The sequence below is a fragment of the Hungatella sp. genome (assembly GCF_046966825.1).
In genome coordinates, this window is sequence record NZ_JBKVCZ010000016.1 from 1 (window position 1) to 57,671 (window position 57,671).

At 44.8% G+C, this 57,671-nt stretch carries 57 protein-coding genes, 1 pseudogene and 1 other annotated feature (1 of these 59 running past the window's edge); of the genes and pseudogenes, 3 read left to right on the forward strand and 55 right to left on the reverse strand.

What is annotated here, in order from left to right; genetic code table 11:
- The 15 genes from ACLTD4_RS07335 to ACLTD4_RS07405 all read right to left on the reverse strand — a co-directional run.
- Window positions 1–565: potassium transporter TrkG (locus ACLTD4_RS07335; protein WP_412331213.1), on the reverse strand; the 565-nt coding region annotated here is incomplete at its 3' end.
- Entirely contained in the window at window positions 555–1,232 is a 678-nt protein-coding gene (locus ACLTD4_RS07340; RefSeq protein ID WP_412331214.1) for a potassium channel family protein, read from the reverse strand. The genes ACLTD4_RS07335 and ACLTD4_RS07340, both read right to left, overlap by 11 nt.
- A complete protein-coding gene (locus ACLTD4_RS07345) occupies window positions 1,229–1,669 on the reverse strand; it encodes a potassium channel family protein (protein ID WP_002601722.1) in 441 nt (146 codons plus the stop codon). Before ACLTD4_RS07345 ends, ACLTD4_RS07340 begins: the two co-directional genes overlap by 4 nt.
- 212 nt (window positions 1,670–1,881) lie before the next feature.
- Window positions 1,882–2,085, reverse strand: coding sequence for a cold-shock protein (locus ACLTD4_RS07350; RefSeq protein ID WP_002601723.1), 204 nt, complete (start codon window positions 2,083–2,085; stop codon window positions 1,882–1,884).
- 242 nt (window positions 2,086–2,327) lie between these two features.
- Window positions 2,328–2,702, reverse strand: coding sequence for a 50S ribosomal protein L7/L12 (gene rplL, locus ACLTD4_RS07355; RefSeq protein ID WP_002601724.1), 375 nt, complete (start codon window positions 2,700–2,702; stop codon window positions 2,328–2,330).
- 120 nt (window positions 2,703–2,822) lie between these two features.
- Window positions 2,823–3,326, reverse strand: a complete 504-nt coding sequence (gene rplJ, locus ACLTD4_RS07360) for a 50S ribosomal protein L10 (RefSeq protein ID WP_002601725.1) — start codon at window positions 3,324–3,326, stop codon at window positions 2,823–2,825.
- A gap of 119 nt (window positions 3,327–3,445) precedes the next feature.
- Window positions 3,446–3,588: a sequence feature (ribosomal protein L10 leader region), on the reverse strand.
- A gap of 41 nt (window positions 3,589–3,629) precedes the next feature.
- A complete protein-coding gene (gene rplA / locus ACLTD4_RS07365) occupies window positions 3,630–4,325 on the reverse strand; it encodes a 50S ribosomal protein L1 (protein ID WP_055654712.1) in 696 nt (231 codons plus the stop codon).
- 163 nt (window positions 4,326–4,488) lie between these two features.
- Window positions 4,489–4,914, reverse strand: a complete 426-nt coding sequence (gene rplK, locus ACLTD4_RS07370; RefSeq protein WP_002601727.1) for a 50S ribosomal protein L11 — start codon at window positions 4,912–4,914, stop codon at window positions 4,489–4,491.
- An 84-nt stretch (window positions 4,915–4,998) separates the two neighbouring features.
- On the reverse strand, window positions 4,999–5,514 hold the full coding sequence (gene nusG / locus ACLTD4_RS07375; RefSeq protein ID WP_055654710.1) for a transcription termination/antitermination protein NusG: 516 nt from the start codon (window positions 5,512–5,514) through the stop codon (window positions 4,999–5,001).
- A 23-nt stretch (window positions 5,515–5,537) separates the two neighbouring features.
- Complete coding sequence (gene secE / locus ACLTD4_RS07380) at window positions 5,538–5,741, reverse strand: preprotein translocase subunit SecE (protein ID WP_002601729.1); 204 nt, start codon at window positions 5,739–5,741, stop codon at window positions 5,538–5,540.
- A gap of 27 nt (window positions 5,742–5,768) precedes the next feature.
- Complete coding sequence (gene rpmG, locus ACLTD4_RS07385; RefSeq protein ID WP_080552267.1) at window positions 5,769–5,918, reverse strand: 50S ribosomal protein L33; 150 nt, start codon at window positions 5,916–5,918, stop codon at window positions 5,769–5,771.
- A 371-nt stretch (window positions 5,919–6,289) separates the two neighbouring features.
- Window positions 6,290–8,254, reverse strand: coding sequence for a DUF5107 domain-containing protein (locus ACLTD4_RS07390; protein WP_117621060.1), 1,965 nt, complete (start codon window positions 8,252–8,254; stop codon window positions 6,290–6,292).
- Between the two features lie 3 nt (window positions 8,255–8,257).
- Window positions 8,258–9,127, reverse strand: a complete 870-nt coding sequence (locus ACLTD4_RS07395; RefSeq protein WP_002601731.1) for a carbohydrate ABC transporter permease — start codon at window positions 9,125–9,127, stop codon at window positions 8,258–8,260.
- Between the two features lie 13 nt (window positions 9,128–9,140).
- Window positions 9,141–10,085, reverse strand: coding sequence for a carbohydrate ABC transporter permease (locus ACLTD4_RS07400; RefSeq protein ID WP_002601732.1), 945 nt, complete (start codon window positions 10,083–10,085; stop codon window positions 9,141–9,143).
- Between the two features lie 105 nt (window positions 10,086–10,190).
- On the reverse strand, window positions 10,191–11,534 hold the full coding sequence (locus ACLTD4_RS07405) for an ABC transporter substrate-binding protein (protein WP_055654704.1): 1,344 nt from the start codon (window positions 11,532–11,534) through the stop codon (window positions 10,191–10,193).
- A 271-nt stretch (window positions 11,535–11,805) separates the two neighbouring features.
- On the opposite strand from ACLTD4_RS07405, the gene ACLTD4_RS07410 reads away from it, so the two are divergent.
- Window positions 11,806–11,982 (forward strand): hypothetical protein, encoded by a 177-nt coding sequence (locus tag ACLTD4_RS07410; RefSeq protein WP_181988571.1) that lies wholly within the window; start codon window positions 11,806–11,808, stop codon window positions 11,980–11,982.
- 9 nt (window positions 11,983–11,991) lie between these two features.
- On the opposite strand, the gene ACLTD4_RS07415 is transcribed toward ACLTD4_RS07410, so the two are convergent.
- The 30 genes from ACLTD4_RS07415 to ACLTD4_RS07560 form a co-directional block, all read right to left on the reverse strand.
- Entirely contained in the window at window positions 11,992–12,333 is a 342-nt protein-coding gene (locus ACLTD4_RS07415) for a helix-turn-helix domain-containing protein (RefSeq protein ID WP_117621061.1), read from the reverse strand.
- A gap of 98 nt (window positions 12,334–12,431) precedes the next feature.
- Window positions 12,432–13,787, reverse strand: coding sequence for a phosphoglucosamine mutase (glmM, locus tag ACLTD4_RS07420; RefSeq protein WP_117621062.1), 1,356 nt, complete (start codon window positions 13,785–13,787; stop codon window positions 12,432–12,434).
- A gap of 771 nt (window positions 13,788–14,558) precedes the next feature.
- Window positions 14,559–16,811 carry an N-acetylmuramoyl-L-alanine amidase family protein gene (locus ACLTD4_RS07425; RefSeq protein WP_117621063.1) on the reverse strand — a complete coding sequence of 751 codons (2,253 nt, stop codon included), beginning with the start codon at window positions 16,809–16,811 and terminating at the stop codon, window positions 14,559–14,561.
- A 69-nt stretch (window positions 16,812–16,880) separates the two neighbouring features.
- Window positions 16,881–17,876 (reverse strand): acyltransferase family protein, encoded by a 996-nt coding sequence (locus tag ACLTD4_RS07430; RefSeq protein ID WP_117621064.1) that lies wholly within the window; start codon window positions 17,874–17,876, stop codon window positions 16,881–16,883.
- A 53-nt stretch (window positions 17,877–17,929) separates the two neighbouring features.
- Window positions 17,930–18,361 carry an adenylyltransferase/cytidyltransferase family protein gene (locus tag ACLTD4_RS07435; RefSeq protein WP_117621065.1) on the reverse strand — a complete coding sequence of 144 codons (432 nt, stop codon included), beginning with the start codon at window positions 18,359–18,361 and terminating at the stop codon, window positions 17,930–17,932.
- A 16-nt stretch (window positions 18,362–18,377) separates the two neighbouring features.
- On the reverse strand, window positions 18,378–19,391 hold the full coding sequence (locus tag ACLTD4_RS07440; protein ID WP_117621066.1) for a glycosyltransferase family 2 protein: 1,014 nt from the start codon (window positions 19,389–19,391) through the stop codon (window positions 18,378–18,380).
- Window positions 19,388–20,551, reverse strand: a complete 1,164-nt coding sequence (locus ACLTD4_RS07445; protein WP_117621067.1) for a CDP-glycerol glycerophosphotransferase family protein — start codon at window positions 20,549–20,551, stop codon at window positions 19,388–19,390. Before ACLTD4_RS07445 ends, ACLTD4_RS07440 begins: the two co-directional genes overlap by 4 nt.
- The gene (locus ACLTD4_RS07450; RefSeq protein WP_117621068.1) at window positions 20,548–22,074 is read right to left on the reverse strand and encodes a lipopolysaccharide biosynthesis protein; all 1,527 of its coding nucleotides are present in this window, start codon (window positions 22,072–22,074) and stop codon (window positions 20,548–20,550) included. The genes ACLTD4_RS07445 and ACLTD4_RS07450 overlap by 4 nt, the downstream gene beginning before the upstream one ends.
- 11 nt (window positions 22,075–22,085) lie before the next feature.
- Entirely contained in the window at window positions 22,086–22,712 is a 627-nt protein-coding gene (locus ACLTD4_RS07455) for a DUF1919 domain-containing protein (protein WP_117621069.1), read from the reverse strand.
- Window positions 22,713–22,734: 22 nt separating this feature from the next.
- Entirely contained in the window at window positions 22,735–23,706 is a 972-nt protein-coding gene (locus ACLTD4_RS07460) for a glycosyltransferase family 2 protein (protein WP_117621070.1), read from the reverse strand.
- 4 nt (window positions 23,707–23,710) lie between these two features.
- Window positions 23,711–24,709, reverse strand: coding sequence for a glycosyltransferase family 2 protein (locus ACLTD4_RS07465; RefSeq protein WP_117621071.1), 999 nt, complete (start codon window positions 24,707–24,709; stop codon window positions 23,711–23,713).
- Window positions 24,710–24,713: 4 nt separating this feature from the next.
- The gene (locus tag ACLTD4_RS07470; protein WP_117621072.1) at window positions 24,714–25,712 is read right to left on the reverse strand and encodes a glycosyltransferase; all 999 of its coding nucleotides are present in this window, start codon (window positions 25,710–25,712) and stop codon (window positions 24,714–24,716) included.
- On the reverse strand, window positions 25,709–26,824 hold the full coding sequence (locus ACLTD4_RS07475) for an O-antigen ligase family protein (protein WP_117621073.1): 1,116 nt from the start codon (window positions 26,822–26,824) through the stop codon (window positions 25,709–25,711). The genes ACLTD4_RS07470 and ACLTD4_RS07475 overlap by 4 nt, the downstream gene beginning before the upstream one ends.
- A gap of 29 nt (window positions 26,825–26,853) precedes the next feature.
- Window positions 26,854–27,723 carry a glycosyltransferase family A protein gene (locus tag ACLTD4_RS07480; RefSeq protein ID WP_117621074.1) on the reverse strand — a complete coding sequence of 290 codons (870 nt, stop codon included), beginning with the start codon at window positions 27,721–27,723 and terminating at the stop codon, window positions 26,854–26,856.
- A 30-nt stretch (window positions 27,724–27,753) separates the two neighbouring features.
- On the reverse strand, window positions 27,754–28,845 hold the full coding sequence (gene wecB / locus ACLTD4_RS07485; RefSeq protein ID WP_117621075.1) for a non-hydrolyzing UDP-N-acetylglucosamine 2-epimerase: 1,092 nt from the start codon (window positions 28,843–28,845) through the stop codon (window positions 27,754–27,756).
- A 2-nt stretch (window positions 28,846–28,847) separates the two neighbouring features.
- Window positions 28,848–29,567, reverse strand: coding sequence for a glycosyltransferase family 32 protein (locus ACLTD4_RS07490; protein WP_117621076.1), 720 nt, complete (start codon window positions 29,565–29,567; stop codon window positions 28,848–28,850).
- Window positions 29,564–30,394 carry a glycosyltransferase gene (locus ACLTD4_RS07495; RefSeq protein ID WP_117621077.1) on the reverse strand — a complete coding sequence of 277 codons (831 nt, stop codon included), beginning with the start codon at window positions 30,392–30,394 and terminating at the stop codon, window positions 29,564–29,566. The genes ACLTD4_RS07490 and ACLTD4_RS07495 overlap by 4 nt, the downstream gene beginning before the upstream one ends.
- Window positions 30,395–30,495: 101 nt before the next feature.
- A complete protein-coding gene (locus ACLTD4_RS07500) occupies window positions 30,496–31,572 on the reverse strand; it encodes a glycosyltransferase family 4 protein (RefSeq protein WP_117621078.1) in 1,077 nt (358 codons plus the stop codon).
- Between the two features lie 10 nt (window positions 31,573–31,582).
- Window positions 31,583–32,206: a sugar transferase gene (locus ACLTD4_RS07505; protein ID WP_117621079.1), complete on the reverse strand. Its 624-nt coding sequence runs from the start codon at window positions 32,204–32,206 to the stop codon at window positions 31,583–31,585.
- Window positions 32,199–32,894, reverse strand: a complete 696-nt coding sequence (locus ACLTD4_RS07510) for an acetyltransferase (protein WP_117621080.1) — start codon at window positions 32,892–32,894, stop codon at window positions 32,199–32,201. The genes ACLTD4_RS07505 and ACLTD4_RS07510 overlap by 8 nt, the downstream gene beginning before the upstream one ends.
- Window positions 32,895–32,928: 34 nt before the next feature.
- A complete protein-coding gene (locus ACLTD4_RS07515; protein ID WP_181988573.1) occupies window positions 32,929–34,026 on the reverse strand; it encodes an aminotransferase class I/II-fold pyridoxal phosphate-dependent enzyme in 1,098 nt (365 codons plus the stop codon).
- 39 nt (window positions 34,027–34,065) lie between these two features.
- Complete coding sequence (loaP, locus tag ACLTD4_RS07520) at window positions 34,066–34,587, reverse strand: antiterminator LoaP (protein WP_117621082.1); 522 nt, start codon at window positions 34,585–34,587, stop codon at window positions 34,066–34,068.
- 221 nt (window positions 34,588–34,808) lie between these two features.
- On the reverse strand, window positions 34,809–36,680 hold the full coding sequence (locus tag ACLTD4_RS07525) for a nucleoside-diphosphate sugar epimerase/dehydratase (protein WP_117621083.1): 1,872 nt from the start codon (window positions 36,678–36,680) through the stop codon (window positions 34,809–34,811).
- 18 nt (window positions 36,681–36,698) lie between these two features.
- Window positions 36,699–37,511 carry a CpsD/CapB family tyrosine-protein kinase gene (locus tag ACLTD4_RS07530; RefSeq protein ID WP_117621084.1) on the reverse strand — a complete coding sequence of 271 codons (813 nt, stop codon included), beginning with the start codon at window positions 37,509–37,511 and terminating at the stop codon, window positions 36,699–36,701.
- On the reverse strand, window positions 37,512–38,246 hold the full coding sequence (locus ACLTD4_RS07535) for a YveK family protein (RefSeq protein ID WP_055654666.1): 735 nt from the start codon (window positions 38,244–38,246) through the stop codon (window positions 37,512–37,514).
- A 19-nt stretch (window positions 38,247–38,265) separates the two neighbouring features.
- Entirely contained in the window at window positions 38,266–38,997 is a 732-nt protein-coding gene (locus tag ACLTD4_RS07540; RefSeq protein ID WP_055655039.1) for a CpsB/CapC family capsule biosynthesis tyrosine phosphatase, read from the reverse strand.
- An 89-nt stretch (window positions 38,998–39,086) separates the two neighbouring features.
- Complete coding sequence (locus ACLTD4_RS07545) at window positions 39,087–39,743, reverse strand: hypothetical protein (RefSeq protein WP_412331215.1); 657 nt, start codon at window positions 39,741–39,743, stop codon at window positions 39,087–39,089.
- A gap of 4 nt (window positions 39,744–39,747) precedes the next feature.
- Window positions 39,748–40,632 carry a hypothetical protein gene (locus tag ACLTD4_RS07550; RefSeq protein ID WP_412331216.1) on the reverse strand — a complete coding sequence of 295 codons (885 nt, stop codon included), beginning with the start codon at window positions 40,630–40,632 and terminating at the stop codon, window positions 39,748–39,750.
- A gap of 16 nt (window positions 40,633–40,648) precedes the next feature.
- Entirely contained in the window at window positions 40,649–41,590 is a 942-nt protein-coding gene (locus ACLTD4_RS07555) for an N-acetylmuramoyl-L-alanine amidase family protein (RefSeq protein WP_055654664.1), read from the reverse strand.
- A 231-nt stretch (window positions 41,591–41,821) separates the two neighbouring features.
- Entirely contained in the window at window positions 41,822–42,679 is an 858-nt protein-coding gene (locus ACLTD4_RS07560; protein WP_117621086.1) for a tyrosine-type recombinase/integrase, read from the reverse strand.
- 325 nt (window positions 42,680–43,004) lie between these two features.
- Here ACLTD4_RS07560 and ACLTD4_RS07565 point away from each other — a divergent pair, with 325 nt between their 5' ends.
- A complete protein-coding gene (locus tag ACLTD4_RS07565; protein WP_025530066.1) occupies window positions 43,005–44,273 on the forward strand; it encodes a serine dehydratase subunit alpha family protein in 1,269 nt (422 codons plus the stop codon).
- A 196-nt stretch (window positions 44,274–44,469) separates the two neighbouring features.
- Here the strand turns inward: ACLTD4_RS07565 and ACLTD4_RS07570 are convergent.
- From ACLTD4_RS07570 to ACLTD4_RS07600, 7 genes and pseudogenes are all read right to left on the reverse strand, one after another.
- A pseudogene (locus tag ACLTD4_RS07570) lies at window positions 44,470–45,836 on the reverse strand (DUF4091 domain-containing protein).
- Window positions 45,814–46,140 carry a hypothetical protein gene (locus ACLTD4_RS07575; protein WP_412331217.1) on the reverse strand — a complete coding sequence of 109 codons (327 nt, stop codon included), beginning with the start codon at window positions 46,138–46,140 and terminating at the stop codon, window positions 45,814–45,816. The pseudogene ACLTD4_RS07570 and the gene ACLTD4_RS07575 overlap by 23 nt, the downstream one beginning before the upstream one ends.
- Entirely contained in the window at window positions 46,137–47,549 is a 1,413-nt protein-coding gene (locus ACLTD4_RS07580; RefSeq protein ID WP_117621088.1) for a sulfatase, read from the reverse strand. Before ACLTD4_RS07580 ends, ACLTD4_RS07575 begins: the two co-directional genes overlap by 4 nt.
- A gap of 39 nt (window positions 47,550–47,588) precedes the next feature.
- On the reverse strand, window positions 47,589–49,052 hold the full coding sequence (locus tag ACLTD4_RS07585; RefSeq protein ID WP_055654658.1) for a sulfatase-like hydrolase/transferase: 1,464 nt from the start codon (window positions 49,050–49,052) through the stop codon (window positions 47,589–47,591).
- 12 nt (window positions 49,053–49,064) lie between these two features.
- A complete protein-coding gene (locus ACLTD4_RS07590) occupies window positions 49,065–50,636 on the reverse strand; it encodes an extracellular solute-binding protein (RefSeq protein WP_412331218.1) in 1,572 nt (523 codons plus the stop codon).
- Between the two features lie 74 nt (window positions 50,637–50,710).
- Window positions 50,711–51,610, reverse strand: a complete 900-nt coding sequence (locus ACLTD4_RS07595; RefSeq protein WP_055654654.1) for a carbohydrate ABC transporter permease — start codon at window positions 51,608–51,610, stop codon at window positions 50,711–50,713.
- A complete protein-coding gene (locus ACLTD4_RS07600) occupies window positions 51,610–52,557 on the reverse strand; it encodes an ABC transporter permease (RefSeq protein WP_002601767.1) in 948 nt (315 codons plus the stop codon). The genes ACLTD4_RS07595 and ACLTD4_RS07600 overlap by 1 nt, the downstream gene beginning before the upstream one ends.
- A 371-nt stretch (window positions 52,558–52,928) precedes the next feature.
- Here ACLTD4_RS07600 and ACLTD4_RS07605 point away from each other — a divergent pair, with 371 nt between their 5' ends.
- Window positions 52,929–55,163, forward strand: a complete 2,235-nt coding sequence (locus ACLTD4_RS07605) for a helix-turn-helix domain-containing protein (protein WP_181988570.1) — start codon at window positions 52,929–52,931, stop codon at window positions 55,161–55,163.
- 81 nt (window positions 55,164–55,244) lie between these two features.
- Here the strand turns inward: ACLTD4_RS07605 and rfbD are convergent, their stop codons facing one another.
- The 3 genes in view from rfbD to rfbA are tightly spaced (at most 27 nt apart) and all read right to left on the reverse strand, a layout consistent with a single transcriptional unit that may run on beyond the window.
- On the reverse strand, window positions 55,245–56,087 hold the full coding sequence (gene rfbD / locus ACLTD4_RS07610; RefSeq protein ID WP_002601769.1) for a dTDP-4-dehydrorhamnose reductase: 843 nt from the start codon (window positions 56,085–56,087) through the stop codon (window positions 55,245–55,247).
- Window positions 56,088–56,114: 27 nt separating this feature from the next.
- The gene (rfbB, locus tag ACLTD4_RS07615) at window positions 56,115–57,137 is read right to left on the reverse strand and encodes a dTDP-glucose 4,6-dehydratase (protein WP_117621091.1); all 1,023 of its coding nucleotides are present in this window, start codon (window positions 57,135–57,137) and stop codon (window positions 56,115–56,117) included.
- A gap of 19 nt (window positions 57,138–57,156) precedes the next feature.
- Window positions 57,157–57,671: the 3' portion of a glucose-1-phosphate thymidylyltransferase RfbA gene (gene rfbA, locus ACLTD4_RS07620; protein WP_055654649.1), read on the reverse strand. It continues 370 nt past the right edge of the window; only the last 515 of its 885 coding nucleotides appear in the window; its start codon lies beyond the right edge, outside the window — the gene reads right to left on this strand; its stop codon occupies window positions 57,157–57,159.

Here is a 57,671-nt window from a genome sequence, read left to right on the forward strand (position 1 = left end):
GGACTGAATGGCCTTCCGCGTGATACAGACGCATCCCATAGACATCGGACAGAACCGACGTCATGACCAACACCAGCCCGATCCCTCCGAAAAACAGCAGCACGGTCCGGTGAATCAGAAAAATATGCGGCGCCGTACCCGTATTGACCACAGTCAGACCCGTGGTGCTGAGTCCGCTGGTGGTCTCAAACACGGCCTGCGTCACCGTGTAATTTCCCGTAAGAACGAAAGGCATGGCCGTCACAAATATAACGATGATCCAGGTTCCCAGCACCACGATCATCTCCTGATTTTTTTCCAGCCTTCCGGCCTTTCTGCCCCGCAGGACAAGGCTCATTAAGTATCCGGCCAGTATGGCGGAGACTCCGGGCGCCACAAAGTACTGCGCCTGCCCGATTTCCTCCGGATAAAAGAAAAGGGTAAACAAAGGCAGCATCGTGATGATCCCTGCCAGAATCATCACGATTCCCATATAACCGGCAATGAGGCGGCCGCCTTTCAGCGTGCGCCGGTCGTCCTGGTATTTTGCGCCAAATGTTTCCCATATCATCTTGTCACTTTTCATTTTCTTCACTGCCTATGATCGCTTTTACCGCCTCTTTCTGACTCTCAGGCGTCGTCATGACGACCAGACGGTCCCCCGCCATGATCTTGCTCTGCCCGTTGGGCACCGTCACCTCGGCGTCCCTGATGATGCAGCTGATAATGGTGTTAAAAGGCAGACGCATATCGGCGATCTTCTGTCCCACCGCCGGACAGTCGGACATCACTCTGATCTCATTCACCAGAACCCTCTGGTTCTCCAGCGGCATAACCTTAACCAGATCTTCCACCACAGAAGCCTGTTCAATATAATGGGCCAGCATATAGGTAGCGCTGATGGCCCGGTCCACGCCCAGCAGCTCAAAGATTTCCACATTTTTCGGATTTCTTACGGTACAGACGGTCTTTTTCACGGCAAACAGGCGCTTTGCCATCTGGCATATCTCCAGGTTATCCGCGTCCTTCTCCCGCAGCGCGATCACAATATCGCATCCGCGGATTCCGGCGTCTTCCATCACATACTCCTTGCAGGGATCGCCGTAGATCACGGATATATCATCGTGAACCGCTGCGAGATGCTCACAGTACCTCATATCCTCATTGACCGTAATCAGTTTATGTTTTCCCATTAACAAAAGTCCGATCAGGAAATCAGCCTCGTCCCTGCCTCCTGCCACTACGATTTTCATGAGACCACCGCCTCCTGATACTCGCCTTCTGTCAGACGGTCAAACTCATTGACCGACAGCACAAACGGGCAGATTGGCTTCACATTAAAGCCGCTCAGCAGCTTTTCTTTATTCTTATCATTGAGCCGTGAAAATACCTCCGGCACCTTAAATATCCGGCATGCGATCTGGGACGCCAGAATATTAATATTATCATCATCCGTAGCCGCGATAAATACCTCCGCGCTCTCAATTCCAGCCTGTTTTAATAAATCCACGTCGGTTCCGTCGCCTACTATCTGATACCCTCCAAAATCATCCGGTAATTTCCGGAATGCATCTTCATTTAAATCAATAACCACAATTCTTGTATTACGCCCTGAAAGTTTTCCTGCCAATCCCGCGCCAAATCTGCTCGCCCCTGCGATAATGATTGTTTTCGTTTTATGAAAAAACATACTGGCACCTCCTTTTTCCATCTAAAGCATAAAACAGCGTATTCTTACAGTTTTATTGTAACGGAAGGCATCATAAAAATGATAGTGGGAATCAATGCAGGCATATAAAGATTCTATAAAGATGGGATCCGGGAATAAAGAGTTAAAAAAAGACCACTGTCCCGCAAGAGACAGCAGCCTTTTATTCTGGTTTTATTCAGCAAAAACAGTGATTATGCTAAGCAAACGTTAACTGCCTGCAGACCACGGTTTCCTTCGGTTGTATCATAAGTTACCTTCTGGCCCTCTTCAAGAGTCTTGTAGCCATCAGCCATGATTCCGGAAAAGTGTACGAATACTTCTTCGCCAGTCTCGTCGTTTGTGATAAAACCATAACCCTTTGCTCCATTAAACCATTTTACTGTACCGTTGTTCATAACGCGTACCTCCTATAAAAATAAAAAAATTATTTGATTTATCTCATGAAACAAAAATCACATATTTTTGTAAAGCATCATCCGAAAATAATGACTTACAAAAATATGTGAAATCATAACCTCATTCGATAATACGGGTGTAGTTTACACCTTTTTTCATAAATTGTCAAGACTATTACAGCATTTTCCCTAAAAAAACCCCCGAATCTGCAAAACAGATTCGGGGGAAAGAAGAGTCTAAATTACTTTAATGTAACTTTTGCACCCTCAGCCTCTAAGGAAGCCTTGATCTGCTCAGCTTCTTCCTTGGAAGCGCCAGCCTTAACTACCTTCGGAGCGCTGTCAACTACGTCTTTAGCTTCTTTTAAGCCTAAGCCTGTAGCTTCACGAACAACCTTGATAACTTTAACCTTGTTAGGACCAACTTCAGTTAATTCAACGTCGAACTCTGTCTTCTCTTCTTCAGCTGCTGCGCCAGCGCCTGCTGCTGCTACAACAACACCTGCTGCTGCGGATACACCGAATTCTTCTTCACAAGCTTTTACTAAATCATTTAATTCTAATACGGATAATTCTTTGATAGCTTCAATAAACTCAGCTGTTGTTAACTTTGCCATGATAATATACCTCCATTTAATATATGTTTGATTTTTTGTAAGGAAGTTCAGCTCCCTTTGGTCGCTGAACCGCTAATTTTCTAAATTCAGGCTGCGCTGCGCTTGTCTTCGTTAAGAAAATTAAGCCTCTGCGCTTTCGCCGCCCTGTGCTTCTGCGATCTGCTTGAGCACGCGAGCAAAGTTGGTGATCGGAGACTGGATGCTTCCAAGTAACTTTCCAAGAAGAACTTCTCTGGAAGGAATGCTGGAAATCTGAGCCATGCCCTTTTCATCGTAATATACGCCTTCAACAACGCCGCCCTTAATCTCTAATGCCGGAGCTGTCTTGGCAAACTCAGCAAGGATTCTTGCCGGAGCTGTCGCGTCTGTCTTGGATACAGCTAATGCTGTAGGTCCTTCCAGATTCGGCTCCAGAGCCTCGAATGCTGTGCCCTTTGCTGCAAAACGGATCATTGTATTCTTGTATACTTTGTAACCAACGCCTGCTTCTCTTAACTTCTTACGCAGTTCAGTATCCTGAGCTACAGTTAAGCCACGGTAGTCAACAACTACTGCGGTCTCAGCGCCATCAAGTAATTCCTTGATCTCGTCTACAACTGGCTGTTTTAATTCAACTTTTGCCATTATGGTTTACCTCCTGTTTAGTCTAAACCTGGCCGATTACCCGGCCGGTCCGCCCGTATAAACCGCAAAAAGAATATCTCTGTCCTGACGGAGCGCTTTTATCTCACTGGACTTTCGTCCCGGGAAAACAAAAACCTCTCTGCCACAAGGACAGAGAGGTCTACAGATCATTCGTTAAAACGATACTTGTACGTTCCTCGGCAGGCGTTTACACCTTATGCCTTGCGGCACCTGCTGTCTTCGGCAGTCAATACTTTGCGTATTGTAACATGATTTATGATTAATGTCAACCACAAAACAAAATTAGTTTGTTAATTTTGCTACGTTCAGCTTTACGCCAGGCCCCATGGTAGAAGTCAGAGTAACGCTCTTTAAGTAAGCACCCTTAACAGCACTTGGTTTTGCTTTCATGATTGCATCGATAAGCGTCTGGAAGTTGTCCGCTAATTTATCTTCTTCGAAAGAAGCTTTTCCAACTGGCACGTGGATAATGTTTGTTTTATCAAGTCTATACTCAACTTTACCGGCTTTGATATCGTTGATAGCCTTCGTTACGTCCATGGTAACTGTACCAGCTTTTGGGTTTGGCATTAAGCCCTTCGGTCCGAGTACACGTCCCAGACGTCCAACAACACCCATCATATCTGGTGTAGCAACAACTACATCAAAGTCTAACCAGCCTTCGTTCTGGATCTTCGGAATTAATTCCTCTGCTCCAACGAAATCAGCGCCTGCAGCTAAAGCCTCGTCAGCCTTAGGTCCCTTAGCGAATACTAAGATTCTTACAGTCTTACCTGTACCATGAGGCAGTACAACTGCACCACGGATCTGCTGATCTGCGTGACGTCCGTCACAACCGGTTCTGATATGAGCTTCAATTGTTTCATCAAATTTAGCACTTGCAGCTTTCTTAACTAATGAGATTGCTTCCGGTGCATCGTAGAGAACAGAACGATCGATTGTCTTCGCTGCCTCTGCGTATCTTTTTCCTCTTTTCATTATAAATAACCTCCTAGTGGTATTGTCGGGGATGTCCCTCCCACGTTTTTAATTCCTGCTGATTCACGGGTATGTTCACTGGGCTAAGCGCGGAAGAACCGGGCCAAGCTTTGTAAACAGCGTCTTCACTAAACTCGAAAGGATCTCGTTAAGTGTTCACAGCCTATTCAGCTACCTGAATTCCCATGCTTCTTGCCGTACCAGCAATCATGCTCATGGCTGCTTCCAGAGATGCTGCATTTAAGTCAGGCATCTTTGTCTCGGCAATCTTCTGTAAATCTTCTTTGGAGATAGTTGCTACTTTTGTCTTGTTCGGAGCTGCAGATCCGGATTTAAGCTTGCATGCTTTCTTTAATAATACAGCTGCAGGCGGAGTCTTTGTGATGAAGCTGAAGCTTCTGTCAGCATAAACAGTGATAACAACCGGGATGATTAAGTCGCCCTGGTCAGCTGTTCTTGCGTTGAACTCCTTTGTAAACTGTACAATGTTAACACCATGCTGTCCGAGTGCCGGTCCGACAGGAGGAGCTGGTGTAGCCTTTCCCGCTGGAATCTGCAGTTTGATATATCCTGTTACTTTCTTTGCCATAATTAGGCACCTCCTAATAAATGTGGTATTGTCGGGGATTTCCCTCCCACGAGCCCTCTGAAACCAAAAGGCCGCTTTTACTTGTTACATCTTTTTAATTTCGTTGAAATTCAGTTCAACCGGGGTCTCTCGGCCAAACATCTCAACATTAATCGTGATGGATTTCTTACCTTCGTTGATGGACTTGATAGCACCAACGGTATCCTTCCATGCACCGGAAATTACCACAACGGTATCTCCAACCTCAAAATCAACAATGACTTCCTCATTTCTGAATCCTAAGCTCGCCATCTCATCTTCTGTCAGAGGAACCGGTTTCGATCCAGGACCAACAAAGCCTGTCACACCACGGGTGTTACGCACCACATACCATGTATCATCATTCATGATCATATGGATCAGTACGTAGCCGGGGAACATCTTCTTATCGGCCTTTTTCTCCACACCATTCTTCAGTTCGATAACGGATTCCAGCGGAACTGACACTTCCAGGATCTGATCCTGTAAGTTTCTGTTTTCAATGGTTTTCTCAATGTCGACTTTTACTTTGTTCTCATAGCCTGAATAGGTATGGACTACATACCAATGTGCTTCTGACATACACTCACCTTAACCCTTAATCATTATAAGATAAAACTGAGACCGAACTTGATGATTAAATCAAGAATGGCGATAATCAGTCCTAAAGCAATCGATACAGCCAGTACTGCAATTGTCTGCTTCGTTACGGTTTCTTGGTCAGGCCAGACGATTTTCTTGAACTCAGTCTTCAAACCCTGGAAGAAATTCTTCTTCTGAGCTCCCTCGTTGTTCACTGTATCTCCCATAATTTCACGTCCTTTACGTCAAACCGATTACTTAGTTTCCTTGTGCAAAGTATGTGTCTTACAGAATCTACAATACTTTTTGGTTTCCATTCTGTCAGGATGAGTCTTCTTATCCTTGGTCATGTTATAGTTACGCTGCTTGCATTCTGTACATGCCAGTGTGATCTTTGTGCGCACGACTTCCACCTCCACTTAAATTTTCGTTGTTGTTATTCGGCCATTCTTCTATTATCAGGTTCTCACGCCCTGCGCTGCCGCAAAACGTAATTTTGAGCATAAAAAAAAGACCTAAGCTCTTCCATTCGCCCAATTACTATATCATATGGGTCAGGATTCGTCAATCTTTTTTTGCGAAAAACTATTGATTTATAAAGTTTTTTAAGTATACCACGAAGAGAAAAAAATTGCAAGCAGGAAAAACAGCTTTGCCGGGAAACGACAAAAGGAGCCGCTGTTTTCGACTCCTTCCGCATTTTTCGACCAGACTGTAACTGTCGGCGCTCTCTTCCCCGCTAAATATCCCCGTCTTCTTCCCTGCAAATATCTGCTCAGCTGTGCCGGCCCTCAGCGTTAAAATCAAACACGTGGGGCACTTCTTCCTCCGGCATATGTAAAGCCCTTCGCAGCTCCCGCCAGAGGCATACGATAGAGTTCTCGCCCTCCCGCAAATCGGCCACCACCAGGCCGCCATCCGCTGTCAAAAGCGCATATGCCTCTTTATATCTGCCGGTCTGATAGAGTGCCGTAATATATTCCAGCACGACACGTGACTCGGCTGCCACGTTCTCCGGAAGCTGTTCATAGACCCGGATCAGCGCATCATACCCGCTGCATCTGGCCAGAACCCGGAAGCCTTCCTTAACATAGGAAAGATCTCCCGCCCGCTCCATCAGTCCCATTTCCATCCCGGACACGGCTCTTTCGTACTCCCGGCCTTCCAGACAGAGCAGTGAGGCCAGGCCGTAACGGCTCCAGGCGTTTTCCTTCTGGCGGATGCTTTCACAAAAACACGACTCCGCCTCCCTGTTTTTCCCGCGGGCCATGTGATTTAATGCAAGGTGGTATAACAGGTGCCAATCCGGTGAAACCGTACTTTGGTTTTGATTCGCCTGCTCTTTCAGCATCTCGTACCAGAAGTCATCCGCCATGCAGTCGGCAGGCATGTCAGCCGGATCCGCTGATGGGAAATGACCGGTTTCCAGAAAAATCCGCCATGGAGTCTGACGCTCATCCTCACTGGAGTAATCCAGATGAGGAGAAAGCGGTTCTTCCCCTCTGCGTACACGGCAGGCATTTTCCAAGTCTGCGTAACCGCTGCCGCGGTAAACCACCTCGCCTGGCTTCATGGCCCATCCATGGCTGTCCTTCAGCGTTTTTTCCAGCGTCTCCCCTGCTTCGTCACGCACCATGGCTGTCAGACCTTCCCGTTCTTCCTCAAAAGAGTCGCTGCGCCCGCTTAAAGTCACGGCGCCATACCGTTCCAGCCACTCCCACGCGGTGTGGGGCGCCATTGGAATACAGCCGTACTGCGTCTTTCCAAGCCCGGCCTGAATCTCCACATAACGGCCGGCTTCCTCCGTGAGATATTCCTGCCAGCGGGCGGAAGCGCTGTTATTACCCCAGGTAAAGAGCTTACGCCCCCGCAGGCGGCGGGTGGAATACTGAAGAAGCCCGTAGCCGTCCGGAGCCACGTTGGCAATATAGCGCGGGGCCTCCTCCGGGATATTGAAGAAATAATCCACCTGTCCGGGAATATTTTGGTAATAAGAGATATCGATGCCGTCCACCACCGGGACCGGCACTTTATAGACGCTTCCTCCGCCGCTGCTGTAGGCGCTCTCCGCCGGCACAATTACACGGCCGCCTTCGTATTCCGGAACCGCCATGTTGCTCCACCAATACATGGGCGTTACATCCGGATTATGATTCACCACGCGCATGCGGCAGTTTAGGAAGGCGCCGCCCTCATCCAGCCAGAAATCCATCTGATAGACCATTCTGCGCACCCGCTCATATTCATACATGCGCAGCACCGGCATACCGCTGTCATTCTCCAGCCTCGCGGTAAAGAGCGGTTCCATGGTCAGAGGCGTATGGCCGATGAGGCCGATGTTCCATTCCACTCCGCCCGAGAACCAGGCGTCACGCAGCGCCAGATTGCTGGGGCGTATCACATCGTTGGTATAAAGCAGCTCGCGCCCCGCCTTTAAATCGGTAAGCCGCCACAGGCGTCCGCCGAATTCAGGCAGAAACACGGCCCTTAAAAATTCATTCTCAAGAACTGCGGTCTTCACCGGATGAGTGCCGCATTCCCGCGTATAGCAGGTATAATCCCGGTACGGATAGCTATTCGTAAGCTTCCCGTAGGCTTCGTATATCTCATCGTCCTCGTCTAAGTAAAACGCTGTCTTGTTCTGCATATTTTCCATGCCTGTCAAGTTGGGTACCGAGGCCTCCGGCCCTTTGGGCGCAGTTTTCATATATGCAGTTTCAAATGTCAATGTCGGATTCATAGGCTACCCCTTGATCGCTCCGCCGGTTACACCTGCGATGATCTTGTCTGACAGGAACAAGTAGAGCAGGAAGGTCGGCGCAAATACGATGACAACGGCCGCAAACATTCCGCCGTAATCATTTGTATACTGCATACCTTTTACCATATTATAAAGACCTACGGCAATCGGGCGTACGTTCTGCTTGCTTGCAAACAGCATGGACATGAAAAATTCATTCCAGATGGCGATAAAATTGAAAATCGTCACGGTTATAATACCGGGCTGCGCCAGCGGAAACATGATCTTCCAGAAAGTCTGGATGGGGGAACAGCCGTCGATGGCCGCGGCTTCCTCAAAGGTATAGGACAGATTTGAGAAAAACGCCAGCAGGAAGAAAATGCTGAATGGCACATTCATGGCGATATAGAGGAACATAATGAGTCCCCGTGTGTTCGTAAGCTTTAATGATGTAATAATGGAAAAAAGAGGCATTACAATCATGATAACCGGAATGCCTAACGCTGTCGCAAACAGATTTTGCAGAATCATGTTGCCTCTGAATTTAAAACGCGACAGAGCGTACGCGGCGGGCGCCGCTACCAGGATAATCATGGTACAGGAAATCGCCGTATAGATCAGGGAGTTTACAAAGAACACGCTTATCTTCTGTGATTTCCATGCATTGGTATAGTTTTCAAAATGAAATCCGCTGGCGAATTTAAATAATTCTCCGCTTAAAATCTCACGGCTGGTGGAAAAGGAAGCCAGTATAACCCAGCCGATCAACAGGATCGTAAATATAAGCCAGACCACGCACATGATATATCCGGGCAGTTTGGGAACTTCTCTCTTGATACTCACTCTCGGCTTTATTTCTTTTTGTTTTGCCATGCTATCTACCTCCCTACAGATCCGCGTCATCATTTTTAATGATGAGTGTGGTTAAGCTGAATACCGCAACTACAATGACTGCCATCATAACACCGATTGCGGCGCCCACGCCGGAATCACGTACTGCCTGGACCGCATTGGACGCACCGAAAACAAGCTCATACATATAGTTCAGCGGCATTACCGTCTGCTCGGATAAGTTGACCGGATCGAATACCTGGCCCCAGATAAAGAAGCCGACACTCGATACCGTCCACATAACGAGGTTGGTCCGAATGGAACCGCGGAGCAGAGGAAGCGTAATATACCAGAATTTTTTGAATACATTGGCGCCTTCTATGGAAGCGGCCTCGTAATAATCTGCGCTGATCCGTTCAATACCGCTCATAAAAATCAGCATATGGTATCCTACCATACCGAAGCAGTAGGCAATCAGCATGCTCCAGAATTTGTGGTGGGGATCCGTCCACATGACATTGCTGCCGCCAAACCATCCGATGATGGTGTTGAGCAGGCCGTAGCTCTCTTTACTGAGCGCATAATACAGCCACATGGTACCCATAGCAACTGCGGAAACCAGGTTTGGCAGATAAATCACGCTTCGGAAAAACTTTTTTCCTTTCATACCGTTTGTGAGGGCTACCGCAAACACCAGCGCCAGAGCCATAACGGCGATACCGCCGACCAGCCACAGTCTTCCCAGGTTCATCATAGCCGTCTGGAACATATTGTTGTTAAAAGATTTCACATAGTTGGTAAAACCGCTGAACTGCCATGTGGAAACCGGATCTGTCACACCTTCTACCTTGCAGAAGCTCATGATAAAGGTGCGCATCGTCGGATACAGAAATACAATTAAGTACAGCAGCACAGCAGGTGTCAGGAACATTACCAGCATGGGAGTGGTGTTCCGGCGCAACGGGCTGCCGCCTTTTTTTGCCGTTTTTTGCTTTGCCATAAGAGTCGCCCTCCATTTTCCATAGAACACATTTTTCTATTGAAATAAAAAGGGGGCGGCGGCAGTGGCGCCACCGCCCCTTTGTCTATCAGTCTGTTAAAGCGATCATGAACCCTTCTGAATCTTAGCAAATGCATCCGCAAACTGCTGTGCGTTGACACTGCCGCTGATCATCATAGCCATGTTAGTCTTAATAGCCGCGTTGACATTGGTATCATTTTCCATTCCTACTGCCCAGTTCAGTCTGTGTGTCGTAGAATCCAGAACTGCCTTGGCATCTGCAAGTGCAGCCGGCCATGTAGCATCGTTGTCCATGGGAACACCCATACTGGCATCAGCAAGCTTCTGATCCCATTCGCCGCTTGTCAGCCACTGAATCAGGGCAAATGCAGCGTTCGGATACTTGGTATCTTTGTTGATTGCGAAACACTGTGCACCGTACTGGTTGGATTCTGCTCCGTCACCGCCTTCAGCGATCTGCGGAAGTGAGAATGCGCCCCACTTGAAGTCTTCCGGTGTCTGGTTCTTTACTTCGTTTGGAAGCCAGCTTCCGTTTAAGTACATGGCAACACTGCCGTCAGCGATATTGCTCTGGCCCTGCGGATATACGTTGCCCGCTGCACGTGGATCTATGTAGCCCTTTGTTACCAGTTCTTCCAGAACCTGTGCTGTCTTTAAGACTGCTTCGTTGCTGAAGTCGCCTGCGGCAACAGCCTCGGTTGTATCAGAACCAGCGACACGGTCCATAAGGAAACCAAACAGGCATGCCATATAAGCGTCGTCAACGGTCATCGGAATCACACCTGCTCCCTTAAGCGCTTCACAGTCGGCAAGGAATTCGTCCCACGTAGTCGGAACCGCTGTAATACCGGCTTTTGTGAAGGCATCCTTATTATAGAACATAATAAATGTGGATGGCTGATAAGGAACACTCTTTAAGGTGCCGCCGCCCTGCTGCTTGGCTAATTCGATCAGAGTGGCATTCTGTGCGCCGTTTAACGGAGACGCATCATACATACTCTGAATATCCAGAAGATATTTTCCCCAGGTACCGTTTACACGTTCGATATCTTCGTCAAAGACATCAACGGTCTCTCCTGCGGACAATGCCGGCTCCAGAGTCTTACGTGTGTCACGAGAGCCTGCCCAGTTAATCTCTACTTCTACACCGGTAGATTTGACAAAAGCGTCAACAGCCTCGGAGATCGCCTGGCCCTGCGGCTCAGTCTCTGCCCACATCGGCCAGTAAACCAGTTTGGCGCCATCCTCAATTGTACCTGCTGCAGCGGCTGTCTCTGCCGGAGCAGCCTCTGATCCTTCCGGAGCTTTGGTCTCTGCCGAAGCCTGTGTGGTGGGTGCCTGTGTCTCTGCCGTCTTGGTGCTTCCACATCCTGCAAGAGCAGATGCAACCATCGCAGACGCCAGAACTAAACTCAGTATTTTTTTCATGTAAAAAACCCTCCTTTTTCAAATATGTTTATAGTATACACCATTTTTTTGTATATTTCAACGAAAAAAGAAATTTTTTCCACAAATATTCCACAACATATTTCATTTTTGCATATTCTATTTTATGCAACCTTACCATAGCGTTTTATTCCTCCTCATCACCTCCTTTTTTCCTATATATGAATGTCCCGGCCTTTTATGCATAAATAAGGAAGGGCTGGAGTACACTGGTATTAGATATGGAATGGAAAGAATGAAAGGAGGAAAAAACATGGTAGACCGTTGTGTATGCTGCGGCGCAATCATTCCCGAAGGTACGGAGGTCTGTATCAACTGCCGTCACCAATATTTGGATTCTGAGAATGGACAGACTGCGTCATGCCCGGATCACTCCATTTCCCGGGCACAAAATCTGAAGGTGAAGGAAGCTCCCGGCCATTCGAAATAGGATAAGATTTTATTTTTTCCCCGACTCCCTGAGGCAAAGGTAAAATTTCATCATTTCAATGGCCTCATTCTGCGTCTTTTCATCGTATTTTTTCAAGATTCGGTAGGCCAGGTCCGGATTATCGATCCGTTCTTCTCCCGCCTGACCGAACAAAATATAATCCACCGATAGGTCGAGATAATGCGATAAATCCAAAAGTGTCTCTATGGACATGCCGCAGGTTCCCCGTTCAATATCGCCGTAATAATGAACGGCCCTGCCTATTTTACCAGCCACCTCCGCACTCGTCATTCCCAGCTCCTTCCGCCTTTGTCTGATTCTTTTTGCAGCTCCGGTGCGGTCGTATACCATTTCAACTCCTCCTTTATTTCCCCCAATAAAAAATGATCCGGCGGTAGAAACCGCCGGTGTTTTTTGTTTGTATAATTGATGTTGGTTTGTATTTTCCGTTATTCTGCCTGATACCCTCTGTCAATGATGATCTGCAGTATCGTATTCACGTAAGCCTCACACGTCTCTATCTGATCCGCCTCAACCATAATCCGGAGTACTGGCTCTGTTCCGCTTTCACGTACCAGAATGCGTCCTTCCGCGCCCAGTTTTTCTTCCACTATGGCAATCGCATTTTTAACTGCCTCGTCATTTCTGGCGGCGGCCTTGTCCCTGACACGGATATTTTTCAATACCTGGGGATAAACCGTAAACGGTTCGGCCAGTTTGCTGAGCGTCATTTTCTTCTCCAGCATCACTTCCATCATCTTTATGGCAGTCAGAATTCCATCTCCTGTGGCGGCATATTTCCGGAAAATAATGTGGCCGGACTGCTCCCCGCCGAGCCGGTAGCCGTTCGCTTCCATATTTTCATATACGTACTTGTCTCCGACTGCGGTCTTTTCATATTCGATTCCGGCTGCGTCAAACGCCTTGTAGAGGCCGAAGTTGGACATAATGGTGGTGACCACCTTGTTTCCCGCCAGCTTGCCCCGCTCCTTCATGTAGCAGCCATAGATGTATAATATCGCGTCTCCATCTACAACATTTCCATGTTCATCTACACAGAGGCATCGGTCAGCGTCTCCATCGAAGGCAAATCCCACATCCAGGCCGTTTTCCATGACATGCTTTTGCAGGGCCTCAATATGGGTGGAACCGCAGCCCTGATTGATATTAATGCCATCGGGATTGTTATGTATCACATATGTCCGCGCCCCCAATGTGTCAAAGACGTTCTTGGCAATCATCCATGCGCTGCCGTTGGCGCAGTCCAGGCCAACCTTTAATCCTTCATAAGAGCGGGTGGCCAGCGATATCAGATAGCCGATATAGCGGTTCCGCCCAATGGCGTAATCGACAGTTCTGCCGATCTTCTCTCCTTTTGCAAACGGGATCTCTCCAGTAATGCCATCCAGATACGCCTCTACTTCCAGAATTGTATCTTCCTCCATCTTTTCGCCGTAGTAATTGATCAATTTGATACCATTATCATAATACGGGTTGTGGCTTGCTGAAATCATGATGCCGCAGTCGAAGTCCTCCGTTCTCACTACGTACGATACGCTGGGTGTTGTCGTGACATGGAGAAGACAGGCGTCCGCCCCGGAAGCCGTAAGCCCCGCAGCCAGGGCGTACTCAAACATATAGGAGGAACGCCTCGTATCCTTGCCTATTACAACCTTTGCGCGTCCGTCCGCGCGTTTTAATCCATAGTACCAGCCGATAAAACGACCTGTTTTGTATGCGTGCTCTGCGGTCAGAGTTTCGTTGGCTTCGCCGCGGAAGCCGTCGGTGCCGAAGTATTTTGACATAATATGATTTACATCCTTTCATCTAATTACAGGCTTTTATAAAATGTCAAAGCCCATTTATTTTATTAGGTCTTCTTATTTTATTTAAACGAATTTACTCTCCGCTAATGGCATAATATATGTGCCATGCAACTTATAAAAAGAATATTTATATTTATTAAATATCATAAGTTTTACTTAAAATGAATTAATTTCTATCTGGATATCTTAATTGACGATTTCCCTTCTTTCTTCCAGTTTTTTGAAATATACAGGAATCAAAATGTCTTTGTAATGCCCTCCTTATTACACATATATCAGTCCCACACTCGCAAACGGCCTTACCCGCTTATTAGCTTTCTTTCATCTCCCAAATTTTTATTTTTGATGTCTCCAGTATAGAACTGTACGTAGCTAAGTATCTTCCTAAAACAAATGTCCTTATCCACAGGTTAAGGCTTATTAAAAAGGCAGTCTCAATTTCACCCCCTATAAAATTGGTCAGCTAAACATTGTCCAACATATTATTTTTTATTGATAATCACTTAAAACTCTATCCTTTGGAATTAGTCTGACTCGCCAAATAATGACAAATCCATGGATAATTCTGCTTTTGACACTATTGATACCTATGGCGTCCTCAAAGATCCTTTTTTAGATATAGAACATTTTGGTCACTATCAATAAAAGAGCAAATTGACTGTGATAAGTGAGTTGTCCTTAAGTCCATATGGTAAAAGTGTTGGGTAATGACTGTAAAGTACCTGTACTTATAATTTTTCTTAACTTCTCTCAATCAGGTGCCATGGCTGTGGGTTCCGGTAGCGAAGTCTGAGCAATGTAGTCAGAACCATACTGCATGATTACGCCAGAAGTATTAGTTACCCACAGCGCTCCATCTCCATCTTTAACCTTGGCCTTTTTCACTACCTTCCCTGAAGAATTAATCAGGCGGACTCCTATTCCTGGGACCTCAAATGCTTCGTATTCCGCCGCCGTATCTGCCCTCTGAAGTTTTCCTTTATAATAAAAATAACCATCTCTGACTCCAGTTATCCCCTTTCCTTCGCCATCGAAACGGTAAACAGACTTTCTGCTATCTGCCCCATCTATAATAGTACACCTTCCTGTAACTCCAGCGCACCTCTTCGCAGACTCTCCAAAATAATAGAACTCATTTCCGATCTCCAACAACCCCCATGCCACATTGCCGTATCCGTCGAATGCATAGCGCTTTCCCTGAATCTTTTTAATCATATACTTACCGGGAAGGCCACAGGCCGGTTCACCACATGCTGTAAAATAATAGCGTCCCCGGTCTGAACCACCGTCTATCGTTCCTGGGCTATCCAACTCCATCCAGATGTTTTCCAACCTCTGCCCCTGTCTAAGCGATGAAGTTTCTTTCGAATCTGTAATGTAATATCGATATCCCTTTATAGCAGGACTCGTAGATTTTATCGGTATCCATCCCATCTGCATAATGCCTTTTGTATCGAAACAATACGTTTTACCTTCAATCGTCAATTCTCGGTATGTTCCAGAGGTACAGTACTTTTTCTTTCCGTTTTGCGGATCAAAGTAAAAATATGCGTAATCACCATACTCACCGATATAACCGGACACAATCTCATTGTCATCTGACCAACCGTCTGGGATCTCTAGCCACTGCCAGCCATATCGCCGGGCTCCATCTTCTCCGCAGTAAAAAATATTATTAGTATCTCCATCTGCAAGCCACCCAGTAGACATTTCACCAGCCTTATTAAAATGATACTCTTTACCGTCTATGGTATACCATCTATTAACACAAATCTTCCCATTATCTCCTGCATAAAACCAGTTTGAATTATCTGTGCCATCTTCATTGGTTTCTTCAATATGAAACCAACAATTCTCATATAATTCTCCCGTATCACTTAAGTACCGTTTTGAACCATTTTTACTTATCACCCACTGATTCTTATACATAACTCCATTTGTTCCAAAATAATATTGTTTTCCTGTAATTTCATAATATCCGTCCGTTCTCACAGATCCGTTCTCATCCGCATAATACCAATTTTCTGTCATGGCACCCGTTGCTGTATTTTTTATAGCAACTTTAAACCAACCGGTCAGCAAAATTCCAGCCGAATTAAAATAGTATCTCTTTTTATCCTCAGCTACATACCAACGATTCCGATACGACAGACCATTATTATCGAAATAGTACCAGTTTCGCTCGATCTCATGCCAGCCCCATCGTTTGATTAATCCGCTGCCTGGTTCTGCATAATACCAGTTAGAGTATGCCTGTCCCTTACTATTCACCCCAGATATAGTAAACCAACCATTCTCCTGTTTAATACCATTGTCATCTACATAATATCGTTCTCCCTCAATATCAACCCAACTTTTTCTTGGCGAATTACCGTTTGCATCAAAATAGTATATTCCCCCTTCCACATCGTACCAGCCATTCATCAGAAGTGTTCCATCCGGCTTTGCATAATACCAATATGTATAAGAGGCTCCCTTAGAACTAGTATTTGTTATTGTAAACCAAGTATTTTGGTAAAGCCCACTATCCCAGTCAACATAGTGTCGACTTTCGCCCAGTTTAAAAATTTCATTTAATGGACAATTCCCACCCGAATAAAAATAATATTGTTTTCCATTTATGTCATACCAGCCATTTCTATATATTTTTCCATCGGCATCAGCATAGTACCAGTTCGTTTTTACTTCGATATCCGGACTAGTTGGCACACTGTCGATTCCAAACCACTCATTCTCACAGCGTGTTCCGTCTTCCTTTATATAATAGCGGTTACCTTCATAAGTAACCCAATCTTTTCTTACAATCAGCCCATTTTTTCCTACGAACCGCAAGCTTCCGTCTGGCCAAGCTACCCATTGATTTATGACTTTCCTTTCATCCTGCATGTAATACCATTGCCCCTCCCCATCCTGTTGCCAACCCTCCAATGCATAGCTGGTAAACGTATAGAACATAATGAATAAGAAAATCATAAACCATTTTCCAATCCTGTATCGTTTCATCCTTACCTCCTTTATACCTAATATTGAATTAATTACAATGTTTTACCGCTTTAGAGATATTCCCAGTTTTTATTTTCCAAACATAAATCTAAACCTGGTTTTTGTAAAAACGGGAACGAATAAGCACATTATGAGTATGGAACATATAAAAATAAGCAAACTTTCAATTGCATAACTATAATTTTCCAAAGGAAAAAACTTTCCTTTAATAACCTTCATTACCATCTTTAAAACCAGGTGATTTATACAAAGATATATTATGGAATTATATCCTATAAAAAGAAATGTCCTCTTTACAAAGTTCAATTTCCTATCTATAAGTACCGCAATCCTATAAAAAATCCATGTATAAATCGTTGCGTTAAAGTAGGATAGCGGTATGTATCCCCAGATACCCGCTCGTATATTCAATGTGTTATTTTTCAAAATAAGGACTCCATCTATTATGATAAATACTGTAACAAGCATAAAAGCTGTCAAATCTCTTTCTGGTAATTCCAACACTTTTTTGTGTTCCTTCACACAATGCCCAATAAAATAAAATCCTATTGCTGATAGCGCCGAATCTAACGCCAGCGGCAGTCGAAATGGAATATAGTTAGTCCAACTGCAGCCCAACAGCGTCAGTAAGATAAGCACAAATACCTTCTTGTTATTACTATATATTGTTTTATCAATCAGTGCATAAAACAAAGAAGTCCACAACATTGCGGGTAAAAACCACAACGCAGACTCAACGGGCAGATCATAGGTGCCTTTAAAAAAAACTGCTACGATTGATTTCCAAAAAGAAATAAAAAAGTGGGGGGTAAGGATTGCTGCAATTACACTGTATACACATCCCCAAAGCAAATATGGAGACATCAATACCTTCACTTTCTTTAATGAATAGTTTTTTAAACAGGCCGGTCTTCTGTACAAATAACCTGAAATTATAAAAAATAACGGCATATGGAATGCATAAATAAACCGATTTAATGTATTACTCAAGTGCAAATGTCCTAAAACCATAAGCACAATTCCCAGACCTTTTAATATATCAATAAACTCAATGCGCCGCTCCATATTATTACACACCTCTACAGTCACTATAGCATTTCAGTCCTGGTTATTTACAGCTACTCATCCAGAACCTTTTTAATTACCGCAGTCAGCTTTGTACTAGAAATTCCATCTGTATGTGGAAGATATATAATATCTACTCCCAAAGGTTTTAATTGATCTTCATACCGCTTCCACTGAGAAGTTCCTTGCCAGTCAGAACCCACAAACATTTTATCGAAACAATAGTTTTTCCATGCTCTCAATTTATCTTTATCAAATTGGGGGACAACTTCATCTACATATTTCAACGCTGCTACTATCTCAACCCTTTCTTCATAGGGAATAACCGGTATCTTCCCCTTCTCTTTCTGTACCAACTCATCTGTACTCACTCCAACAATTAAGTAATCACAAAGTTCTTTTGCACGAGCTATAATATTTAAATGTCCAATATGGAACATATCATAAACTCCCGTCGTATAACCAATAATTTTTTTTTCTTCCATAGTTTTTCTCCTTAATTCAACGCTTAGGAATATGATGCTGTATATATTTTTTAGCTGTAAGCTTTAAAATAAATATTCTTGGTAATTTATAATTCAATTCTAGATTCTTTACCATATCTGAAGTTAGATCACCGTAATACTCTCCTCCCCGTAAAATCCGTGTATTCTTTCTTATTTGACTTAATGCCATTAGACTTTTTTCTTTTTGACACTCAAATAATGGGATGCAACCGTATAATAAAGCCGCTCCACATAAGATAGCAGCTTTATATAAAATGATATCTTTATATTCTAAGTAAAACTTTTCTCTAGCTATCTGAATAAGGAAATCGGCCACTTTAACTTTATCCAGCTGGGCTTCTATTCTATGGACTGTTGAGCAGTCATTTTGAAAATAATGGTAGAATGTATAATCAATCTTTACAGTTTTTTTTGAAGCAAGTGTTGCCAGCGTATGAAATGCGGAATCTTCATACAGCATTTTTTCCGGAAAACGAATTGGTTTACCCGCATTTGAATTTAGAAACTCTTTACGATATAATTTACACCAAAAGTATCCCGGTTGACGCAGAAGCTTTTCTCGTTTTAATTTAGTCATATTACCAAGTTCATCTTTCGCATTACAATACACATCAACTAATTCGCATCTTCCATCTGTATAAACTAAGTCGTAATTTCCACATACAATATCCGCCAATGTATTTTCTGCCTCATAATATAACTTTTCACAAGACTGCTTTTCTATCCAATCATCACTATCTACAAAAAGAACGTACTCTCCATTTGCTATGTCCAATCCGGCATTACGAGCAGTACCCTGTTTCTGGTTTTCTTTCTGAAATAATATCTTAATCTTTTCTGGGTATTTCAGCGCAAATTTTTTCATTAATGCTTGGCTGCTATCCGTAGAACAGTCATCAATTAATATTATTTCCACCTCATCGAGCGTTTGTGACAAACAGGAATGAATACATCTTTCCAGAAACTTTTCTGCATTAAATACCGGAATAATAATGCTTACTTTTTTCATATTTTCTCCCCCACTACATTTATCTTTCGCATAAATTCACAAATTTGCGCTGCTGCTGTCCCTCTTTCATAGCTCCCAATCTTCTTCATAAACTGAAATATTGCTGCTCTATATCTCTCTAAATCGAAATCTTTTACCGTGTTACACAATTGCTTCATATTTTGGGCAATAGGAAAAGGAAGAGTTTCTATATCAAAATATAATCCCCGCTCATTCGCAAGATATTGTTGCAAATCAGGTACATAAAGAACACAAGGTTTCTGCGCAATGGCCATATCAAACATGCAAGAAGAATAATCAGTAATCAGCAAATCAGCGGCTGCAATCAACTCCTGCATATCAGAATAATGGGTCATTGATATACAACTGTTATTATTTACTTCCTCATCGATATTCGGATGAAGTCGGCATCCAATTGCCCATTTTTCGTTATTATACTCCTGCAACACATCTGCAAGCTGAGTGAACTCCATACCGTATGTATTAGCCTTTTTATTATTGCGAAAAGTCGGTGCATACAGAGCCAATTTATAATCGTATGGTATTTGGTAATACTGAAATACCTTGTTTCTTATTCTCTTTGACTGATTTAACAAGATATCACACCTCGGTGTTCCGCTCTTTAAAATCTCTCCATGAAACCAGAATGATCTTCTAAATATATTTGTACTGAAATCGCATCCGGAAATAAGTAAATCAATTTTTGCAGAATCAATTCTTGCAGCTTTTATATATGATTCCGGTAATGTTTCAACAGCATCCCCTTCTATTTTCTTTAATCTGAGAGAACTATGCCATGTCTGAATATAAACCTGTTCTAAACGTTTATAAAAATAATGCGCTTCTCCCATTCGTGCATTACAGATAATAAATCGTGCAGTAGAGATTTCGTATAAGTAGTCCATTGAAAAGTAGCGAACAATACGAATTTCTTCTGGTATGTCCCTCGGTAAAGCTACTGTTGAATCAAAAACCCATACAATATCAAACTCTCCGGGATAATTGTTTAATAAATAAAGTGCAATGTATTTAGGATTACAGCCAAAATGCTTAAAGTCATCCGCCCACATCAATACCTTATTTTTCTGAACTGGATGACGCTGAAACTTCCATATGTATATTTTATGTCTTAATTTTTTTACTTTAGATATTAAACTCATATTTTTCCCCTCATAATTGACGACAAATTTTTTCCTACAATCCACAAGTATTTAAATTCATCCGATCTTCTATAAAGCAAAAAAATAATAACATTTGACACGACAAAGGCAATCACTGCTTTTAAAAATACTAATGCAATATTACTATCAGGAATGAATTGTGTAAGAATCGTACATGTGATACCAAGAAAAAGAAATATGAAAGCTTTCCATATATAATCCACATAATATTTTACTGGTGATACATGCAGTCCTCTCTTAAACACCATGTAAGGATCAAACCAAACATTTGTGGAAAGCCTCGCAACTGCAGTTCCCCACAATACTCCAGCCACGCCCCATAACTTCGCAAAAATAATAGATGCAACTATATTAATTACAGCCGAAAAAATTGGCCTCATCTTTCCTTCTACAAATATGCCTAATGTCTGGCGAAAATTAAAAGGAGCATAAAGCATTCCTCCTATATACATATTCACTGCAATAATAAGAGAAACCGATGTCGGCAAAATATAATCGTCACCAATCCAAATGTGGACAAATGGGGTCATACATATAAATAAACATATAGAGCAGACAGCATAAAGCCAGAATGTCACAAGATTAATTACATAAAACAAAAAAACCTTCTTGTCCTTATCATCTCCTGCATTTAGATTACCGATGCTTGCTGTTAAATTGCTGAAAACAGTTGACAAAAGACTGCTTACTGAGGTTTGTAGGAGAAGATAGTTGGAATATATGCCAACAGCAACAACTCCAACAAACGAAGAAATAATAATGTTATCTGTAGAATTCAATGCAAGAGAGCCAATTTTATATATAATTAAAGCTCCAATATTATCTTTGATTTTTCTTCTCTCTCCATATTCAAGGGGCTTAACATCCTTTCTTTTTAAAAATGGAAATAACTTATCGGCACAATGATACACAATTATATTCTGCACAATACCAAATCCTATTTGAACTCCCAAGTATACCAAATAATTCCGAAAAAAATTAAGGCATACAATCTGAATCACCGCCAATAAAATATTGCTAAAATAAGAAATCAGATTTATTATGTAATTTTTCTGGCATGCTGAAACAAATGCCCCTTTATAAGAAAACAAATAAGAAAAGGCTGAGTTTGCTACATACATAATATAGATTAATCTGATGTTAGGAATAGATTCCATATCATTTATTATGTAAGGAAGAAGAGGTAACATTATAAGGCCAAGTATTAGCACAACAAAAAACAAAATTCTATATACCCTTGAATAGAGCTGCATTAAAGAGCATATTTTATCTTCATCATTTTCTGCAATAGGCTTATACAGACTAAATATTATTGCTTGTCCAACTCCCAACTCAGCAAAAGACAGTACCGTCAAAATATTGCTGAACAAACCGTTTATTCCCAGATATGTTGATCCTAATACATGGATAAAAATTGTTCTTGTAATGAATCCAGTAACTGTCAACAACAACTGTCCAAAAAGCCCTGTAATGATATTATTAAGTGAGTTTTTAATTCTCAAGTCATTTCCCCCTATTTTTCCAACATAGTATTTAACAGTTGGTCTATATTACAGTACTTTTCTAACATGCTGATTTCATCCCCCTTATACTCATGCAATTCCTTTACTACAATACAGCCCGGAATATCATCATAGGAAAATGCAATACCGTCTTTGGGATGGTCCATCAGGAAATCTTCAATATCCTTTTTACTAAACCCTTCCCGCTCTGATATCTTATACAAAATTTTATTTTTATTAACTCTTCCAGCCCTTCGATACCATTTTTCTTCGGCCTCTTTTTCTGATCTATAATGCATAAAGTAAATCTCTATATCTCCTAATCGGGCAACTGGATATTCCCATCCGTCTTCGATTAGATCATAATATTTTGCATCTCGCAAAGATATAAACTCCAATTTTTTTTGTAAATACTCATCTAAATTTCTACAAAACTTAACATAATCAGGACCAAATATCAGCAGACCAATGGTTGGCGTCAGATATTTAAGCCCATACCTCTGATAAACAAATCCTGCCCAACAATTATTTGAAATAATCGTAAAATCACTAGATCTAATTTTTCTTTTATTTATTATGCATTTATGGTAATTTCTTAACTTAATTACTGCATTTTGAATCTTACATATTAACATCATGCCCAACTACTTTCTATATTCATTATATTTTTCCAAATATCTTTCTTATGTAATAAAAACAATCCATTGTACTCAAAGTTACCCTGCACAATAAAAACAATAGTTTTTCTTTATACGTCCCTCCTCTTGAAATGGTTTGACGAAGCATTTCCATACGTTTTTTCAGATAAATACATTCTTCTTTATATCTCTCATTCTTCGCATCACAATACATGTACAGCAATATATAAAATTCTTTTCTATAAGTTTTATTCAATAGTTCTTCATACCCAAGATCCCTGAAACACTTATTGCGATGATCAAACGCCTGAAATATATCTAATCTTTCAGGTAGAAACCCAGATTTAATAATGCTCCCTGATCTTATAACATAATGATAGAGTACTTGCTCTGAATAAACACAAGATTTACATTTTTCTAAAATATCTGATATCATATATTCATCTTCATAAATAATTCCTTCTTTAAATCGCAAGTCAGAGAATAATTTTCTATCATACATTTTTGTACATGCAGAAACAGCAATTCCCCCTAACTCATAAACTTTCATAAACATGTTGTACCGATCCGTACAGTATTCAGGGATTCCTTCCCAAGTTACAGTTTTCCCATTGTCACCATAATTTTCATCATAAAAGAATTGAATTAACTCTGGCCCTTTATCATATTGGTTGTACAATTTTATTAAATACTCTGCCATTATTGGTTCAACAAAATCGTCTCCATCAACAAACAGAATAAAATCTCCTTTTGCAGCCTCCAATCCCACATTTCTTGCAGAAGATAATCCACCATTTTCCTTGTGAATCACCTTTATTCTTTTTTCCTGATTAGCCCATTGATCACATAGACTCCCTGTACCATCCTCAGATCCATCATCCACGAGAATAACTTCTATATTCTTATATGTCTGGCTGATTATACTTTGAATGCATTTATTAATATATTTTTCTATATTATAAACTGGTACAATAAATGTAATTTTTCCCTCCATGATCTTACCTACCTACCAACTTTTTAACCTGTTCTTTCATCCATCTCAGTATCCGTTCTTTTTTCCCAATAAAAAAAGAATTCTTCATAATGCTTTTTGCTTCTTCAACCGTTAGATTTTCCTGGTTTATGCACCGCCAAAGGCAGTCTTGTATGATTTTATAAAAGCATTGGGAGTTATAATATTGTACTTTTTCATTCGCATCATAAGCTTTCCTGAAAAACACTTCTAAATGATTTATATCAGCAAGTGTAAGGGTTGGAAAATTGGTACAGCATTTTAAATACGCATTAAATTCGTTATCATTATATACAAACCCCAAATGTAATAATTCACGTTTTTTTAACTGATACATACGTTTTTCATTCTCAAAATCATAATTCTGTGTGATTTGCTTTTCATGTATGCGATAGTCCAACAATGGCTCTGGACAATTATTTATCTCATACTTTTCTGCAATTCTGCACCACAAATCATAATCTTCAACCTTTTCAAAATGACTATCATACAAAAAATCGTTATCTAACAATACTTTTCTTCGTATTAAGACTGTAGGATGCGCAACCGCACAAGAAAAAAACATATTCGCCTTAATCCAGTCACTCCCTGTTGGTAGTCTTGCATTTCCCTGGAAACCACCTATGAAGGAAACATCAGTTCCACACACAGCTACTTCCGGATGGCTTTCCAGATATGATACCTGTTTTTCAAATCTATCATTATGGGCAATATCATCTGCATCCATTCTGGCTATATACATTCCTGAAGCGATACTAAACCCTTTATTTAGCGTATACACAATCCCAGAATTTTTTTCATTTTTTTGATATAAAATACGGCTGTCCTTATAGGATAAAATAATTTCTTCCGTTTTATCTGTAGAACCATCATTTATAATAATAAATTCGAAATCATAAAATGTCTGTCTCAGAATACTGTTTATCGCTTCTTCCAAAAATGATTCGGCATTATAGACCGGCATAACAACACTGATTATTGGCATACTGTCATCTTCCCCATTTCCAATTTAAGAACTGAGCACACGCACACAGCAACGCAACATGTCTATTTAAAATCCATCTGCCACGAATTCCACCACTCTCACTTTTCTTAATTGCTTCACGCAGCTTTGTATCACTGCAAATTCTTTTTACCGCCTGATATCGCTTTATTGGTGAAAAAGTTGATGTTTTATAATAATAATTGTTAATTGATGCCAATGCTCCTCCTATAAACTGACTTAAATAAGCAGTATGAAATTCCTCACCATCTCCCCAAATTTGTTTTAATGCATTCTCTAAACAAATTGTTGCTGCTCTCACACACTCATAATAATCCGAATGAAATTTATGGACTACACTTTCGTCATGCATAAATCTAATATAAAATGCTTCTTTTAAATAATAAATTTTATTGGCATATCCCATCGTATATATATTAAAAATTCTATCCTCTGAAAATCGAATTCCCGCTGGAAACATGATATTTTTTGACTCTAGCATATTTCTGCTATATATACACCGCCACGTAGCCCCCGCTAATTCAAGCAAAAGCTCTGGTGATATATTATTTTTTGTCAAACATACACTATTTGGAAGTTGACGGATTGTGTCTAGTTCCCTCTCTCCACTGGAATACACAGTAAGCGCATCACATATCACCATATCTGCCTGTTTTTCACAGGCCCTACTAAGTAGTTGCTGGTACATGGAAGGAAGTATCCAATCATCTGCATCAACAAATCCAATATATTTTCCGCTGGAAGCTGCTATTCCAGAATTTCTTGCCACACTGACACCGCTGTTTTCTTGATGAATCACCTTAATACGCTTATCATTTCCAGCCAATGAATCACAAATAGCCCCTGTATCGTCAGTAGAGCCATCATCTACAAGAATTAATTCAAACTTTTTTTCAGTTTGATTAAGAATTGATTGTATACATTTCAATATGTGTCTTTCGCCGTTATATATTGGTACAATTATGCTGACTAATATCTCACTCAAGAATCCACCCTCTTTTCATTAAGGTATTTTATTCTTCCAATTAAAATTCCTAACATCATATATGGCATTAAATTAGGGTTTAATGCCAGCAAACCAAGTTCTACAGATTGTTGAATATATATCAGAAGAAAAGCAACCATACTCCCTATAACAATAGAGTCCTGTTTATAATTCATTCCTTGTATCAGGATTGCTTTCAGGCTATGAATCCACAAACAAAAACCGATCACGCCAAAAGCAGTCAAACAGGTAATTGCCGAATTATGCCAGTAACCTCCGTTAAGATTGCCTGTTCCGGTTATCATATGTTGTGATAGAGATTGAAATCCATACTGCCAAATATGATCCCGTCCATTAAAAAACGGCTTCTGAAAATACTCTAAACTCCACAGATTCAATTGGTAAGCAATTGCCGTTGGCGAAACCAGAACTACGATAATGGAAATACTTAAAGGAACCAACAGCCAAAATATAATATTCCGCTCTCCTGTAAGCATAACTTCAGGAATTATCGACAATGCAAACAAGATACCAACAGTTGCAAAAAGAATACAGGATCGCGAATCTGTTGGATAAATAAGAAAAGAATACCCTGTAGCCACTGCAGTAAGAAAAATTTTATCTCTAGTTTTATCCGTTTTAAAATAAGGGATTAAGAATACTAGAAAGCTGTTAAATCCAAGCATACCTATTGTATTGGAATTCCAGCCTGCTAATATATTTCCATAATTATAGACCACAAGTACAAATCCACCCAAGAAACCGAAACACAGACTTGTTAACCGCATCGTTTTTTCTTCTACCGACACTTTGCCTATCAAAAAAATCAACAAATATGCCCAAAGGTAATTTAAACTTGACATTCCATACCCATGAAAAAAAACAACAGTAACAAAAAACAATGCAAATAAACCAAACGTATAAAAATATCTCCTTTTTATCCGGAATTTCCCCACTTTCTTATAACGGACAAGCATGACTGCTATCACCATACCATAAACTATCCATCTGGCAATTTCAGTGGTATGGTATGTGGCCCCTAAGCCGGTATTATTGAACAGATTGAAAAACCAAATAATAGCCATAAGACTTGTGTATAAGATTGAATTCATGGTAACCTTTCTACTAACTCATATGTTTTCTAAAATTCTCGATATATTTTGTAATAAATCCAAAATAAACCGCCTAACGGAATTGCAAGCATTTTCATGTAACGATGCCTGCCTATGTATACAATTTTTTTATTTCCAGAGAACAAACGGAAGCAATAAAATTTTCCTGCATAAATAAGCTGGTCTTTTATTTTTGGCTGCATATCAATTCTCTGCATAAAATACTGGCAATATCCACTAGGGTTATCTTTCATCATTTGATTGAGGTTACTGGTATATCCATCTATCTGATATTCACATATTGTCAATACTTTTGAAAGTAGTCTCATTCTGCATACTTCTGCAATTTTGTCATAAACTACGCATTCTGTAACAAATTTTTCATTTTCAAATACTGGAAATGGATATTTACGGGCAATAAAAGTCGGATATATCAATGAAAATTCCCCTTTGCATTGATACACTAAACTAAGTTCACTTGTCGATGCATATGAAATATTTAGCGGAAAATTTTGACTAAGTCGTTCTCCATCTTTCATGGCTTTATATGCTATAATTCCTTCATCAGGTCTACACGCTGTTAAACATATAGCCACATTTTCCATTGCATCTGGCGCCAAATAATCATCAGAATCCAGACACATAAAATACTCTCCCTTTGCTAATAAAAGGGCAGTATTGTAGGCGGTATGTTTCCCTCCATTTCCTTTTTTTTTATAACGTACAGAGAACTTTTTATTTTTCAAAAACACTGCGACTACATTTTCTGTCTCATCTGTTGAGCCATCATCTATAATTAACCATTCAAAATTAAAAATGCGCTGTGAAAGGAGGCTTTGATATACTCGCATTAATTTATTTGCACGGTTGTAGGTTGGTGTAAAAACTGTTATTTTCAACTTTTCAGTATACCCCCCTGGATATTATTGTTACTTACTCAATATGTCTGCAATTCTTTCGCTGGCATGTCCGTCTCCGTACGGATTTGAAGCATGACTCATGGCGCTGTATGCTCCTTGGTCATTTAACAAACGACTGAACTGCATATAAATTTCATTTTCTTCTGTACCGGTCAGCTTCAAGGTACCTGCTGCAATCCCCTCTGGCCGCTCAGTTGTATCTCGCATTACCAAAACCGGTTTACCGAGGCTGGGAGCTTCCTCTTGAATCCCTCCTGAATCTGTCAAAATCAGATAGCTTCTGTTTTGAAAATTATGAAAGTCCAATACATCCAATGGCTCAATAATATGTATACGTTTATTATCACCTAAAATCGCATTTGCAGTCTCACGAACTGCTGGATTCATATGTATTGGATAAATTGCTTTTACATCAGAATTTTCATTAATTACCCGCTGAATTGCATTAAACATATGTTCCATTGGCCTTCCAAAATTCTCCCTGCGATGAGCCGTAATCAGAATTAAACGGCTTCCTTTGGCCCACTCCAGTTCCGGATGTGTATACTCATCATGCACTGTTGTTTTTAATGCATCAATTGCAGTATTACCAGTCACATATATCGTCTCTGCTCTTTTTCCTTCTTTAATCAAATTTTCTTTTGCCCGTTCTGTTGGCGCAAAATTATAACGGCTAATAATACTAACAGCCTGCCTGTTAAATTCTTCCGGATATGGTGAATATAAATTATAAGTCCTTAATCCAGCTTCCACATGACCGACCGGAATCTGTAGATAAAAGCAAGCCAAAGCAGTTGCAAATGATGTAGATGTGTCCCCATGCACAAGTACAATATCTGGTTTTTCGTTTTCTAAAACTGTCTTAATAAGTTTTAAAACATTTGCTGTTACATCAAATAATGTCTGCCTATCTTTCATGATAGACAAATCATAGTCCGGTGTAACCGAAAAAACTTCCAGTACTTGATCAAGCATTTGACGATGCTGCCCCGTCACACAGACTATAGTCCTTATATTTTTTCTGAGTCTAAGTTCGTTCACAAGCGGACACATTTTAATAGCTTCCGGCCTTGTCCCGAAAACCAGCATAATTTTTTTCATTATCATCCTCTTTTTGTTCCTTTTAAAAATATAAAACAATTTATTCCAAAAATTCGATGAAACACTCGGGTTATTTTGCTGCGTATCCGTTGTTTTTGTGGAACCCATGATTTATTAAACCAGTGTATTACAGCTGTATTAGGTGACTGATGCAAAACACCTGTAGCATTATCAAATGGGCAGAAATAATCTCTCGGATACAATACAAAATCATCTATTACCTGATATTTACCGTTTGGAACAAATCCCCTTTCAGTTAGCATAGATGTGATAATAGTAACATTGGTAGTTGTATCGGGACATCCAGCCCGAGAGATAAAATGCCGGTTATTATAATATGATAGCAGATGTTCATACAACGGAAAGCCTTTTTCTGCTGCCATAATTCCAGTTGGTATTGCAGTTTTAGATTCGAATCCTGAAAAAGCTTTATTATGCAAAAATTCATCCAGCCTCTTTATAACCTCGACATCTGTATCCATATAAATCCCCCCCTGTGTATACAAAATGTAAAGGCGGGCGTAATCTGTTACAAAGGCAAATTTTCTATTTTCGTAAGCCTCTTTTACATATGAACAACAATTAATATTAAAATTATCTTCGTTCCATTCAATGATTTCATAATCCGGACAATACGTTCTCCAACTCTCTATACATTTCTCCGCGAGTACAGGCATTTTACCTTGTCCAAACCAACAATAATGAATTTTTTTGGGAATCATATATTTCCGCTACTTTCCTTTCTAAATAAACCCAGACTTTGTTTATGTAGTATCCTATATACAGGTCCGGGCAACAGTCCCACTAATATAGGACGAAACACCCACAAATAATTTTTCTGAGGCAGATTTAATTTTTTAACTGCTGAAGCACATACTCTAGCTTCATTTACTCTATACTTGAATTTTCTTCTGCTGCAGGCCTTACGGTCATCTCGCATTTTATATAATGGTTCTGCAAGCGAAAATCCCTTATATCCTCTTGCATACATCCGGACCCATAAATCCCAGTCTTCTACACGCCTCCTTTTTCCAGATTCTGAGTATCCGCCTACAGCTTCGTATGCTTCCCGCCGCACCATACAGGGTGCATGGCAGAAAGGGGTACCTCGTGCCAGTTGGCAGTATGGAGGTTCTCCACTACCTCTTCCTCTACGAAACACCCCATTCTCATCAAAGTAAATCATTGGAGTACTCACAATTGCATATTCAGGATGCATATTTAGAAAATTAACTTCCTTTTCAAATCTATTTGGCAAAGATATATCATCTCCATCCATTCTTGCTATATAATCTCCACGAGCATACTTAAGACAATTATTTAGTGTATAGCTCAGTCCTTGGTTTGTCTTATTTCTTAATAGAATAATTCTATCAGAATACTGCTGCTGATAATTTTGCGCTATATCATAAGTATTATCCATAGAACCATCATCACATATAACCAAGGACCATTCCGTATATGTTTGAGAAAGAATTGATTTTATGGCTTCTTCTAGCGTTGAAGCGCAGTTATAAATCCCCATAATTACAGTTACTTTACTTTGCATGGAATCCTCACTTTATTCTTACTAAAAGAATCTGTTAATAATATACCTTTTATAACTTTTTATCGTATGCAGACAAAGGATACTCACATAAAGCTGTTTCATTAGACTATCCTCCTGATTGTCGTTTCTACTACCAATGCTTTATCAAACTCTGCTTCCATAATGCTTCTGGACATTCTACCCATCTCCACCTTTTTTTCATAAGGGAGCTGAACAAACGTCTTCATCGCCCGGTATAACTGCTCTGCATCACGCTTTGGCACAAGATAGCCATTTTTCCCCTCTGCTACTGCTTCTCTGCACCCAGCTATGTCCGTTGTAATCAAAGGTCTTCCCATTGCTGCTGCTTCGAGAAGAGTATTAGCCATCCCCTCATGGTAGGAAGGCAGTACAAAACAGTGGCACCCCTTGAGAAAGGGTTTCACATCGCTTTGAAACCCGTAATAGTTGAGTACGCCATCTTTTTTCAGCCTTTCCATCTGTTCTTCATAAGGTTCCTCCATTGGGCCGACAACCTGAACACTACTATTTCCGAATTCTCTCTTTATTAGTTCAGCCGCTCGAATGAGCTCCTCAATTCCCTTTTCCTTCATTATTCTTCCAATAAACAGGAAAACTGTACCGTTCTCTTCCGGAATCGGAGCCATTCTGTACTCCTCCAGGTTGATTCCGGCCCCCGGCAATAGGCAGCTTTGAGATTTCCTCACAATTCGTTCAGACAGGAAAAGCTTTTGATTTTCCTCATTTTCGAAGAAAACTGCTTTTGCCCTTTTTATTGTTCTTTTATAGAAAGACACGACCAGCCTTTTCATCACCCCCTCTCTCTGAAAGGCCGACCCCAGGCCCGTTATATTAACCGCATATGTAATTTTATGAAAGGAAGCCACCATACCCCCGTATATATTTGGTTTGATGGTATAGGTGATGATGAGATCCGGCTTTATCCTACGTATCAGCCTTTCATATGCTATCACAAGCTTACCATCCCGAATCGGGTTCATCCCTCTTCGGTCCATGGTTGTCTCCACATAAACACAGCCCATTTCTATAAGCTTCGGAATTAACTCTCCTTGGGGAAGGGAGATATACAGATGGTTATTTTCCAGGAGCTTTTTAAGAAGCTCCTTTCGAAATTTGTATAGGCCGACATCATTATTTGCTAAAATCAGTATTACCATACCTTTTCCCCTATTCCCTATTGCCAGCAAAGTACTCTGCTGTCACTGAAGTATCGCTGTGGATTCCCTCTTGCTTAAAGGCTTTCCACACTGTTATCAGGATGATCTTCCAATCTCCTAAAAATGTTATATGATCCACATATTCCACATCTTTCTCAAATTTTTCTTCCCAGGATATTGCATTCCTTCCGCTAATCTGAGCAAGCCCTGAAAGCCCCGGCCTTACCTCATGACGTCTTCGCTGAACCGGACTATACAGGGACAAATACTGCTCAAGAAGTGGTCTTGGGCCAATTACCGCCATATCGCCTTTCAAGATATTAAACAGCTCAGGAAGTTCATCTAAGGATGTGGAACGGAGCATTTTTCCAAATTTTGTCAGACGTGCATCATCTGGAAGCAGATTTCCATTCCTGTCTTTTAAATCAGTCATTGTTCTGAATTTATACAGATGGAATATCTTTTCGTTCTTCCCCGGCCTATTCTGTTGAAACAAAACTGGACTTCCAAGCTTCACTCGTACCAGACAGGCGACAACAAGCAGAATCGGGCTCAAAAAGATAATTGCTATGAAAGCGCAAAAAAAATCCTGTGGTCGTTTTATATATTTTTCGTAAATCCCTTCTTCATGCATTTTCTATTCCCCGTTTTATCCTTTTTGCCGGCAATCCCACATAGGTACCTTTTTCAGTGATACTCTTTGTTACAACCGCCCCAGCTCCTACCATGCAGTCAGCACAAATGGCAATGTTATTTCTAATACAACTGCCAACCCCAATCCAGACTCCGTCACCGATCACCACATTTCCCGAGATATGACAGCCAGGTGCAATATGTACGTAATCTCCTATGATACAATCATGATCTACCGTACTTCCTGTATTTACAATTACCCCTTTTCCCAATACGGTTCCGCTGTTTACCACTGCATTAGCCATGACCACACTTCCTGCATCTATCTTCACATCATCCGCAATCACGGCACTGGGATGAACAAGAACCGCAATCGTGCAGCCTTCCTTTTCCAGTCTTTCCTGAATATTTTTCCGAATTGTACAGTCACCAATAGCCACTACAATCTCTTCGTACATTGGCTCACTGTCCACAAGACTATCAAATGCACGCTCAGCGTTTGAAAACTGAAGTGTCCTGCCAGACACCGGCCCCACTGTTTCATATCCTGATACTTTCCGTGTCTGATCATCATCCAAAAACGCAATTCTTCTGTATCTACCCGTCTTTTTTGCAATATCCGCAACAACTTTTCCCTGGCCGCCCGCACCGACAATCAGAAGTCCAACATTTTTATTTTTTAGCTCCATAAAATCCTCCCTGACAGCTACCGATACGTTTCTATCAAAAACACTTCCGTATAATCTCTATTACCCTCTCCTGCTCTTCCACCCCCATCTTTATATCACTGGGCAGACAAATCCCCCGTTCAAAGATATCTCTCCCCACATCGTCTCCATCCACACTTATAAAATCCCGGTCTGCGAACACTGGCTGCATATGCATCGGTTTCCAGATGGGCCGCGACTCTATGTTTTCGGCTTCCAGGGCAAGGCGTATCTTTTCTGGGGTTACTTTTTCACTTTTTACCAGGCTGCTGTCAATTACCATACAGCTTAGCCAAAAATTCGGTTCTGAACAGTTCAGGTAAGGGTTCATAAAAACAGGAAGGTTCTTCAGACCTTCCCGATACCGTTCGTATATTTCTTTTTTTCTCGCCTTGTGCTCTTCCAGATGGAGAAGCTGCCCGCGGCCGATTCCTGCCACCACATTGCTCATGCGGTAATTATAACCGATCTCAGAATGCTGATACCACGGTGCGGTATCCCGTGACTGAGTGGACCAGAAACGGGCCTTTTTTATGGCTGGCTCCTCATCAGAAAGAAGCATTCCCCCTCCCGATGTGGTGATAATTTTGTTTCCATTAAAGGAAATACAGTTATATTTTCCAAAGGTACCCGTTTGTCTTCCTTTGTATGTGGCAGACAGGCTTTCTGCCGCATCCTCAATCAGGATAACGCCGTACCGATTGCACAGCTTTACAATTTCATCCAGCCTGGCTGGGGTTCCATAAAGATTGGCCACGATAACCGCCTTTACACGGGAACCGTATTTCTTTAAGGCTATTTCAAGCGCGGCCGGATCCATATTCCACGTATCCCGCTCTGAATCGATAAAAACCTGAATTCCATTTTCATAGGAGACAGGATTAACCGTGGCCGCAAAGGTTAGGTCTGAACACAGTACAATATTGCCTGCCTTTACGCCGGCAAGCTTCACCGCTAGATGAATCGCCGCCGTCCCTGCTGTCAGAGCCGCCGCATATTTTACGCCCACATAAGCGGCCATCTCTTTTTCAAATTCATTCACATTTTTTCCCAAAGGGGCCACCCAATTGGTATCAAATGCTTCTTTTACGTATTTTTGTTCCTCTCCATGCATTGTCGGAGAGGAGAGGAATACCCTTTTTCTTTCCACGTTTCATACATCTCCCTTTTTCTTTTTCTCCAGTATCTCCAAGCCGACCTCTACTCGCTGCAGACAGCCCATCATGGGGAATTCCAGCCAGGCCTTTCGTCTGTGGCGGTCTATTCTGGTGATCAGGCCTTCCCGTCCCTTTAATGGTCCATCGAGAATCGTTACACGGTCATTGACGATCATTCCCATGGACATAGTCACCACCTGTTCCTCTTGTCCGAAGTCAATCAGAAATTCTACTTCTTTCGGAGTCAGTGCAGCAATTATGTGATCTGTGTTCAAAAGCTTCGTCAATCCAATGACCCGCTTCAGCTCAAGGAAAAGCGCCTCTGGATCCTCGCTGACAGCGAAGACATATCCGGGAAACAGAATTTTCTTTTCTTTATGCCACTCTCCCTGATAGCGTTTCATTTCCTCATAGTACGGAATAAAACACTTCTCCAGCGCCTTCCCTCCCACCAGTTTTTCACACTGTTTTCTTATCAACTCCTCTGTTCCCGATCTTACCTGTATCACATACCACATGGTTTTACACTTCCTAATCGTATCCGATTATATCTGACCATTTTCTTCAGCAAAAATACACATAGCGAAATACATGTTAAATCTTAATTTGCAGTCTATTTTCACCACATTTTAGGGCATGCTTCGCCATTCCGTCCAACTGCAGGCGGATTTTTTTAATTTTTTGTCATTCAATTGATATGAAACGCGGCAAAGCGACGATTTCAATCAATCAAAATTTTTTACTCCACTGACTGCTCATACTGATACTCCGGTATAATCTTCTGAACCAGCTGCCTCATATCCCCAGTCTCTTTCCACGCAGCTTCGTCAAGTCCAGCCAATTCTAACTCGAATTTTTCATAATCCATCTCAATCGGCTTCCCAATAAATATCCGGCTATTCTTCGTCCCCTGCAGCCCTTCCTCCGCCATCAAAAGCTCTTCATACATCTTTTCTCCCGGCCGAAGTCCCGTAAACACAATATCGATATCTTTATATGGCTCATATCCGGAAAGACGGATCAGGTTTTCCGCCATATCCAGAATTCTCACAGGCTCACCCATATTAAGCACAAAGATTTCTCCGCCTTTTGCATAAGCCCCGGCCTGCAGGACCAGACTTACGGCTTCCGGAATGGTCATGAAATATCGGATGATTTCCGGGTCCGTGACGGTTACGGGGCCGCCGTTTTCGATCTGTTTCTTAAATAATGGAATCACACTTCCATTACTCCCCAGCACGTTGCCAAACCTCACCGCGACAAATTCCGTGCTGCTCTTGCTGTTGCACATCTGGATCACCATTTCACAGAGGCGCTTGCTGGCTCCCATGATATTCGTGGGATTGACTGCTTTATCGGTGGAAATTAAGACGAAATGCTTCGTCCCGTACTTCATGGCCGCTTTGGCAGTTTTGTATGTTCCAATGACATTATTCTTGATTGATTCATTTGGACTGTCTTCCATGAGCGGTACATGTTTATGCGCCGCAGCGTGATACACGATGTCCGGACGGTATGTATCGAAAATAGAGTCCAGCCGGTTCGTATTTCTTACGGATCCAATCAGGGTGACGAGATCCAGTTCCGGATAGTTCCTCTTTAATTCCTGCTGAATCTCATAAGCGTTGTTCTCATACATGTCAAATATAATCAGACGCTTTACCTCGTGGCCGGCCAGCTGTCTGCACAGTTCGCTGCCGATGGAGCCGCCTCCGCCTGTTACCAAAACCACTTTCCCTTTTACGTATCCCATAATCTCATTTAAACTGACCTTTATGGGTTCCCTGCCTAAGAGATCATCGATTTCCACATCACGCAGCCTGGAGATGCTGACTTCACCACTCATTAACTGATACAGACCCGGGAGTATTTTCAGGCTGCATTTCGTTCTCTGGCAGATCTCCAGAATCTTTTTCCGCTCTACACCGGTAACGGTGGGTATCGCAATATAGATTTCCTCAATATTGTACTTTTCCGCTAACTCGGGTATCTCCTCCCGCGTCCCCCGGATCGGTACGCCATTGATATATTTTCCGTTTTTATTCCGATCGTCATCTATGATACAGACCGGTATACCAGGTGCCTTTTCGCTGCTGTTTAACTCTTTTATCAGAAGAGTGCCCGCCTGACCGCCGCCGACAATCATGATCCTCTTTTTTACCGCGGCATCCCGCTTTCTTCCCAAATGTCTTCCTGCAAGCCGCAGCGCCCGGTAGCTCATACGGCTGATTCCCACAAATGCCGTTATAAATAAAAGCCATAAGATATAGTAGCTTCTGGGCACCTCGATGCTTAAGAATCTCATTCCCAGGATTTGCAGAATAAACGTTACACCACAGGCCGCGACAATGGATTCCAGCTCAATTATCCCGGCGCTGCTCCACATAATGGAATACAGGCGGAACAGAGCGAATACAAGAACGGTCGTCACCGTCAGAATCACGCTGTATGACGTGACTGCGCTTATATATTGTGAGGGTATGGATTTTGTAGACAAATCAAACCGGATCCAAAGAGCTAAAAATGAGCAGATCTGAATCATACAGATATCGTAGATAAGAAATAATACCGATCGAAACCATTTATTTGCTATAATACGTGTCTTTATCATTTTATCCCCTTCGTATCCCTACTTGCGCCGTCTGGAACGCTTTGCCTGTTTTTCTTCGCTGCTAACAGACGCCGTGTTCACTTCCATATTTTTTTCACTCTTTTCCGTCTTATTACTGCTTCCGCCAGCTCCGTATCCGGAGTACTTTCCAGAGTATTTTCCATAGTACTTGCTGTAATACCCACCGTAATATTCTTTATTCTCCTGGTTTACTTTATTGAGAACTGCACCCAGGATCCGGCATCCGCTCTTTTCCAACTGACTCTTCACCTTTTGAACCATTTTATAGCTGATGACTCCGCTCTCTACCACGATAACCGCTCCATCGACATTTCTCGCGATGATAGCGGCATCAATAACACTGCCTAAAGGTGGCGAGTCAATCAGTATATAGTCGTAGTTTTCTCTCTCTGTACGGAGTATCTCCTCAAACCTGACATTTCCCAGAAGCTCCGCCGGATTCGGTGTGGACGGGCCGGCGAAAATTACTTCCATGTTTTCTATGTTTGTGTTGTAAGTAACATTTTCGGCGGATTCCTGGCCCACGAGATAATGGCTCAGCCCTCTCGTCTCCCGGTCGACGCGGTAATGGCCCATCAGGACGGATTTGCGCATATCCGCGTCCAGCAGAAGCACCCGTTTCCCATCCTCGGCAAATGATCTCGCCAGCTGGAATACGACTGAAGTTTTTCCCTCGTTGGGAACGGTGCTGGTAAACAGGATCACCCTCTGGTCGTCGCCGCAGAATGTGATGTTGGTTCTCAGCGTTTTGAACGCTTCGTTTGTCCGGAAATCCAGCTGCGGTATTTTCTTAAATTCTACCTTCTGCATTTACTCCACCGCCCTTCTTCCCCATTTGCTTTTCTTCCTTTTTCTTCTCTCATTTTCTTCAAATTCCGGTATCTGCCCCAGCGTGTTGAGGTCGAGATAGCGCTCGATATCTCCGGCATTCCGAATGCTGTCGTTCATCAGATACAGCAGAATGATAACGCCTGCGGCCGCAATTCCTGCCGCCAGTCCACCGAGTACCGTATTCTTTCTCACATTGGGACTGGAAGGCGCTGTGGGGAGATTTCCCTCTTCCACGATTTTTGGCGGCACCGAGTCCATGATCTCGGCAATGCGCGCTACCGACACCGATGCCATCTCATCGGCAATGGCCCGTGCTGTCTCTGGATTTGTATCCCTGGCTGAAATAGTCAGAATTCTCGTATCGGCCGGATTGTTGACCGTAATTTTCCCATTTAACTGCTGATAACTCATGTTTAATCCCAGATTCTTTGTCACCTGCTCAAGAACCGGGCGGCTGGTCACCAGCACCTTATAATCCTTTGTCAGCTGTGTTCCCAACTGAAGATCTGACAGCGATGTAATATTGTTTGTCTTGTTTAATATGTAAATCATGGTGGAAGAGGTGTAAACCGGTTCCATCAGGGTTGTGGTGTACAGCATGGCCGCCGCCGCCCCCACGACAACCGCCAGAATCATAATCCACAGTCTTCTTTTCATCACCCAGAAAAGCTGCAGCAAATCAATCTCTATCTCATCGTCTCTTGTATCTTTCATCGTTCTCCCTCTGAAATTCTTATAGTATCCGGCCCTCCAGCAGCCTCGCAGGATTTTCATAGAGCACACGCTCCACAAGCTCGTGACCACAGTGGCGTTCCAGCCATTCCACCGCCTTTCTCATCCGCGGCGGTTTCCTGTCCGCGCCATGTGCATCCGTGGAAATCAGCTGGACATAACCGGCTTTCATCAATTTTCTGTACCAGACCATCCGCACGTCCGGAATCCGCTGAAAAAAGCACTCTGTGTTCATCTGAATCACAATTCCCAAATCACGCAGTTCCTCTATTCTCTCCACGCTCTGATACAGGCAGACATATCGCTCCACATGTGCCAAAACCGGGATATAACCCTTTCTCACCACGCGAGAAAGCCCCTGAAACATATCCTGGTATCTTACCCCCTGATAGAATTCCAGAAGCACGTACTTGGTATCTGCTATTGTAAATATTTCGCCCTGTTTTAACAGTTCCTCCACGCCGGAAACATAGAGCACTTCGTTGCCGCAGTAATACTTTATGCCTTGAATCCCTGCATTTTCGGCGGCCTCTTTGACCTCATTCATTCGTTTTACAATGGCTTCCTTCTCCGCAGAAACCTTCCCCGGTGTATAGTGAGGGGTAAATACGATATGGCTGATTCCTTCATCCCACGCCATCTGAACAGCACGCAGAGACTCCTCCAGAGAAACGGCGCCGTCATCTATTCCATAAAGCAGATGGCAGTGGAGATCAAATAGACCGAGCGGCATTTTTGTACCCCCCCCCCGAAATGATTCCGATAATCATTATTATCTTTGTCTTTTCCTTTTCTCATTCCTCTCATGCCATCCTCCCGACTTCATCTTTCGTACTTCATACATTTTGATATATAGAATGCCATCGCTGACAAACAGCAGCCCATGCCTCCAAGTGAAAGTGCGCTGTATCCGGCTGAGACTGACAGATACCGGGCAAATTCATTCATATAGATTGGTTCCGTCCATACGGTTCCATCCCCTCCAAATCGCCAAAGCAGAAGACCGCAGACGGCAAGGCATAAAAATCCCACAAACAGGCTGGCTCCGAATCTCTTGACTGTCCGGTAACCGGAACGGCTCAGGCAGATCAGTTCTGCGGTCCCCAGTGAAAAGACCAGAACAGCGCCTCCCAGTAAAACCGGCGTCCAGCGCACAAAATCCCTCGTCGTCTGCCGCCACCAGTCCATCCCCACCCAGCGCACCAGATTCTCACACCGTGTCTCCAGGCCGTTCATCAGGTACTCCACGCCCGCGGCAGCCACTTCAGAATTCGGATATGCACGCCTGTAACCGGCAGATACAAAAGACCGCAGCGATTCCATCGCTCCCGATAAATCAGGGTGCTGCGATTCTCCCTCAAGCTCTGCTTTTACCTGCTGCCTGGCAGTCAGTACCACATTGGAATACTTGACCGTGTCCCCGTAATCATATTCAGGCACCTGGATCAAGGACAGAGTCCTGAATGTCTCCCGTTTCATATCGTCATAAACCGTCTGGTACCAGGATGTCTTTTCGATCTGGTTTAACACCGCCTGTTCTGAAAATGCTCCAATGCGAAGCGATAGAAGCAGTCCTGAAAGGAAACAGGCGCCGGCCGTCATGCAGATTACAATCGTCTGCAGCGCTTTTCTCGCCTTGCTCCGGCGCTTTAAGCTCCGGTTCCTGGCAGTTTGAGCCAATGCCGTTATCAAAATAACGGAACACACAGCTTCGCACACCGTGATCAGGCAGTAAAGAGTCGGATCTAACAGACGGGAGCCACCCATTTTCTGTTCCAACTCCAGTTCCTGCGTCCTCTCCTCCCGCCCGATTCCCTCCAAACCACCAAGACCCTGGAAGCCGGAAAATAACGGGAGCACACTTCTTGAACTTTTCATCAAGCTTATTGCCGGGCCACTCCTCAAATGGTTCGTCAGACCTCTCCCCAGGCTGTTTGTCGGACCGCTCCTCATCTCCTGACAAGCCTTCCTGTCCATAGCCCTTTTCTTCCTGAGATCCCACCTCTGATTCCATCGCTTCTCTGGTATCTGCGGCGGTATCCCCACTGCCTCCGACTTCATAGAGATAGCCTTCCGTCACACCGCGCTCCACATTGCCATACATTTCTGCGGCCGCGGCGGCGCAGGTATCTGCGCTTAAGTCCACATCCTCCCTGCAGAGGTATGCAGTCAGCTGGTCGATATACGCCTGCTTTGCCCGGTACTCTTTTCCATTCCATTCGAACGTTCCTTTGGCCTTTGCCACCAGCTCCTGCTCGCTGGCATTTAATCCGGATGCGCAGCCGGTCAACGGTGTGATTAAAACAAATATAATGGATAAAAGAAATGTAAAAAGGATTACTAATAAACATTTTGTTCTTTGAATCATCTCAGAGGACCATCACTCAATTGACAGCAACGGAATATACGAGAGTTCCGTCTTCATAACCATAGTCCAGCGTTCCGGAATAGGATACCGTCACCGTGTAGGATCCTCTGGCCTGAGAAAAGCTTCCGCTTCCCGAAAAGCCCAGGCTTCTCGCCGCTCCCACCAGGTCGCCTGCCTCATGAACCACTGCGCTTCCTCCCGGACCGCTGATTGTCACTTCATTGATATATCCGGAGGACAGAAACACCTCAAAAACCGACTGTGCAGCCGGAAGTCCCTCCAGCATCGTAGAAACGGCAACCGGAGTCACACTTATGCTCTGTCCGTCAATTGAAGCGCTGGCAATGTGCTCGCTCCCGCTTGTCTGATGGACTGCATCTATGATGTCATTCTGTACGACGTCCCTGACCCGCACTTTTTCCCTGGACGAACTGCTGTCTGAACCGGAAGTCTGGTTTCCATTGGCGGACCACACCTGCGCAGTCGGAACAGGAGGTACAGATCCTACGGTTCCATTTTCCGTAAAGTGATAGATCACACCATTAATTTCCTTATCCCCAGTAAACAGCGCTCCGCTCGGTTCCATATAGTATACTTTCTGGTCTACTTTGATCAGGCCAGTCTGCATGGCTCCGCTGTAAGCGAGAAAATACCATTTTCCATCAGGATCCTGGTGCCATCCGGTCTTCATCGCTCCAGTGTCTGTTGCCAGGAAATACCATACGCCGCTGCCATCCTGAAACCATCCGGTCTGCATAATTCCATTCTGGTCAAAATGATACCAGCGCCCATCCGTATCCTGGAACCATCTGGCAGCCTGATACTGCCCTTCCACAGACATATAACGCCAGCCCTCCCCGGTTAAACTCCATCCCGGCGTCTGCGCGTAGACGGCTGCTGCCGCGCTGATACTAAGTCCCAGTGTAACAGCTGCAAGTTTCCATGTTTTTCCTCTCATCTTTTCTCCTCCTGATTGAAATAACCTGATTAAAATATCCTGTCCGCAATTGCCCTGTCTGCATGATTGGTATATTATGCCGCCTCGGCTCTCTGATTCTGCCCGAGAAATTACCGCCCAAGTTCGGTTTACAACATAATACACAATATGTAGTTTACCGTACTAATTCCTTGACATAAAATTCTAATAGTTGTATAATTGTCACAACATAATGTGTATTATGTTGTATTTTTATATTATTAGACCCATTTCATTCAATTGTCTTTCATATTCCCAACTGCTCGTCATGGTATAAATCCTGGTTGTTTCGATGCTGCTGTGCCCCAAAATATCGGCCAGATGCACAATATCTTTCTGTTTTCCATAATACGTCCTTGCAAACAGATGGCGCATATTATGGGGAAATACTTTTTCATGGGAAACCCCCGCTCTCTCACATATTTTGTTCATTTCAGTCCAGACATTGCTGCGGTCGATCGGTTTACCTGTCCGGGTTATAAAGATGCTTCCCGACTGGATGTCGTTATTGATACAGTAGTCTTTTAGTTTGTCCTTCAGCTTTAGAGGAATCAGGATAATCCGCTCCTTTCCTTTGCACGAGACGCTCGCATACCCCCTCTGCAGGGATTCTGCCGTTATATTGCGCAGTTCGCTGATGCGAATTCCTGTCCCGCAGATCGTCTCCATAACCAGGGCCAGCCGGTCTTTCTTCTCATTCTGTGCCGCTTCGACCAGTCGAATGTATTCCTCTCTGGTCAGTTCCCTGTTCTGATCGGTAAAAACGCGTTTCTGGATCTTCAGCAGCCTGACGCGGCATTCCTGCCTGTCGTAAAATGTAAGGAAGCTGTTCATCGCGGTTAAAAAGGAATTCACACTGGAAGGCTTATATCTTCCCATTAATTCTGTTTTGTAGTGCATGGCGTTTTCTTTCGTTATTTTGTCTTCCGTTCCCCCACAGGTCTGCAAAAAATCCAGAAATTTACCAGCATCCCGTACATACTTACTGACTGTCGACTTACTTTTTTCATTGTAGATGAGATACCTTCGATACTCTTCCAACATCATATCTGCATTCATTTCTGTCTCCATCTGTCTTCTCCTTTTCAATTTTACGTTTTATGCACTATTATTACCGATACCAAAGAAAATATTATCTGTTAGGAGATCAGAAAAAAAGTATTTCATCCATTTCCTGTATAAAAATATCGGCTGATATGTCGCCCGAAACTCAAACCGTGGATGGAAACGATGCAATATCCCCAAAACCATTGACTTTCCACTCGGAATTTGATAAATTTTTATTATTAAAACATCCTAATTCAGCGCAGCAGCCACAAGGAATTTCCATACCTGTTCGGGCTTCATGCTGATTTACCTGCTTACAATATGAATGAATGGAAAGGTGAAGATACTCATGATGAACGAGAGAATACACGATGAATTCCTGAAGATACTGGCTGAAGAACTGATCCCCGCCATGGGATGCACCGAGCCCATTGCACTGGCCTACGCCGGAGCCAGGGCCAGAGAGGTGCTGGGCTGCCTGCCCGACAGAGTCATCGCTTACTGCAGCGGCAACATGATTAAAAATGTCCGCTGTGTCACGATTCCCAACTCAGAGAGTATGGTCGGCATCGAAGCCGGCGTCATGCTGGGAATTGTCGGAGGCAATGCCTCCAAATGTATGGAAGTTTTAGAAGATCTGACAGATGAGGACCGGAAGACGGCGGCCGCTATGCTGAGAGACGGAGTCTGTACCGTGGAATATCTGGATTCTGAGATTCCGCTGCACATCATCCTGGAGCTGCATAAGGACGCTTCCGTTGTAACGCTGGAGATCCGGTATGACCACACCAACATCACGAAGATTACGAAAGACGAAGAAGTGATTTTCAGTTCAGACCATAAGGAAGGCGGATGCAGTCTGGCGGACCGCAGTCTGCTCTCCGTGGACAATATCAAGGATTTTGCAGACCAGGTACCGCTTAAGGATATCCACGAGCTGCTGGACCGGGTCATCATTCATAATATGAACATTGCCTATGAGGGAATGGCCGGAAGCTACGGACTCGGTATCGGAAAGATCATCAAGGAATCGTACCCGGATGGCGTGGCTGTCCGCATGAAGGCCTACGCGGCCGCCGGATCGGAGGCTCGAATGGGCGGCTGTGACATGCCGGTCATGATCAACTCCGGCAGCGGAAACCAGGGAATCGCCTCCTCTGTACCTGTCATCGTCTATGCAAGGGAGAATAATATCTGCCAGGAACGTCTATACCGGGCTCTCGCATTTTCCAGCCTGCTGACCATCTACCAGAAGGAGTTTATCGGCAAGCTGTCTGCCTTCTGCGGCGCCGTATCCGCTTCCTGCGCATCGGGAGCCGCCATCACCTATCTGGTGGGCGGAACTCTGGAACAGATTAAGAATACCATCGGGAATGTCTTAGCCAATATCCCGGGCATCATCTGCGACGGTGCGAAGATCTCCTGTGCCGCCAAGATCGCCACAAGCCTGGATGCCGCCATGATGGCCCACTATCTTGCCATGAACGGCAGGGCCTACCAGGCAGACAGCGGCATTCTCCAGGAGGACGCCGGCGAGACGATCAGCTGTGTGGGATACATTGGAAAAGAAGGCATGAAACAGACCGATAAAGAGATTATTAAGATTATGCTGCAGTAGTATCTCGCAGTATGGTTCTTCGCAGTGTAATTTAACAAAATAAGCGATTCATCTCCCACCTGTAGAGGCTGGGAGATGAATCGCAAAAACAAGTTCAGCGGCAGCGGCGGGCATATATCCCCCACTGCCATGTCATTCTGGGTGTTGTATTCTGGACTCAGAATGTGGATTAAAAAAACAAACAAACAAAAACACACTAATCTTCATCCAATTCCCGGTTAATCCGGTTTCTCATCTGGAGAATCCAGTAATCCGACTTCGGATACCGCTTAAAGGTGATCGGCTCTCCCAAATCCTCCTCCAGCATATCAACGACGTACTCTCTCCCCTTCTTATCGGCCAGCTGCTCCATGGCTCTCACGTCCTGCATCGTATGGCACAGGACCATCATGCGTATGGATTCCTCCGGTTTTCCGTCCGCTCCCGGATACACCAGGAATGAATCACCGGATGGAAATGCGCCGTCGGCATCCGTGGACCGATAGGGATCCAGGGTCTTTAATGAGTACTGGGAATTATAAAAATTGTATCCCCAGTGAAGGATCCCCTCCATGCCGTATTTAAATACCTGCGCGCCATAGATACGGCACCTGGCGGACGGCATGGCCATGAAGCGGTTGCTGACCAGATAATCCTGGGCTGTACAGTAATAGCTCCACAGAGGTGTAACGCCTGCTTCCAGAAATGGTTCCATATGGTCGTTGGAGCACACCGGACAGTCGATTTCTCCCTCCCTGCAGACCGCGAGGCTGGAGATGGCGTCCATGATGACGAAATCCTTCAGATACGGCGCCACAGATTCTCTCGCCTGCTTATAGGATAAGAGATGCTGCGGCTCCGGTTCATCGGAAATGTGAAATCTGGTTATCCCGGCAATGCCTAATTCCCGCAGCTTTTCCGTCAGCCTGGGAAGATAAGCCTCCAGGAATGTGGTGTAGCGTCCGCCCACGGCCGGATCATCCCAGCCGAACAGCTTTATTTCCTTCCCGTTCTCCTCGGCCATGATCTTCGGAGGATGACCGGCTCCCACTGGGTAAAGAGATGGGACATTTCAAAACAGGTCATGCCGCAGGATAAGCACATGGCAACCCATCGCTCCAGCCTGGAAAAATCGAATTCATAGCCGCCCCCGGGAAGCACCTTTACTCCCACCAGCTGAATCGTGGTCCGCTCTCCGCCGGGCGCCGTGTCGAGAGGCGGGGTGAACTGCGGCGTCAGGATCATATTACAGCCCCTGGCCGCAGCCGCCGATATGAAATTCTCCATGATCCTCCAGTGCTCCTCGGAAAAGACAGGCACCTGGTAATAGTCGGCAAGGCAGTCTCCGTGGAACCATTCCGTGCGCAGGAGTCTCTGGGGACCGAGTACGGTCCGGTACACCTTTATGGAGGTCTCTCTCCTGCACAGCTCCTCTTCCTCCGGCGAGGCAAATACCACAGCCACAGGAATATCCCCATACGGTCCGTTTTCCGGAATCTCCACATCAATCCACAGGCTCTTAAACTGGCCCGGCGTGAAGGTAATGCGCCCTCCTGCCGGCTCAGTCAGCAGATCCGGATACATTCCCGGCTGTGTGCGCAGATAATTGCTGTCCGCGCAGCTGTTTACCGGGCGTAAGGATGGAACCGGGACGATCTCCCGGATACGGCAGTATTCTGCAGCCGGTGATTCCACCCGCACCACCGCATCGAAATTTCCCGGCCGCCATCTCCGCCGCCGCAGGTATACGCGGCCACGAAGCGAACGTCTCCCCGCGGAGCATCGTAAATCCGGTACAGCACGGGTCCTCTTCCGGCTCCTGTCCGGGAAATACCTTCGCCAGTGCGCTCATCAGTTTTATCTGGTATTCTCTGTTATCTTTCATCATACCTCCCCATATGCCTCATTTACTTTCGGGAAACGGGCGCATACCTCCCGCTGCCATCCATGCAGGAGCATCCGGAGCTGCGCAGCCATCTCAGGCATGTTTTCACAAATATTGTTCGTCTCACTGAAGTCCGCCTTCAGGTCGTAAAGTTCTCCGCGTCCGTCTTCGAAAAACTCAATATACTTGTAGTCTCCCAGAACAACGGAAGCGGCAGGAGTCCCTCCCTGGTTTCCATAGTGTGGGTAGTGCCAGAAGACAGGCCTTTCCGGCATGTGATTACCGGCCAGCAGAGGAACGATGCTTCTTCCGTCGATGGGAATCCCGGATTTTTGCGGTACGCCGGCCAGTTCCAGGAATGTGGGATAGAAATCCGGGGTCGTAACAGGCACGTCACACCGGCTCCCCGGAGCCACGTGGCCCGGATACTTAACGATCAGCGGAACCCTGGTTCCGCCCTCATAGACCCAGCCCTTTCCTTCCGAAGCGGGCAGATTGCAGGTGGGTGAGCCTTCGCTTGTGGCGAGTCCGCCGTTATCAGAAGTGAATACCACCACGGTATTCTCCTCTTCTCCGCACTCAGAAAGCGCCTCCAGCAGCCGTCCGATATTCTGATCCAGATTCCAGATCATTCCCGCGTAGGACGGATCCGACTGAATCACTCTTCTGACCACGCGCCGTCCCTTCTTATCCTCGGTATGGTGGAATTCTCCTTCCACCAGGGCCGTCTCCTGATCGAGCCCCTGCTCTCTCGCCTTCTTCTCGAAGCGCTCCCGGTCCTCATCCTTCACCTGTATCGGTGTATGTACCGCGTAATGGCATAAATTCATGTAAAATGGCTTCCTGCTTCCGCCCGCCTTCCGCTCTTTCAGCAGACGGACCGCCTCGTCCGTGATCCGGTCTGTCAGATATTCCCCTTCCGGCCCTTCGGGAAGCGTCTCGATCCCATAGGGGCTGAAATATCCTTCGTGGGGATGGCCCCAGGAACAGCCGCCTATATTGACGTCAAATCCGAAATGGTCCGGGTAATATTCTCTTCCTCCCAGATGCCATTTCCCCACATGCCACGTTTCATATCCCGCATCCTTTAGCGCCTGGGCGATTGTATACTCCCCCTCCGGCAGATGCTTGATATACGGGGCATCAATGAGTTTTCCCCTCAAGGGGTGAGAGGTCCCTTCCATATCGATCCAGTCCGTCACACCCAGCCTGGCCGGATACTGTCCGGTTAAATAGCTGGCTCTCGACGGAGAGCAGACCGGGCAGGACGCGTAGGAATTGGCAAATACCATCCCCTGCCTGCAAAGCCGGTCAATGTTAGGCGTCTCATAAAAGGTACTGCCGGTACAGGCCAGATCCCTCCAGCCCATATCGTCCATAAAGATAAATAAGAAATTCGGTTGTACTGCCATGATTTCTCTCCTCCGTTTTCATGCGGTGCTGCACTGGCTTTACGTCCCCACCGGGCCATATACATCTGTGCGTACAGCGTAAAGGCCGGGTCTGCAAAGCTGTCCCGATCCTGTCACACCTTCCCTTACCCCGTCGATCGCAGGATCCGCATACTTTAGAAACCACGTTTCCATCTGCTTCTTCAGCTCCAGAGCCTTTGCTTCATACTCCGGAAGCCCGAAGAGGTTTTCTGTCTCTCCCGGGTCGTCGGTCAGGTGATAGAGTTCGTGCGTTCCATAGGGATATCTGTGGATATACTTCCATTCTCTGTTCCGAATCATCCGCACCGGGCCATATTCGTCAAACACAACGATCTCGCCCATCCGCTCCTGTTCCCCGCCGGTAAGCAGGCTGGAAAAGCTCTTCCCCGGAAGGCCTTCCGGGAACCGGTCAGACAGGCCGGTCAGTTCCAGCAGTGTGGGGAACAAATCATACGCACTCACTATCTCACAGCATACACTTCCCGGAGCGATATGGCAAGGCCAGGATATAAGAAACGGCACTTTGACTGCCGAATCGTACATATTCATAGGAAAGGTTCCGTTTCCCTTTCCCCAGATTCCGTGCTGCCCCATGCTCATGCCGTTATCCGCGGAGAAAATCACGATAGTATCCTCTGTCAAATGCTTCTCTTCCAGGGCGTCTAAAAGTCTTCCCACCTGCTCATCCATGGCGCTGACCGCCGCAAAATAGCCCCGCAGATTTTCCTTCCTCTTTTCCGTACCGTAGACCGGCCCGGTCAGCAAATCGGGATGGTCCGGAATATCCGGAATGGAGGCAAAATCACAGTCCTCATAGAAGTCGATCCATTTGGCCGGATGGTGCTCCTTTCCCCATGGGGCGTGAGGCGCCGTAAAGTTCACAGCCAGGTAGAACGGTTCCTCCTCCTTTGCCAGCTCATCTAAATAGTCCAGAGCCTTATCGGCGAAGAGCTCCGTCACGTATTTGCCGTGCTCCACCGTGATCTCCCCATGATCCACAATGTCCGGATGGTAATAACAGCAGCCGCCCAGACCGATGGTGTACCATTTCTCAAATCCATGCTGGGGCGTCACGCTGTCCCCCAGATGCCATTTGCCCGCCAGGGCACAGTGATATCCGTCCTCCGCCAGGATGTCCGTATAGGCGGTCTGCCCATCTAAATAAGCGATGGGCTTCCGCTCATTCTTGTAGCCGTCCGCGTAAGGATTCTCTTTTCCCTGGGCGGCAAATTTCTCCGCGTCCACACTTCCGCTCCGGATCCAGTCCAGGACGCCGTGCCCCGACGGAATCTTTCCGGTGAGGAGTGACGCACGGGCCGGCGAGCAGACCGGCGAGGCGCAGAAGAAATTGTCGAAGCGCATCCCCGAAGCGGCGATTCTGTCCAGATTCGGGGTATAAAGCTCGGGGGTGCCCGAGCAATGCATTGCCCAGGCCCCCTGATCATCTGTAAGTATGAAGAGTATATTTGGTTTCTTTCTCATCGATTATTCCACCTATTTTTCTGACTTGTAGATCTCATTGGCTTCTTTTAAGATCTCATCGCCGCCCTGGTTTCTCCACTCTTTCCCAAGAGATACCACGCCATCCTCGATGGATATCTTTCCCTGAAGCATATCGGAGAAATACTGGATAAATACGTCATTCACTGCGGATCCATTTTCAATTTCCGCCGGGGTCTTCTGTTTGATTAAATTCGGCATCTGGCACTCGGAGGCTAACTCTACGGTCTCCAGTGCGCGTTCTCTGTTGGGATCGGTTGCCGGGATATATCCGCTCTCCAGCGGCCAGTAGAAGGAGCCCCAGGCCAGCGCATGCGCCCAGCCGTCATCTGCAAATGCGTCTTTTGCACGTTCTTCTTCGTTAAAGGTGATGGTGTCTCCGTCCTTTGTATAGTGGATTCCTTCAATACCAAGTCTCAGTAAGTCATTGCCTTCCTTGGAAACCATGAAATCGACAAATGCAGCCGCCTTATCCGGGTTCTTGCACGCTGTGGTGATACAGGTCATCATACCGCCTTTTCCCTGCTTGTTCAGTCCTCTTGCTCCATCCGGTCCTGCAGGCGGAAGTCCGTAAGAAATGGAAGCCTCCGGGTACAGTTCTTTTACGCTGTTCTCATGTCTTGTAACATGGCGGAACAGAGGCCCAAGCATGGCGCCGCTTTTACCCTGATAGAATTTCTCTTCCTTTTTCGGCTGATCGTTAAGCATCAGTTCCGGATCAACTACCTTCATATCCCATAAATCCTTGATATAATTCATGGCCGGGATAAAAGACGAATCCTCAAAGAATGGAATAATTTCATCATTCTCATTCAGGGAATAGTCCGCATACGGAAGGCCGTAGGCAAAAAATACCCAGTCAAAAGGTGTGACTCCGCTTGAACTGCTCGGTTTTTCAGCCGTATATCCGTATGTATCGTTCTTTCCGTTCCCATCCGGGTCATTGTTTGTGAATGCAGTCAGCACATTTTTCATATCATCCAGTGTTTCCGGATATTTAAGTCCAAGTTTATCCAGCCAGTCCTGTCTGAATATGATCAGGGCATTTGCCGCGTTGTACTGGGTAATAAACGGCAGCCCGTAATACTTCCCATCGATCGCTGACCACTGGTAGTCGTCGTCCAGCCACTTTTTTATATTCGGCATTGTATCAAAGTAATCATTGAGGGGAATAACCATACCGTCATCAATCCACTGCTGTGTGGCGCTGGTTCCATAGCCTCCTGTCACCACATCGGGAAAGTCTCCGGAAGCCATGGCTACATTGACCTTTTCCGTATTTGCCTCCGGTACGATCTCTACTGTCAGATCGATTCCCAGCTTTTCATTAATGGCCGCTATAATCCGGTCATCCGGTTTGATCGCTTTCGCCGCAGCATCGCCCGTCGTCAGCCAGCGGAGCTTTACCCGATCCTCGGTTTTGGACGAAGCTTCCGTCTTTGACGATTCTGTCTTCCCTGACTCTGTCTGGCCTGCTTCCGCCTTTGTTTCCTTGTTATTGGCCGCTGTTCCTCCGCCGCAGGCAGTTAAGGAAGCTGCCATGATCCCCGCCAATACCAAACTCATTACCTGTCTTTTTTCATTTCATATCCTCTCTTTCTTTATATAGTAATTGCTGTTTTCTTAGAATTCAGATACGCTTAACCCTTGACCGCCCCCGCCGTCATTCCTGTTGTAAAATATTTCTGGAAGAATGGGTAGGCGCACATGATCGGAATAATTGCCATCATAACCGCAGCCATCTTCATCGGCTGCCCCAGCAGGAACAGGCTCTCGCCTCCGCTGGAATACGCTGCATCGTTCTGAAACAGCATGGAACGCAGGAACAGCTGCAGCGGCCACGCCTGTTTGCTGTTGATATACATGATCGCCGAAAAAAAGTCGTTCCAGTGATCCACCGCATAAAAGAGTGTAACGGTCGTCAGAGCCGGTTTAGAGATAGGAAGCATGATGCGGAACAGGACTCCAACTTCCGTACAGCCGTCCAGCAGCGCCGCCTCTTCCAGCTCCAGCGGTAAATCCATGAAGAAATTGCGTAATATAATCAGATTGTAGGTATTGATCGCCGACGGAAGGATCATGGACCACAGGGAATTCATCAGATGAAGGTCCTTAACCACGATATAAGTTGGAATAATTCCGCCTGAGAACATCATGGTAAATACAGCCAGGAACATGAAGAACCGCTGTCCCTTTAAATCCTTCTTCGACAGCACATAGGCCGCCATCGTCGTGATCGTCATATTGATCAGAGTACCCACGACCGTTATGAAAAGGCTGTTGGCGTAGGAGGTCCAGAGTTCTATATTCTTCACCATGTAGGCATAACCGTCAAGTGACCATTCGGAAGGCCACAGATGGATACTGGTCGCAAGATAGCTTTTCAGTGAGGAAAATGACACCACCAGACAGTCCCAGAAGGGATAAAAGGTAGTCAAAGCCAACAGTGTCAGCAGCGTCACATTGACGACATCAAAGACTTTACTTCCTGCGGAAACCTTAACATGGCTTCCTTCCTCTTGTTTTTTCAATCTCAGCATCAGTAAATTCCCTCCTCTCCCGACATTCTTGCAATCTTATTGGCGGCCACTACCAGGCCGAAGTTAATGACGGATTTAAACAGGCCGACCGCCGTGGCCAGTTCGAATTTTCCATCCTGAAGGCCCATTCGATATACGTACGTGTCGATAATATCCGCTGTCCCGTAGACGCCCGGATGGTAGAGAACGAAGATCTGCTCGAATCCGGCCTGCATCAGACTTCCGATACGGGTAATCAGTATTACAATGATGATGGAACGAATACAGGGGACCGTAATATGTACGAGCTTCTGCCACCGGTTGGCTCCATCCACGGTCGCCGCCTCATAGAGCTGGGTGTCGATGCCTGTAATTGCGGCCAGATAGATGATGGTATTCCAGCCGAAGGTCTTCCAGATCATGGACACTACCATGGTCGGCACGAAAAACTTTTCATCCGTCAAAAATCCGATCGGCTGAAAGCCGAGGCTCTTGATCACTCCGTTGACAATTCCCGAATCCATGGAAAGAATACTCGTCAGGATACCGCCAAGAACTACCCATGATATAAAATTGGGAATGTAGATGGCCGTCTGAATCACTTTCTTCATCCGCAGGTGGCGCAGTTCATTTAACATGAGTGCAATGATAATCGGAAATGGGAAACCGAATATCAGACGGATCAGGCTGATCCTTATGGTATTCCAGAACACCGAATAAAACTTTTCCATGGAAAACAGCTTTTGAAATGTTTCAAAGCCGACCCAGGAGCTCCTCATAATTCCTTTCATCGGGTTAAAATCCTTAAATGCGATTGTCACCCCATACATTGGTACGTAACAAAAGATGATGTAATAGACGATTGCCGGAACCAGCATCAGATACAGATACTTGTGTTTCCATATATAAGTTTTGATACCGGGTCCATTTCTCACCTTTCTGTTTTTGCTTACGACTGCTTTCCCCAACCTTCTCCCTCCTCGTTATGAGCATTTAGCGGACATCCTTTGGCCGCTTGCGTGAGATCACTTACATTTCTCGTGACTAAAGCATAGCAAACTATTGTACTAAAAAAAGTGCAAAAAATAATCCTATTTCGTTCATTTTTTCACAAACCGTCATATTTACCTTATTTTCAATGATAATTGCAAAAATTCATCTGCTTTTTAACCAATTAAGTTTGTTTTTTGCTATGAAAATTATACATTATATCCAATTTGTGTTTTGATTTTTACCATTGCATGGGAACCTTTTCGCTCATTTCGCACAAATCTTTTTGACTATCTGTCCATTTTTTGTTATAATTGGATACAACTAATCATTGGAAAGGATGGGACCATTGGGAATTAAGCACAAAAACACCAGGGACAGCAAATGGAAAAACATTCTGAAATCCAGGCATTTCCGCTCATTTTTCTATATTACATTTCTATTCACTACTGTAATCTTTATCATCGGCGGCATGGTGATTACGCTTCAGAACCGGATGAAGCTTCATGAAAATCTGGAGATGAAAGCGAATTATGTGGCGCTGTCGGTTCAGGATAATTTGTCCAACATGAAAAGCAGCGCGGTATTTATGGGGAATCTGGCATCCATCGAGCGGGTTCTGGAGTCGAAGGCGCCCACACTGGATCAGCTCTTACGCATGACCAACGATGTGACGCCCTACTCCACACTGTACCACTACGAATCCATCTGCCTCTTTTTCAACCGCTCCCAGAGAGTCTTTGACTCCAGCGGCGGTATGTATGATTACAGTGATTTCTATAATAGAGAATTGATAGACACCCTTGAGAATATGAAGGGAGAGGAGATGTGGCTGATTAATGTCCCCTATAAGCGTTACTACGCCCCCACTCCGGCGGTTACCGTGATAACCTATGCGCGCAGGCTCCCTCTGTATAAATCCCAGGGTCGGGGCTACGTGACGGTGTCCTACTCCCTCGACCGTCTTCAGAAGGCCGCCGCAGAAGCCGCGGGCCACAATCCTTACACGGCCACAGTTTCCTTTCAGGACCATTTGCTCTGGTCCTCCTCCAATGCCGTCATGAAGAACTGGGACAACGGGCTGTCTGTCTCTGAGAATGAGGAGCTTCTGCTGCCAGGCACCTCCACGTTCTCCTCCTTCTCCACGATCGGGGCCAGGTGCTCTTTTTATGCGTCAAGGATGGACCTCTTCACCGCAGTAAGCGCCACGCTCCTGCAGTGGTTTATCATCTATCTGGCCGTGGCTGCGGCCGATTTCGCCGCTTCTATGATTTACGGCATGATTATGCTGCGCCCGGTGGATGCGATCATGAAGAAAATCGGGATCAATCCCTACACGGAGATTCCCGGAGTCCGGGAGGATGAATTTTCGCTGATCAGCACCGCACTCGATAATCTGAACGCGCAGCTGTCCGACATCGGGACCGTCATGCATGAAAACCAGCAGCTGGTACGCGAACGGCTGCTGTCGGGCATCCTCTACAACTACGTGGATATCACCAGTCTTCCGCCGGAATACGAGGAACACGGGCTGGTATTTCCCTATCCGTTTTACGCCGTTATCCTTATTTCCCTTCCCTCTCTTGACGAGATGGAGGACTATACGAGGCGCGAACAGCTGAAGCTGGTCATCCGGACCAATACCACCAACGCCTTTTCTGCCCTGGGCACTGCCTACAGCCTCTATATTGACAATAAAAGCATCTGCATTATCCTGAATACCGGACTGTCCGACGCCCTGGGAAAAGAGCTGTCGAAGCTGTGTACCGCCCTGAAGAAGCGGATGAAACAGAGTCTCAGTGTCTACCCGCTGTTCTCCATCGGTATCTGTTCCGAGACGGAACCGGCCCCATGGCAGGTATGGCAGCTGGCCCGGCAGGGCTTCATCTTTACGGCCGCGGATGCCGATGATTTCGTTCTGCTCAGCTATCAGAATGAATTCACCTCCTCCATTGACCAGGATATGCTGTCCCGCATCACCCAGGCGATCATCGATAAAGACGGCGCCGGCTTAAAGGAGCAGACCGATGTCTTCCGCGACCGCTATCTGGAGAGCGAGGACCAGGAAGAGGTCAGGCGGATGGCTCTCATCACCGTCAGCACCATCTACGCCTCTCTACTGGAGATCAACGGGGACATTCCTGACATCCAGATAAACGCCTCTGTGCGCAAGCTGGAAAACGCCTCCTCCATCGAGGAAATCAATAAGTATTTTTACAACTGCCTGTTTGGGATGCTGGATGCAAAGAACAAGATTTCCACGGAATCCTACGGTTACATCCAGAAGGCGATCCAGTATATCGAACAGAATTACTCGCAGCCCATCACCATCCCACAGATTGCCGGCTTCGTGGGCGTCAGTTCCATCTATCTGACGAAGCTGTTTAAGCTCTCTACCGGAAAGACGCTGTCGGAGTATTTAAACTATTACCGCACCCAGAAGTCCCTGGACCTGCTGATGAATACGGAGGAGACCATCGGCTGGATCAGCGAAGCAGTGGGCTACAGCGACGTAAGAAGCTACATACGTTTCTTCAAGAAATTTTACTATATGACTCCCAGCGAGTACAGAAAAGACCGCTGATCCTTCCTGCGGAACAAAAAATAGGGTTCTCCGAATATAACAGCGGAGAATCCTATTTATTTGTACTGCTTCTGTACTTCGTTACTGGATTTCTTTCAGATACCGTTCCAGCGCATCCTGCCAGGACGGCAGTCTCTCAAATCCGTTTTCTTCCAGCTTATCCTTGCTCATGCGGCTGTTCATCGGCCGTTTTGCCTTTGCCGGATACTCTGCGGAGGTGACCGGAATTACCTCGACATTCATGTTTGCCTGTTTAAATATCTCCCGTGCAAAATCACACCAGCTGCACAGCCCCTCGTTTGTGGCATGGTAGCGGCCGTACTTGTCGGTCTCAATCATATCCACCAGAAGGCGGGCGAGATCGTAGGTGTAGGTAGGGGAACCGATCTGGTCTGATACCACGGTGAGTTTGTCGTGGGTCTTTCCCAGATTCAGCATGGTCTTTATGAAGTTCTTGCCGTTTACGCCAAACACCCAGGCGATGCGCACGGTAAAGTATTTGGTGAGATTCTGCTCGATCGCCAGCTCACCCTCGTACTTCGTAAGGCCGTAGACATTTAACGGTTCTCTCTCGTCGTCAGGCTCCCATGGACGGGTGCCCTGGCCGTTAAATACGTAGTCCGTGCTGATGTACATCATCTTGATGTCCAGCTCCCGGCAGACCCTGGCAATATTCTCCGTGCCATATGCATTCACGCGTCTGCAAAGCTCCAAATTGTCCTCCGCCGCGTCCACTGCCGTATAGGCCGCACAGTGAATCACCGCATCCGGACTGGCTTCCCGGATCACACGGTCTACGCTCCCGGCGTCTGTAATGTCCATCTCATCGATATCCACGCCGATCGCCTCATGGCCTCTCTTTTCCAGCTCATCGACCACATCGTGGCCCAGCTGGCCCTTTACTCCTGTTACAAATACTTTCATATACGCCTCCAGTGTGCTTTCTGCGAATTATAAACGGTCTCCGTACATATTCTCAAAGTAGTTCTGGTACTCTCCGTTGATGATGTGCTTCCACCAGTCTTCATTGTCCAGATACCACTGAATGGTCTGTTCGATTCCTGTATCAAATGTATATTTCGGCTTCCATCCAAGCTCTGTCTCCAGCTTTCTCGGATCGATGGCATAACGTCTGTCATGGCCCGGACGGTCGGATACGTACTTGATTAAGCTTTCCGGCTTGTTCAATGCCTTTAAAATCGTCTTTACCACTTCCAGGTTCGTTCTCTCATTGTGGCCGCCTACGTTGTAGATCTCGCCTTCCCTGCCCTCGTGGATAATTAAGTCGATTGCGGTGCAGTGGTCAGCTACATGGAGCCAGTCACGGACATTTTCACCTGTTCCATAGACCGGAAGCTCTTCATCCGCCAGCGCGCGGCTGATGATCAGTGGAATCAGTTTCTCCGGGAAATGGTACGGTCCATAGTTGTTGGAGCATCTCGAGATGGTTACCGGCGTCCCGAAGGTTCTGTGGTAAGAGAGCACGAATAAATCGGCGCTCGCCTTGGAGGACGAATACGGGCTGGAGGTGTGGAGTGGGGTCTCTTCCGTGAAGAATAAGTCCGGACGGTCTAACGGAAGATCTCCGTACACTTCGTCGGTGGATACCTGATGGTATCTCTTGATTCCAAACTCACGGCAGGCGTCAAGGAGAGTGGTGGTTCCCATAACATTCGTTCTGACGAAGCTTTCCGGATCGGTGATGGAGCGGTCTACATGGCTCTCCGCCGCGAAATTGACGATCACGTCCGGTTTCTCTTTTTCAAATAAGTCGAAGATGAATTTGCGGTCCGCAATATCCCCCTTTATGAACTTGTAATTCGGCTTGTCCTCTACCGGCTTTAAAGTCTCTAAATTGCCCGCGTACGTTAATAAGTCTAAGTTGATGATCTCATAATCCGGGTATTTGTTTACCATGTGATGGACGAAGTTGCCTCCAATGAAGCCTGCGCCTCCTGTAACGATGATTTTCATATGTGATTTCCTCCTGTTTTTACTTAATATCAATATATTTACCGGCCAGAACATCCATAAGATAATGGCCGTACTGATTCTTCTTAAGTGGTTCGATATCCTCTAAAAGCTGATCCCTGGTGATCCAGTGGTTTAAATACGCGATCTCTTCCAGACACGCCACTTTCCTGTGCTGATGGGTCTCCATGGTGCGGACAAAGTTGGTGGCGTCCGCCAGGGATTCATGGGTTCCTGTGTCGAGCCAGGTAAAGCCCTGTCCGAGAAGTTCCACATCCAGTCTGCCCTCTTCCAGATAGATCCGGTTTAAATCGGTGATTTCCAGCTCACCGCGGGCGGAAGGCTGCAGATTTTTCGCATACTCTACGACCTTATTGTCGTAGAAATAGAGTCCGGTCACGCAGTAGTTGCTCTTTGGATGCTCCGGCTTCTCCTCAATGGAAATAGCCTTTCCGTTGGAATCGAATTCCACGATTCCGAACCGCTCCGGATCGTCCACATAATATCCGAACACGGTAGCGCCCTCTTTTTTATTGG

What these genes read in the sequence shown, in the direction of transcription:
- ACLTD4_RS07395 (WP_002601731.1), bottom strand. Translation starts at nt 9,127, where the DNA reads ATGGCAAAACAAAAAGAAATAAAGCCGAGAGTGAGTATCAAGAGAGAA.
- ACLTD4_RS07525 (WP_117621083.1), bottom strand. Translation starts at nt 36,680, where the DNA reads ATGATAAAGACACGTATTATAGCAAATAAATGGTTTCGATCGGTATTA.
- ACLTD4_RS07430 (WP_117621064.1), bottom strand. Translation starts at nt 17,876, where the DNA reads ATGGAGCGGCGCATTGAGTTTATTGATATATTAAAAGGTCTGGGAATT.
- ACLTD4_RS07575 (WP_412331217.1), bottom strand. Translation starts at nt 46,140, where the DNA reads ATGATGAAAGATAACAGAGAATACCAGATAAAACTGATGAGCGCACTG.
- ACLTD4_RS07505 (WP_117621079.1), bottom strand. Translation starts at nt 32,206, where the DNA reads ATGCATGAAGAAGGGATTTACGAAAAATATATAAAACGACCACAGGAT.
- ACLTD4_RS07455 (WP_117621069.1), bottom strand. Translation starts at nt 22,712, where the DNA reads ATGATGTTAATATGTAAGATTCAAAATGCAGTAATTAAGTTAAGAAAT.
- ACLTD4_RS07340 (WP_412331214.1), bottom strand. Translation starts at nt 1,232, where the DNA reads ATGAAAATCGTAGTGGCAGGAGGCAGGGACGAGGCTGATTTCCTGATC.
- ACLTD4_RS07560 (WP_117621086.1), bottom strand. Translation starts at nt 42,679, where the DNA reads ATGGAGACAGAAATGAATGCAGATATGATGTTGGAAGAGTATCGAAGG.
- ACLTD4_RS07445 (WP_117621067.1), bottom strand. Translation starts at nt 20,551, where the DNA reads ATGAGTTTAATATCTAAAGTAAAAAAATTAAGACATAAAATATACATA.
- ACLTD4_RS07495 (WP_117621077.1), bottom strand. Translation starts at nt 30,394, where the DNA reads ATGCAAAGTAAAGTAACTGTAATTATGGGGATTTATAACTGCGCTTCA.
- ACLTD4_RS07400 (WP_002601732.1), bottom strand. Translation starts at nt 10,085, where the DNA reads ATGGCAAAGCAAAAAACGGCAAAAAAAGGCGGCAGCCCGTTGCGCCGG.
- rplK (WP_002601727.1), bottom strand. Translation starts at nt 4,914, where the DNA reads ATGGCAAAGAAAGTAACAGGATATATCAAACTGCAGATTCCAGCGGGA.
- wecB (WP_117621075.1), bottom strand. Translation starts at nt 28,845, where the DNA reads ATGAAAAAAATTATGCTGGTTTTCGGGACAAGGCCGGAAGCTATTAAA.
- rfbB (WP_117621091.1), bottom strand. Translation starts at nt 57,137, where the DNA reads ATGAAAATCATCGTTACAGGAGGCGCAGGCTTCATTGGAGGCAACTTC.
- glmM (WP_117621062.1), bottom strand. Translation starts at nt 13,787, where the DNA reads ATGTCAAAATACTTCGGCACCGACGGCTTCCGCGGCGAAGCCAACGAA.
- rfbD (WP_002601769.1), bottom strand. Translation starts at nt 56,087, where the DNA reads ATGAAAGTATTTGTAACAGGAGTAAAGGGCCAGCTGGGCCACGATGTG.
- ACLTD4_RS07425 (WP_117621063.1), bottom strand. Translation starts at nt 16,811, where the DNA reads ATGAAACGATACAGGATTGGAAAATGGTTTATGATTTTCTTATTCATT.
- ACLTD4_RS07475 (WP_117621073.1), bottom strand. Translation starts at nt 26,824, where the DNA reads ATGAATTCAATCTTATACACAAGTCTTATGGCTATTATTTGGTTTTTC.
- ACLTD4_RS07580 (WP_117621088.1), bottom strand. Translation starts at nt 47,549, where the DNA reads ATGGCAGTACAACCGAATTTCTTATTTATCTTTATGGACGATATGGGC.
- ACLTD4_RS07390 (WP_117621060.1), bottom strand. Translation starts at nt 8,254, where the DNA reads ATGAATCCGACATTGACATTTGAAACTGCATATATGAAAACTGCGCCC.
- nusG (WP_055654710.1), bottom strand. Translation starts at nt 5,514, where the DNA reads ATGTCAGAAGCACATTGGTATGTAGTCCATACCTATTCAGGCTATGAG.
- ACLTD4_RS07435 (WP_117621065.1), bottom strand. Translation starts at nt 18,361, where the DNA reads ATGGAAGAAAAAAAAATTATTGGTTATACGACGGGAGTTTATGATATG.
- ACLTD4_RS07545 (WP_412331215.1), bottom strand. Translation starts at nt 39,743, where the DNA reads ATGAAACGGGAGACATTCAGGACTCTGTCCTTGATCCAGGTGCCTGAA.
- ACLTD4_RS07515 (WP_181988573.1), bottom strand. Translation starts at nt 34,026, where the DNA reads ATGCATGGAGAGGAACAAAAATACGTAAAAGAAGCATTTGATACCAAT.
- ACLTD4_RS07530 (WP_117621084.1), bottom strand. Translation starts at nt 37,511, where the DNA reads ATGCAGAAGGTAGAATTTAAGAAAATACCGCAGCTGGATTTCCGGACA.
- ACLTD4_RS07410 (WP_181988571.1), top strand. Translation starts at nt 11,806, where the DNA reads ATGGTAGACCGTTGTGTATGCTGCGGCGCAATCATTCCCGAAGGTACG.
- ACLTD4_RS07405 (WP_055654704.1), bottom strand. Translation starts at nt 11,534, where the DNA reads ATGAAAAAAATACTGAGTTTAGTTCTGGCGTCTGCGATGGTTGCATCT.
- ACLTD4_RS07490 (WP_117621076.1), bottom strand. Translation starts at nt 29,567, where the DNA reads ATGATTCCCAAAAAAATTCATTATTGTTGGTTTGGACAAGGTAAAATG.
- rplJ (WP_002601725.1), bottom strand. Translation starts at nt 3,326, where the DNA reads ATGGCAAAAGTTGAATTAAAACAGCCAGTTGTAGACGAGATCAAGGAA.
- ACLTD4_RS07465 (WP_117621071.1), bottom strand. Translation starts at nt 24,709, where the DNA reads ATGCCAATAATCAGTGTTGTTATGCCGGTCTATAATGCCGAATCATTT.
- ACLTD4_RS07595 (WP_055654654.1), bottom strand. Translation starts at nt 51,610, where the DNA reads ATGCTGAGATTGAAAAAACAAGAGGAAGGAAGCCATGTTAAGGTTTCC.
- ACLTD4_RS07510 (WP_117621080.1), bottom strand. Translation starts at nt 32,894, where the DNA reads ATGGAGCTAAAAAATAAAAATGTTGGACTTCTGATTGTCGGTGCGGGC.
- ACLTD4_RS07350 (WP_002601723.1), bottom strand. Translation starts at nt 2,085, where the DNA reads ATGAACAACGGTACAGTAAAATGGTTTAATGGAGCAAAGGGTTATGGT.
- ACLTD4_RS07555 (WP_055654664.1), bottom strand. Translation starts at nt 41,590, where the DNA reads ATGAGAGGAAAAACATGGAAACTTGCAGCTGTTACACTGGGACTTAGT.
- secE (WP_002601729.1), bottom strand. Translation starts at nt 5,741, where the DNA reads ATGGGAGATACAGTGAACAACGAGGGAGCTCAGAAGAAGAATTTCTTC.
- ACLTD4_RS07585 (WP_055654658.1), bottom strand. Translation starts at nt 49,052, where the DNA reads ATGAGAAAGAAACCAAATATACTCTTCATACTTACAGATGATCAGGGG.
- ACLTD4_RS07460 (WP_117621070.1), bottom strand. Translation starts at nt 23,706, where the DNA reads ATGGAGGGAAAAATTACATTTATTGTACCAGTTTATAATATAGAAAAA.
- ACLTD4_RS07440 (WP_117621066.1), bottom strand. Translation starts at nt 19,391, where the DNA reads ATGAAAAAAGTAAGCATTATTATTCCGGTATTTAATGCAGAAAAGTTT.
- loaP (WP_117621082.1), bottom strand. Translation starts at nt 34,587, where the DNA reads ATGTGGTATGTGATACAGGTAAGATCGGGAACAGAGGAGTTGATAAGA.
- ACLTD4_RS07590 (WP_412331218.1), bottom strand. Translation starts at nt 50,636, where the DNA reads ATGAGTTTGGTATTGGCGGGGATCATGGCAGCTTCCTTAACTGCCTGC.
- ACLTD4_RS07535 (WP_055654666.1), bottom strand. Translation starts at nt 38,246, where the DNA reads ATGAAAGATACAAGAGACGATGAGATAGAGATTGATTTGCTGCAGCTT.
- ACLTD4_RS07345 (WP_002601722.1), bottom strand. Translation starts at nt 1,669, where the DNA reads ATGTTTTTTCATAAAACGAAAACAATCATTATCGCAGGGGCGAGCAGA.
- ACLTD4_RS07500 (WP_117621078.1), bottom strand. Translation starts at nt 31,572, where the DNA reads ATGGTAATACTGATTTTAGCAAATAATGATGTCGGCCTATACAAATTT.
- rplL (WP_002601724.1), bottom strand. Translation starts at nt 2,702, where the DNA reads ATGGCAAAGTTAACAACAGCTGAGTTTATTGAAGCTATCAAAGAATTA.
- ACLTD4_RS07540 (WP_055655039.1), bottom strand. Translation starts at nt 38,997, where the DNA reads ATGCCGCTCGGTCTATTTGATCTCCACTGCCATCTGCTTTATGGAATA.
- ACLTD4_RS07550 (WP_412331216.1), bottom strand. Translation starts at nt 40,632, where the DNA reads ATGATTCAAAGAACAAAATGTTTATTAGTAATCCTTTTTACATTTCTT.
- ACLTD4_RS07415 (WP_117621061.1), bottom strand. Translation starts at nt 12,333, where the DNA reads ATGGTATACGACCGCACCGGAGCTGCAAAAAGAATCAGACAAAGGCGG.
- rplA (WP_055654712.1), bottom strand. Translation starts at nt 4,325, where the DNA reads ATGAAAAGAGGAAAAAGATACGCAGAGGCAGCGAAGACAATCGATCGT.
- ACLTD4_RS07565 (WP_025530066.1), top strand. Translation starts at nt 43,005, where the DNA reads ATGATGAACGAGAGAATACACGATGAATTCCTGAAGATACTGGCTGAA.